Below are 57,671 nucleotides of genomic sequence, written 5' to 3' on the forward strand. Positions count from 1 at the left end.
AGCGCGCGTACATGTCGGTGTATTTTTCTTTAGAGATCAGAGCATTGGCGGCGAAATCGTCGCTTGGCGGGTAGATGGGGTTCGTCATAGTGCCTCCTCCCGAGAGTGCATTTGGCCCGCGCCGGGGCGTCCGGCGCAGGCAGCCCCTTTCCGAGACGCGGGAGGTCAAGGCGGGGCAGGTTCAGATGGCCAGATATTCGGTTCTTAGCGCTTCGTTCTCAAGTACTTCTTTAGCACTACCATCATAAACCACTCGACCGGTATCAAGAATGACGGCGCGGTCGGCCAAATTGAGCGCGCGCACGGCGTTTTGTTCGACCAGAACGGTGGTGATGCCCTGCGCCTTGATGATTTTGAGCGTCTTTTCAATCTCATCCACGATGACAGGGGCGAGGCCTTCGTAAGGCTCATCGAGCAACAACACCTTGATGTCGCGGGCCAAAGCGCGGGCGATGGCGAGCATTTGTTGTTCGCCGCCCGACAGGGTGATGCCCTCTTGTTTGCGCCGTTCGCGCAGACGCGGGAACAACTCATACAGTCGATCCAGAGACCAGCCCACGGGTTCTACAATCTGCGCCAGTTGCAGGTTTTCCTCGACGGTCAGGCCGGGGATGATCCGGCGATCTTCGGGGACCAAAGAGATGCCGCGCACCGCCGCCTCATAGGAGGTTTTGTCGTGCAGGCGTTCGTGGTCGAGCCAGATTTCGCCATGGGTGACTTGCGGGCTGTCGAGACGTGCCAGCGCGCGCAGGGTCGATGTTTTGCCCGCGCCATTGCGGCCCAAGAGGGCCAGAATCTCGCCCTCGTGGATGTTAAAAGACACGCCTTGGACGATGTAGCTTTCACCGTAATAGGCGTGAATATCCCATGCGGAAAAGAACGCAGGTGCGGTTTCGGCATGATTGGCGTTTGGATTGAACTCTTGTGTCATGATGCCGCCCTTTAAACCTGTTGCGTCTCACCCAAATAGGCCTCTTTGACCTTTGGGTGACCTTTGATGTTGTCCGGCGTGTCTTCGACCAAGGGGGTGCCTTGGGCCAAAACCGTGATCCGGTCGGCGAGCGAAAACACCACATGCATATCGTGCTCAATGATGGCGATGGTGATGTCGCGTTCGGCTTTGATTTGTTTCAAAAGCTCGATGGTGTTGTTGGTGTCGGCGCGCGCCATGCCCGCTGTCGGTTCGTCCAACAGCAACAATTTCGGCTCCTGCACCAGACACATCGCAATCTCAAGTCGGCGTTTGTCGCCGCGCGACATGGAGGATGCCACCATCTCGCGTTTTTCCAACATACCGACATCTGAGAGCATCTTTTCGGCCTTGGCGATCAAATCCCTCTCTTGGGCGATGCTTTCAAACGCATGCATCCGAAAGGCCCCATCGCGTTTGGCAAAACACGGGATCATCATGTTTTCCATCACCGTGAGATCGCCAAAAATCTCAGGGGTTTGGAACACGCGGGAGATGCCCATTTGGTTGATTTCATGGGGTTTGCGCCCCAAGACCGATTGGCCATCGAACATCACAGATCCGGTGTCGGGCATGAGTTTCCCGACCAGGCAGTTCAGGAGCGTGGATTTGCCCGCGCCATTGGGGCCGATGATGGCGTGGACGGTGTTCTCGTGGATCGACAGATTGACATTACCCAGAGCTTGCAGACCGCCGAACCGTTTGCCCACGCCTTTGACTTCAAGAATTCCCATGTTCATTCTCCTGCAACGCGTTTTGTGGGGGCGGGGTGATGGTCCGGGTCGGGATCATCGTATTTGTCGCGTTTCTTTTTACCGTTCTTGACCCGATCCCGAATGCGTTTCAGGCCTTCGATCAAACCACCCGGCAGGAAGGTCACAACCAACATGAAGGTCACACCAAGGGTGAGGTGCCAGCCCTCGCCGGTGAAGCGGGCAAAGACCCAGACGACAAGATCTTCGATCCCATCTGGCAACCAATGGAACCAGCTGTGCAGTACGCTCTCGTTGATTTTGGAAAAGATGTTTTCAAGATACTTGATCACACCCGCGCCCAAAACCGGACCCATCAAGGTGCCAGCCCCGCCCAAGATGGTCATGATCACAACCTCGCCCGAGGCGGTCCAAAGCATCCGATCCGCGCCGGCCAAAGGGTCCATCGCCGCCAAAAGCCCGCCCGCAAGACCCGCATACATGCCGGAGATCACGAAGGCCGCCAGAGTGTAGGGTTTTGGGTCAAGCCCGGTGTAATTCATCCGGTGTTGGTTCGATTTCACCGCGCGCAGCATCATGCCAAAGGGCGAACGGAACAGGCGGATGGCGACGTAAAAGGCCAGGATCGCGATGACGGCACAAAAGTAAAAGCCAACGCTGAAGGTGAACACATGGTTCATGACGTCAAGCTTATAGCTGCTGTTCATCGGCAGGCCGAAGATATTGGTGACGGGCAGGGACGAGCCTTCGATTGCCTTGTCCAAAATCCGCGGATCATCCAGCGCCAATTGCAGGCCGGTTTCGCCATTGGTCAGAGGGGTCAGCACGGAATAGGCCATTTTGTAGCACATCTGCGCGAAGGCCAATGTCAGGATCGAGAAGTAAATCCCCGAGCGCCGCAGGGACACGTAGCCGATGGCGGCGGCAAAGAGGCCGGAGACCACCATGGCCAAAAGGATGCCGGGGATGACGTTCATCGTCAGCAGTTTGAACATCCAGACGGCGGAGTAGGAGCCGATGCCAAGAAAGGCGGCATGGCCAAAGGACAGGTATCCGGTGAGACCAAAGAGGATGTTGAACCCGACCGCAAAGATGCCGAAAATGGCGACCTTTTGCATCAGGTCGGGATAGCCGCCGTTGAATTGCGCCAGCCCCGAGCCCTCGGCAAACGGTTGCATGAGGATCGGTGTGAACAGGGTCAACCCGATGACGATCAACAGAAAGGTGGTGTCTTTTTTATTCAGTCCGAACATGGCATTAGTCCTCCATCACGCCTTTTTTGCCCATCAAGCCGCGTGGACGGGTCAACAGGATGATGATGGCGACGACATAGATAATGATCTGGTCGATGCCGGGGATGATTGATTTGATTTCGTTCATCGAAGAGAAGCTCTCCAAGATGCCCAAGAGAAAGCCTGCGGCGACCGCGCCGGGCAGCGAGCCCATGCCGCCGACCACCACGACCACGAAGGACAGCACCAAAAAGTCCATGCCCATGTGATAGTTCGGTGACAGGATTGGCGCGTACATCACGCCCGCCATGCCCGCGACGGCGGCGGCGAGGCCGAACATGATGGTGAATTTGCGGTCGATGTTGATGCCCAAAAGACCCACGGTTTCCCGGTCCGCCATGCCCGCGCGCACGACCATCCCGAAGGTGGTAAAGCGCAGGAAGGAAAACACAGCCCCGATGACCACAGCGGCAAAGCCAAAATAGATCAAACGCCAGTAGGGGTAGATGATCACATTCGGATCAAAGCCCAGAGCGGCGCCAAAATCGAACGAGCCTCTGAATGCGTCGGGGGCCGGGGTGGAGATCGGGTTGGCACCGTAGAAATATTTGATGATCTCTTGCAGCACGATGGCGAGGCCGAAGGTCACAAGAATCTGATCGGCGTGGGGGCGTTTGTAAAAATGCTTGATCAAGCCGCGTTCCATGGCCCATCCCACCGCGATCATGATCGGGATGGAGAACAGGATCGCCAAAGGCACCGCCCAGTCGATCATCCATGCGCCCGCGTCTGCGCCAAACCACGCCTCGACATAGGGGGTTTTGATTTTGGCCGGGTTGCCGAGGAAATCGAGTTTGCTCGGATCGACGGTTTCAAACGAAAGCGAGAAGATGCGCGACAAGGTCACCGCGCAAAATGCCCCAATCATGAAAATCGCGCCATGGGCAAAATTGACCACGCCCAGCGTGCCGAAAATCAATGTAAGCCCAAGCGCGATCAACGCATAGGCCGAGCCTTTATCGAGCCCGTTGAGCAATTGCAGAAGGATTGTCTCCATGGTCCCCACCTGTTGGGTTGAGCGTGTCGGTTGACCAAAGTCCACCTGTCCCGGCGCCAGGTTCGGGCCGGGGGGAGGGGAGGCCGGAGCCGCATGTGCGGTCCGGCCCATTTGGTTTTGGAAGTGGCGAGGGACCGCCGCTGTTGCGGTTCAGCCCCTCTTTTCAGGGCGCGATCAGCCCGCGTTACAGTCGCCCAATGCGCCGCCTGCGAACATCGGGTGATCGACCGGGTAGGTGACCTGAGCCGCCGGAGTGATTTCGACAACTTCGAGAAGGTCGAATTCGGAGGTTGGGTTCTCTTTCCCGCGCACCACCAAAACGTCTTTGAAACACTGGTGATCTTCGGCGCGATAGAGAGTCGGACCATTGCCCAAACCGTCAAATTCAAAGCCTTCAAGCGCTTCGACAACGGCGCAGGGGTTGAACGATCCGGCGCGGGCCACGGCATCGGCATAAAGCAGGGTCTGCACATAACAGGTGTGTGCGGCCTGCGATGGCGGGAAGCCGTATTTGGTGCCGAAGGATTTCACAAAGGCTTGCGAGCCTTCATCGCTCAGCGACCAGTGCCAGTTGGTGGAGCCAAGGATGCCCTTGATGTTTTCGCCCGCACCGCGCGCCATCAGACGCGAGAACAGTGGCACAACGATTTCGAATTGCTTGCCATTGACCATCTTGTCGCGCAGACCGAATTGCACCGCGTTGGTCAGCGAATTGACCATGTCCCCGCCGTAGTGGTTCAGGATCAGCACATCCGCGTCCGTTTGCAGAACCGGCGTGATGTAGGAGGAGAAATCGCCCGCACCCAAAGGTGTGCGCACCTTGTTCACGGTTTCCCAGCCAAGCGCCTCAGTGGCGGCGGCAATGGATTCCTCTTGGGTCCAGCCCCAAGTGTAATCGGCGGTCAGGTGATAGGCCTTGCGATCCGCACCATAGCGGGCGGCCAACACCGGAGCGAGTGCCGCACCGGACATATAGGCGTTAAAGAAGTGACGGAACCCGTTGGCTTTTTTGTCTTTGCCCGTGGTGTCGTTGGAATGGGTCAGACCGGCCATGAAGATCACGCCCGCTTCCTGGCACAGGCCCTGAACAGCCACGGCCACGCCCGAAGACGAGCCGCCGGTGATCATCACCGCACCGTCTTTTTCGATCATGGATTTGGCGGAGGCGCGGGCCGCATCCGATTTGGTTTGGGTGTCGCCGGTGACAAAACCAACCTTCTTGCCAAGGATGCCGTTGCCTTCAAGAACCTTGGAGCTGAAGGTGTTCAGCATGCCGCCGTCGCCTTCGCCGTTCAGATGCTCGACCGCCAGTTGATAGGCGCGCAACTCATCCGCGCCCTCATCGGCATAGGCACCTGATTGAGGCACGTTAAAGCCGAGGGTGACCGTGCCGCCCATCGGTTCGTTGGTAAAGGCGCGAGCGCCTGAGGTGAAGATCGTCGGCAGCGCGAGACCAGCGCCAGCAATGGCCCCGGTTTTGATCACGCCGCGACGCGAAACGCGCCGTGTCAGATCGGTTTTGGACATGTATATTCCTCCCTAGAATTTGTCAGGCTCGCCCGGACTTCCTCCCCGAAGTCCAGGCGGCGCGCAGATCCCGTCTCCGAAATGTCGGATTTGTAAACGAGATGGGGTAATACTGGGTGTGTGAAGAAAATTCATCAACAAGTGCTTTATAGTTAAGGATTTTTTTGTTAATAAATACACAATGCGATGGTATGCAGTGTAAATCTATTTTCGCGCAGGTGCAGCGCAAGTCGCTTCGCGTCTGCAGAAAGAGCCTGAAATCATTCGCGTTTCGATGTTGCAACTGAGGAAAGACGATGCCCAGATCCGCCCTGACAGGCACACGAATCCGTGAACGGCGCTCTTTGGAAGGGCTCAAACAGGCCGATTTGGCCCGAGATGTGGGCATTTCGCCGTCTTATTTGAATTTGATCGAACACAATCGCCGCAGAATCGGTGGGAAATTGCTGGTCGATCTGGCGCGTGCCTTGGGGGTTGAACCCTCCGCTCTGACCGAAGGCGCGCAGGTGCCTTTGATGGAAGGGCTGCAAGACGCGGCCAGCAACGCTGCGCCGGGGCCGCGTCGTGGCGGGGCCAAAGGCACAACAGACCCGGAAACCGCGCGGGCCGAAGAATTTGCCGGACGTTTTCCGGGCTGGGCCGCTTTGGTGGTGGCGCAGCGTGATCGGATCACCGCGCTTGAACGTAGAGTAGAAGCGCTCAACGATCGTTTGGCCCATGACCCGTTCCTTTCTGACAGTCTGCACGAAGTCCTTTCGACCGTGACCGCGATCCGTTCGACGGCGGGAATTTTGAACAACGCAGGCGACATTGACCGCGACTGGCAGGCCCGGTTTCACCGCAACCTTTATGAGGACAGTCAACGTCTGGCCGACGGCTCGCAGGCGTTGGTGAGTTATCTTGATACGGTGGGCAAATCCGAGGACACGCTGTCCGCGCCCTTGGATGAGGTCGAAGCGTGGTTGGCGCAGCGCGACTTTACCATCCCCGAGCTTGAGTGCGGGATGATGCCGGATTTGGTCGGAGATGAGGGGCTGCGTTCGCCCGCCGCACAAAGTTTGGCGCGCAAATGGGTGTTGCGGGCGCGGGCCGAGGCGGAAAAAATGCCGGTGTCCTTGGTCGAGGACGTGATCGCCGCCCATGGGCCCGACCCGGCGGCTTTGGCGCAGGAAGCTGGTGTGGATCTGGCGGCTGCGATGCGCCGTCTGGCCGCCTTGCCTCCGAAAGAAGGCCGTCCGCCGATGGGCCTTGTGATCTGTGATGGCTCCGGCGCGCTGACCTTTCGCAAGCCGCTCGACGGTTTTGCTCCGCCGCGCTTTGGTGCCGCCTGCGCGCTCTGGCCGCTGTATCAGGCCTTGCTCAGACCGATGGTGCCGATCCGGCGTGTGGTCGAACAACAGGGCCAACCGGCGCGGCGCTATCTGGCCTATGCGATCTGTCAGCCGCGCCCGCCCAAAAGTTTCGACGCCCCTGAGGTGGTGGAGGTGACGATGCTGTTTTTGCCGCTCGACCGGCTCGACGGTCTGGGCCATGTGCCGCGCGATGCCGAAGTGCTGGGCGTCGGCACAAGCTGCCGCGTCTGCGCCCGAAAGAATTGCGTCGCCCGCCGCGAACCGTCGATGGTCTTGGAGGATGTGGAAGAGGGGTAGGAGCGCGCCATAAGACGCATGGCGGGTGGGCGGTTACCGGCCATTTTTGCCGGAGGCATGACGTTGGAGAAATCCCCGTCAGGCGTGAGAAGTTTTGACATGAGTACTTTGAAACGCCATAAGATGAGACAGTTAACGCGTTCTGAATTCTATCTTTGGGAGGAGGCTGGATTCAAAATGCACCGGCCATGGAACGGGTGCGCGCGGATGTATGCGATTTTTCGGTATCTTCGGATGAGGGATTGGAAAAAACGCCTTTGGGAGAGAGGGTCTGTCAGATGGGCAAGCGTGTGTTGCTGATCGAAGACGAACCAAACATAATTGAAGCGATCCGGTTTATTCTGTCGCGGGACGGCTGGACCGTGGAAACGCATTCGGACGGGGCGACGGCGGTGGCAGCGGTGGCGGCCAAACGGCCGGATATTGTGATTTTGGACGTGATGTTGCCGAACAAATCCGGTTTTGACATCCTGCGCGATCTGCGCGGCATGGCAGAGCATGCGGCACGGCCGATTTTGATGCTGACCGCGCGAGGTCAGAAAAAAGACCGCGATATGGCCGAAGCGGCGGGCGTGTCGCATTTCATGACCAAACCCTTCTCCAATTCCGAAATGTTAGAGGCCGTGCGCAGCTTGGCCGGGCCGGATCGGGCGCAGGCGCACAGCGATGGCTGAGGGGCGTTCCCCGGTCTATCTGGCGCGCGCGTCTTATCGGCGCAGGCGCTTGATTGATGCGCAACGGCTCTTGCCCTTTTTGCTGCTTTGCCTCTGGCTTTTGCCACTTTTGTGGGGTGGGGAGGGTACGGATCAACCCCTGGGCGCGGGATCACGGTCTTTCGTGCATGTGTTTGTGGTCTGGGCGCTTGGGATTTTGGCGGCCGGGTGGTTGGCGTTTTTACTGGCCCATGGCGCGGCGCGCACCGAAGAGCTTTTGACCTCGCAAAGCCGATCTGAGGGCGCGTTGGGCGATCTGCCAGCCTCCGAAGATTGGAGCGAGAAACACGCTGCCGAAAATCGGGCCGAAAACCAGACCGAAGACCGGACCGGGGACCGCCGCTGAATGTTCCATTTCAACATCCTTGTTCTGGCCTGTCTGAGCTATGCCACATTCCTGTTCGTGGTGGCGTTTTGGGCGGAAAAGCGGGCGGAGGCCGGACGGCTGGGCTGGCTGCGCTCGCCTTGGGTCTACACGCTCTCACTCTCTATATACTGTACCGCATGGACGTTTTACGGCGCGGTCGGCTATGCCGCGCGCTCGGGCCTTGAGTATCTGACGATCTATCTTGGACCGTCCTTGGTGATGATCGGCTGGTGGTGGATTTTACGCAAACTGGTGCGCATTGGCCGGACCCAGCGGATCACCTCGGTTGCCGATTTGATCTCTTCGCGCTACGGCAAATCGACCACTTTGGGGGTTTTGGTGACGCTTTTGGCGGTGATTGGCACCACGCCCTATATTGCGCTGCAATTGCAATCCGTGGCGCTGTCTTTCGCGGTCTTTGGCCTCAATGATCCCTCCGGCATGGTGGTGCCCGATCTGGACAAAACCGCGCTTTGGGTCGCCGCTGGATTGGCGTTGTTCACCATCCTCTTTGGCACGCGCAATCTCGATGCCAATGAGCGCCACCACGGGGTTGTGACCGCGATTGCCTTGGAGGCGGTGGTCAAATTCGTCGCGCTTGTGGGGGTCGGCATGTTCGTCGTCTGGGGCCTGTCCGATGGGATGGGCGATATGATGACACGCCTTGATGCCTCACCTGTCGCCCAGCATTCCATTCACGGCACGCGCTGGATCACACTGACGCTGTTGTCGGGCGCGGCGCTGATCACCCTGCCGCGGATGTTTCAGGTCATCGTGGTTGAGAACGTCGACGAAAATCATTTGTTTACGGCAGGTTGGGCCTTTCCGCTCTACCTGTTTGGCATGTCATTGTTTGTCATCCCCATCGCCGTTGTCGGGCTGGATGTGTTGCCCAGTGGATCAAACCCGGACATGTTCGTCCTGACTTTGCCGCTACATTATGATCAACGCGTCCTCGCGACCCTGTCGTTTTTGGGCGGGTTTTCTTCGGCCACGTCGATGGTCATCGTCGCCTCGATTGCGCTCTCCACCATGGTGTCCAACCACATCGTCATGCCGATCTGGCTGAGTTCGCGCACGGGCGGCGCCACCATGTCGGGCGATGTGCGCAGTGTCGTGCTGTCTGCCCGCCGCTTGTCGATTTTTGGCGTCTTGGCTCTGGGCTATCTCTATTTCCATTTTTCCGGCGGCTCAGAGGCCTTGGCCTCCATCGGCATGATTTCGTTTTCCGGCGTCGCACAGGTGCTACCGGCGCTGTTGGGCGGGATATTCTGGCGCGGAGCCACGCGGGTCGGGGCCATCGCCGGGGTTGTGCTGGGCTTTTGCATCTGGGCCTATTCGATGTTCTTGCCCTCCTTTGGCGCGGCGGCGGGATATACGCAGACATTTCTCGACAATGGTCCCTTTGGCATCGCCCTGTTGCGGCCCCAGGCGTTGTTTGGCGTCGAAGGCGTCGATCCGGTGGTGCATGCCGTGGTCTGGTCCATCGCGCTCAACACATTGGTGTTTATCTTGGGTTCTTTGATGTCCTTTCCGCGCCCCGTTGAACGGCTTCAGGGGGCGCAATTTGTCAGCGTGTTCGAACACACCGGATCGACGCGCGGCTGGTCGCATGGTTTTGCCGAGGCCGAAGACCTTTTGGTCATGGCGCAGAGGATTTTGGGGCCAGCGGAGGCGCAAAACCTGTTTCAAGCTGAAGCGGAGGCGCAGGGCAAACAGGGCTATCTACCGGATGCAACATCGGAATTTATCGAGCGTCTGGAACGTGAATTGGCGGGGTCGGTGGGGGCGGCGACGGCCCATGCGATGTTGGGGCAAATCGCCGGTGGCGTGTTGGTTTCGGTCGAGGATTTGATGGCCGTGGCCGATGAAACCGCACAGATGTTGGAATATTCGACCCAGCTTGAGCATAAATCCGAAGAGCTTGCCCGCACCGCGCGGCAATTGCGCGAGGCCAACGCCAAACTGACCGCCTTGTCGATCCAAAAGGATGCGTTTCTGTCGCAAATCTCGCATGAATTGCGCACGCCGATGACCTCGATCCGGGCCTTTTCCGAAATCCTGCGCGAGGCCGGGCAGACGGGTGAGATGGATGGCGAAAGCCTGACACGGTTCTCCGGCATCATCCATGACGAGGCCCAGCGGCTGACCCGGCTTTTGGACGATCTTTTGGACCTCTCGGTGTTGGAAAACGGCTCGGTGACGCTCAACTGGACCCGCACCAATTTGCATGACGTGATCGAACGCGCGGTTCAGGCCAGTTCCGGCGGGGCGGCGGGCGCGATCACCATTCGGCGGCATGTCCTGTCCGAACATATCGCGATTGAAACCGACCCGGACCGGTTGGCGCAGGTGTTTATCAACCTGATCACCAATGCCCGCAAGTATTGCGATGCGCCGCAGCCGGAGTTGAAAATCTACGCCCGCAGGATCGGGGAGGACGCGATCCAAATAGATTTCATCGACAATGGTTCGGGCATTGCCAAGGACAAACAGGCGGTGATTTTTGAGAAATTTTCGCGCCTGACCGATCACGCAAAAGCGGGTGGAGCGGGGCTTGGATTGGCGATTTGCCGTGAAATCATGGTCAATCTGGGCGGCACGATTTCCTATCTGCCGGGGCAGGGCGGGGCGGCATTTCGGCTTGACCTGGCGCGCGTGCGGGCACGGTCAGGGCGACCCTCGGGGTGAAATCTGCCCTCCGCGGGGTGAAAACGCGATTTGGGGCGAAAAGATTAACGGAATAAACCCTTTGTTTACCGTGCCCATGCACAACTGATGCGGATTGAAACCGGGACATTTGATGCACCACCATGTCTGACGCAGACATCATTTCCGCGATGCGCCGCAAAGCGGGCGTTGGCCGCCCGCCGCCGGACGTTCAACCGATGTCGCCCGCAAAGGCGCTGCGCCTTGCTGCGGCGAAGGCTGCGGAGGATTCGATCGGTCTGGTGATGCAGGTGACACATGTGGCCGAGGAGCGCAGTTCGATTTTGCGCCTGCCGGAGCAATTGCCCGACGATGCGCTTTTGTCGCTCCTGGAGGGGCCGGACAACGCCTATGGTTTGGCGGTGTTTGATCGCAACGTGGTTTCCGCCGTGGTCGAACAACAAACCACAGGCAAGGTGTTGAAACTGCCGCCCGAAGAGCGCGCCCCCACCGCAACGGATGCGGTGATGTGTACGGAAATCACCGATCATATTCTGTCTCTGTTCGAAACCAACGTGGCCGAGGTCGCTGACCCGCCCCATGTCGAGGGGTTTCGTGTCGCCGCGCAATTGCGCGAGGCGCGGTCCATTTCGATTGCTTTCGAGGATGTGCCGTACCGGGTGTACCGCATCTCCGTGTCGCTTGGGCGCGGTGTGCGCGAGGGCGAAATCCTGTTGGTTTTTCCCTATGCCCGCGCCACGCCCAAACCCGTCCCCGGCGCGCCCAACAATTTTGGCCGTGATTTTCAGGCGGTTGTCATGACATCGGAGGCCCGGCTTGACACGGTTTTGCACCGCATTCGCCTGCCCTTGGCCGATGTGATGTCGCTTGAGGTGGGGATGGTCTTGTCGATCCCGCGCTCTGCCGTGTCCAAGGTGGAATTGCGTGCCGATGATCGCCTCGTCAGCCGGGCGCAATTGGGCCAGATCAATGGCAAACGCGCCGTGCGCCTGATCTTTATGACCGGGGATGACGATCCTTTGGATGCCTCTTATGGACCGGACGAGGGCGGGTTTGGCGATATGGGGGCGCCCTCGGGGAGCTCTGCTGTTCCGGCACTCTCAAATGGGATGGGTGATGTGCCCCCGATGGGGGATTATCCCGCCATGGGAGATATGGGCGATCTGCCTCCCCTTGGGGCGTTTCCGGCCTTGGGGGATATGGGAGGAGATATGGGTGATCTGCCCGATTTGGGGCATTTCCCGGCGATGGGAGATCTCCCATCGCTTGAATAGGGCATAGCCAAAGCGTCACGCTTTAATATTCTGTTGATGTACATCAATGCATGTGATGCGGTTTGAGCGGATGCTGTTTTTCCAAGGAGGAATGTTCATGCTAGACCTTGTTCAAAGACAAACACAATTGCAGCAACGCAAAGCGGAATTGACGCTGAGACTGCGCAACATCGAAACCGAACTGGACGCGCATCAGTCAAAAGACTGGGCCGAACTGGCCACCGAACGCGAGAGCGATGAGGTGCTTGAGGGCATGGGGGTGGCGGGAAAACTCGAACTGGCGATGATAGAAGCGGCACTTCAGCGCATTTCTGCCGGGGAATACGGATTTTGCGCCGCCTGCGGCGAAGAAATCAGCGCAAAACGTTTGGATGTGCTACCCTATACACCAGTGTGTAAAGACTGCGCCGCACGCAACGCCGAACACAAATAATCCGCCGCATCGCGCGTGCCTGAGGAGGGCGCGAGGTGTGAATTTTAGCAAACACGCCTACAAGCACGCCTATATGAGGAGGACAGCCTATGCCCAATTCACCAAAATATGACACCGAAATTGATCGTATCGTGGACGATCTGGTCAAAGACGAAGACACCGCAGCCGTGTTGAAAGACAAGTTGCATAAATCCTTTTCCGAGCCTGCCGCGACAGTCTACGCGCGCACGGAGGTGAGTGCTGAGGACGATGACGATATATGGGACAATTTGCCGGTCTAAGAGATCGGGGTTCGCCCTGTCGAGAAAGGACACGCCGATGGCATTCGAAGCCCTCAAAGCCCAAGCCTATATGATTTTGAACGAAATTTCGGCCCAGCCTGAGGATCGTCATGTGCTGCAGGAGCGGTTGCGTGAAACGCTTTCGGAACTGTCGGCGCTTGGCCTGCCTTTGCCCGACGATTTGGTGCGGTTGGAGGCCGAGCTTGAGGACAGCTCTGCCGACGATTTTTATCCCACGCGTGACGAAACCGCAGACATCTAAAGCCTGTGCGCAGGCCGGCGCGCGCAGGAACAGCCTCCACCGTGACCCGCGTCATGCCCCGCAAGAGCCCGAAACAAAAGGGTTCTTGCTTTCTCACCCCGCTCTCCGCCATTATGATCCCAAACTGTGGATAAGCTGTGGATAAATGATCCGCAGGGGTTAAACAGGGGCTTTTGTCGCCGTTTCTTTCGCAGGACTTGGCGGCTTTGGGCGTTCGATGTGAGGCGTAAGGGGGCGTGTGATGCGAGTGGGGCAAAATGTGACAGCGGCACAGGGCGAAACCCCTGAGCAAGATTTGGTACAGTCCAGTCGCGAAGGCGCGCTGGCCGTGCTGCGCCTGTCGCGCCCGCCCGTCAACACCCTCACCGATGCATTGCGCCTGGCGCTGTTCAAAGCCATCGAGGACGCGGACAATGACTCCGGTGTGCGCGCCATTGTTGTCGCGGGCGAAGGCGCGTCTTTTTGTACCGGCTATGCCCCTGACGCTCTGTCGCTCACCGAGGCTGCGCCGACGTTAAACACCCTGTGTGACCGGATCGAGGCCTGTGGCAAACCGGTGGTGGCCGCCCTTCATGGCGCGACGCTTGAGGCCGGATTGGCCTTGGCTTTGGCGGCGCATTACCGGGTAATGGGACGGGCGGCGCGATTGGGCGCGCCCGAGGTGTCCTTTGGCCTTGTCCCTGGCGGCGGGGTGACCCAGCGTTTGCCCCGATTGATCGGCGCGGATGCAGCGCTTGCGCTGCTGCTGCCGGGCCGCCCGATAGATGGTGCCCAAGCGCAAAAACTCGGCCTCATCGATCAATTGGTGCAAAAAAAGGTTGGTGATGAAGCTTTGGCCTTTGCCCGCCACTTGATTGAGAGCAAAAAGGGGCCACGTCCCAGCCGCGATACCACCCGTGGTCTGGCCGATGGCGCGCGCTACATGTCGGAGGTCGCGGCGCGACGGATGGAAATTCGCGGGGCACGCATTGAGGCGCCAAAACATATCATCGACTGCGTCGAGGCGGCATTGATGATGCCCTTTGACGCGGGTGTCTGGCGCGAACAGACGGCGCGCGAGGACTGTTTTGCCTCGGCGCAATCCAAGGCCCTCCGACACGCTTATGCGGCCGAAAGACAGGCGGCGCGACTGACCGGGGTGGACGGCGTTGAGCCTGCCGAGGTCATCACCCTTGGGATTGTCGGCACCGGCACATTGGCGCTTGGGATTGCCGTTGCGGCGCTGGATCATGGGTTTCATGTTCGTCTTTTGGGCAATGGTGCCGATCAATTGGTTGTTGTTCAAAACCGGATTGAAGCCGCCTACACCCGCGCCGCGCAACAGGGCCAGATCAGCCCCGATCTGCGCGATGCCAGAGTGGCCGCCTTCACCACCAGCGCCCGCGTCGATAGCCTTGCCGCCGCCGATCTGGTGATCGAAGCGACCCAAGGCAATGCGGCGGCGCGCGGGAGTCTTTTGGCACGGGTCGAAGAATTTTTACCCGAAGAGGTGGTTTTGGCCACGGTCGCGGATCGCGGGTTTGACGAGATGGCCCGTGATTTGGCCCATCCCGAACGGTTTTTGGGTCTGCATTTCTTTGCCCCGGCCCAGATGATCCGCGTGGTCGAATTGGCCCATTCCGATGATGTGTCTCCCAAGGCTTTGGTGACGGCCCATGCGTTTTTGTGCCGCCTCGGCAAAATCCCGGTGACGGTGTCGGCCACGGATGGTTTGATTGCCAATGTGGTGCAAGAGGCCGGATGGGCCGCCGTCGATGTGCTGTTGCTGATGGGCGCGCGTCCGGCACAGATTGATCAGGCAATGCGGGAGTACGGTTTTCCCGCCGGGCCCTGCGAGGCCATGGACGCGCTTGGACTGGGCTACATGACCGGGGCTGTAGCACAATATTTGGCCGGAAAAGGGCGCGCAGGCAAAGCCAAGGGAGCCGGGTTTTACGATTATGTTGACGGGGCAGGGCCGGATGACAGCGCGGCAGAGGCGCTTTTGGCCGAACTGAGAGCGGACGGCGGCATCGCGGCCTTGGCCTTGAGCGACACGGATATTGTCGAGCGGCTCATTTTGGCCGAAGCCAATGCCGGTGCGCGGCTGTTGGAGCGCGGCGTGGTGTCCCGCCCGCTGGACATTGACGTGGTGATGATGATCGCGAAAGGCTATCCGCGCTGGCGCGGCGGGCCGATGGAATCGGCAGATGCGATGGGCATCGTGGCGGCGGAAAAACGGCTTTTGGCCTTTGCCAAGGCGGCGCCTGACATTTGGGAGCCTGCGACACTCTGGCGCGCATTGTTTAAAAATGGCGCTTGTTTCGAAAAATTAAACCGAATCTGAGACTTGAACGTCTATTTTCTAGGGAATTTTATGGTTTTTTGGGCCGCTGTGATCGTGTTTGCGCCGATCTGCGCGAGGTCAATATCGGGCCGAAAATCGCACTTGATGCAGATCAAAGTTTTCGCGATCCCGCTGTCCTATCACATTTTTGAGCGCAGAGGTTCACGTCCGCAGTCAGACAGTTGGGCCTCTGCATTCCTCCCGCGGACTCTCCTTCCGATCGTCCGCGCTGTATCCTGCCTTTTGTGCGTGGGCAGAATACTTTACTGGCGTCGCAGGGATGCGTTTCTCCTGCGACGCCTCTTTTTCTTTCAAATCGCCCGGATCAGCGCGCCGTTAGGCATTTGGCAACACCCGTCTGGACACTGGCCCTGACGGCGTTAGAGTCGTCTCTGTGATCCCCGTTTTTACCGCCGCGTTTTTTACCACCGCGCTGAGGAGCCAGGTTTGAGCATGCCCTTTGATCCCGCCGTCGCCGCAGATCCCGCCTTTGACGCGGTCGGTGAGTGGGCGCTTTCGTGGCACCGGGGCGGGGTTGGCGCAGTTTTGGTCACGGTGATTGACACCTGGGGCAGTGCGCCGCGTCCGGTTGGCAGTCAACTTGTCGTCTCGGGCAAAGGTGAGATCATCGGCTCGGTGTCGGGCGGTTGTGTCGAAGGGGCGGTGGTGACCGAGGCCTTGGAGTTGCTCGAAGCGCCCGCTTTTAAAATCCTTGAGTTTGGTGTCAGTGACGATACGGCCTTTGCCGTTGGATTGGCCTGCGGTGGGACGATCCGGGTGTTGCTTGAACCCGTAGGCGCGGTGTTCCCCGTGGAGATTTTGGCTGAGGTGATCACAGCACGCGCGGCACGCAGGCCCACTGGCGTTGTCACCGATCTGGTGCACGGCACACATGATCTTGTTGGCCCTTCGGCCTTCCCCGACCGCTTCGCGGCCGACCGATCGGGCATCGAGGCGGACGGGCAGCGGTTTGTGTCGGTCCACATGCCGCCGGCGCGTTTGCTCGTGATTGGCGCAGTGCATATCGCACAGGCGTTTTTGCCGATGGCACGGCTGGCGGGGTTTAACGTGACATTGATTGACCCGCGCGGCGCCTTTGCCAGCGACACCCGCTTTCCGGGCGAAATCATCGGGGACGATTGGCCGGACGCCGCGCTTTTGGCGCATGGGCTGGATGGGCGCACCGGGGTGATCACGCTCACCCATGATGCCAAACTCGATGATCCGGCGCTGATCACCGCTCTGCGCTCGGACGCGTTTTATATCGGCGCTTTGGGATCGACCCGGACCCATGCCAAACGCGTGGCGCGGTTGCAGGAAGCGGGGCTGAGTTCCGATCAGATCGCCCGTCTGCATGCCCCTGTCGGCCTTGATATCCGCGCCCAAAGCCCGGCCGAAATCGCCGTCTCGATCCTCGCGCAGGTGATCCAGGTGATGAGGCGGCCATGATGTATGGACGCCGCCCGGTGCGCGAGGCCAAGGGCACGATTTTGACCCACTCTGTGGCGTTTAAGGCAGGGGGACGATTGGAGGCGGGGTGCACGCTTGGCCCGTCAGAGATTGCGGCACTGGTCATGGCCGGAGTGGGCGAGGTCCGCGTGGCGGAGCTAGACCCGCATGACGTGGCGCAAGACGAGGCAGCGCGCCGGATCAGCGCGGCGATGGTGCCCGTGCCCAGCGATGCCAATCTGGACGTCGGGCGGGTCATGGCGGGGGCAGCGCATATTACGGCGACCTGCGCCGGGGTTGTCGGACTTGATACCGCCGGACTCACCCGGATGAACCGGGTCGATGAGGGGATGGCCATCGCCACCCGCCCGCAGTTTCACCGGGTTGCCAAAGGCGATGTCGTGGCCACGGTTCGGGTCATTCCCTACGGCGTCAAACGCTCTGCGCTCTCAAGGGTGATTGAGGACGCGCATGACACGATCCGGGTGCGCGCGGTCTTGGCCGAAACCGCGAGCCTCATTCAAACCGTGATTGGTGGCGATGGGGGGACAGCCAAAGGCGAGGCTTTTTTGCGGGCGCGATTGGATCGATTGGGCGTGCGCTTGGTCGAAACCTTGGTGGTGCCGCACCGAGAAGAGGCGCTGGCTGAGGCGTTGTTGAGCGCGCGTGGCGAGGTTGTGTTTGTCTTGACGGCCGTGGAGACGATGGATCGCGGCGATGTGGCCCCTGAGGCGGTGCGCCGGGCGGGCGGGGTGATCACCCGTTTTGGTCTGCCCCTGGACCCCGGCACGCGGTTTTTCGCGGGCGGGCTTGGGGCGGTGCCGATCTTGGGCTTGCCGGAATGCGCGCGCGGGTCTGCTCCGACCGGGGTGGATTGGCTGGTGGATCGGTTGCTGTGTGGCGTGAGCATCACCGATGATGACATCGCGCAGATGGGGGTTGGCGGACTGTTGTCGCCAGAGGTTTAAAGGGCAAAACTGGAGAGATAAAAGCGCAGAAAACGGCAGGTCGCGGTTGAATGCGCCTTAAAAACACCCACTGAGAGCGCAGGCGTGGCGCGGCGCACAAGGCCGTTATGCGTTTGCAGAAAATTGATACATATCACTTACAAGTGACCCTGCGCGGCGCAGTGTCACGGCCAAGCCGCGTCCACACCGTTTGATCCAGAAAGTAGGCACATGACCTTCCCGCTCTCAGATGTCGCCCTCACCACCCTTGCTCTGGCCGTGGCCGGGGCGTTGGGTTTGCTCTTTGGCAAACTTCAGGTCCGCAAGATCGGGTTGGGCATCGGTGGGGTGTTGTTTTCTGGCATTCTGGTCGGTCATTTCGCCGCGAAAGCCGGGATCACCTTTGACAGTGATGTCATGCATTTCGTGCGCGAATTGGGGCTGATCCTGTTTGTTTACACCATCGGCATTCAGGTCGGTCCAAGCTTTTTTGCTTCTTTCGCCAAATCCGGCCTGCGCTTTAACCTTGCCGCCATTGGCATCGTTTTAGGCGGGGTGGTGGTGACCTTGGCGATTTATGCGCTCACCGATCTGCCGCTTCCGGTCCTGATGGGGGTGATGTCGGGGGCTGTGACCAACACGCCGGGCCTGGGTGCGGCGCAACAGGCGCTTGGCGAATTGGGCCTGCCCGCCTCTGAGGTTGGCTTCGCCGGTATGGGCTATGCGATGGCATATCCTTTTGGAATTATTGGAATTTTGATTTCGATGTTTGCGGTGCGTTTCCTGTTTGGCATCACGATCGAACGCGAAGAAGAGGCCTATAAGCTGGAAACTAAAAGTGGTGAGGCGGCCTTGCCCGCGCTCAATCTTGAGGTGACCAATCAGAACCTTGACGGTGTCCGGCTGGGGGATGTGCCTGACCTGTTTGACCATGGGGTTGTCGCGTCGCGGATGAAATCAGGCGGTGAATTGATCGTGCCGACGCGCGACACCGTGCTGCATCTGGGCGACAGCCTGCATATGGTCGGCCCTGCCGAGAAATTGGCGGCGATGAAGCTGATCATGGGACGTGAGATCGACACGCCGTTGACCACCAAGGGCACCAAGCTGACTTGGGCGCGCATCGTCGTGACCAAGGACAAAATCCTCGGCAAATCCTTGCGCGAACTGGCCCTTGTCGAAGCGCGTGGCGTGACCGTGTCGCGGATCAACCGCGCAGGCGTCGAACTTCCGGCGCAGGCCTCGTCCTCGCTGGCCTTTGGCGATATTGTCACCGTTGTCGGGTCCAAACCCGACATTGATGCGGTGGCTTTGGAGCTGGGCAATGAACATGCGCGGCTGCAAGAGGTGCAATTCCCGGCGCTGTTTTTCGGCATCGCTTTGGGGGTGATTTTGGGGTCCATCCCGCTTGCTGTACCGGGCCTGTCGGCACCGCTGAAACTCGGGCTTGCGGGCGGGCCGTTGATGGCGGCGATTGTGTTGGGGCGGTTGGGCCATTGGGGGCCGTTCACATGGTACATGCCGCCCGCCGCCAACCATGCGCTGCGCGAATTTGGCATCGTGTTGTTTCTGGCCGTGGTCGGCATCGTCGCGGGGGATCGGTTTTTTGACACGCTGTTGCATGGCGACGGCATCGTGTGGATGGGCTATGGCATCCTCATCACGCTCCTGCCGCTGCTGATCGTTGGCGTCATCGCGCGGGTCTTTGGCAGGTTCAATTACCTCAGCCTCTGCGGCGTCTTGGCCGGGTCGATGACCGATCCGCCCGCCTTGGCCTTTGCCGTGTCGATGAGCAAAACCGGGGCGGCGTCAGTGGCCTATGTGTCGGTCTACCCGTTGGTGATGTTCCTGCGCATTTTGGCACCGCAGATCCTGATCTTGATCTTGGCGGGGGCAGGCGCGGGGGCGTTTTAACCCGCAACCTTTGGTTTTTGCGCAATAAAATCAATGAGGGCGGAGTGGCCGACATGGCCATGGCCCTCATTCACATGCATCTCAAAGGCACGATTTTCAATGATGTCATAGCCGTCAAAAGCTGTCGCCAACAGCGCCTCGGTGTACATATTCTCCACCTTGCCGGGGCCACCCGTGCCGTAGTCGACCTGTTTGGGCGTATAGCCGTGGATCATCACCCGGCCACCGGGGGCTAGGGTGTGATCGAATTGTTGAAACAACGCGGCGCGCGCTTCTGGTCCGATGAATTGAATGTAGATCGCCACAATCAGATCAAAAGGGCGGTCCCAATCCCAATCCTCGATCCCGGCTTGATGATAGTCCACCGCAACCCCGCGCGCTTGGGCCAGAGCGCGCGCTTTGGCCAAAGCGGGCGCGGAGGGATCAAATGCCGTGACATCCAAACCCTGTTCGGCCAACCAGACCGAATTGCGGCCCTCGCCATCCGCGACGCAGAGCACGCGGGCCTTTTGGGGCAACTCCGCCAGATGACGCGGCAAAAACGCGGCGGGTTCGGTGCCAAATACATAATCCGGTCGGTCGTAACGCTGATCCCAAAAGCTCATGATACTTCTCAATCTCCATAAAAAATCCCCCGATGTTTTCACAGCGGGGGCTTCATCATTCACGTCAGACGCAACGCCTCACTTCGGCAGCGGGCCGATCATCATGACCATTTGGCGACCTTCAAGCTTTGGCATGCTTTCGATTTTGCCGATGGCTTTGGTGTCTTCTGCCACGCGTTCCAAAAGCACACGCCCCAAATCCTGGTGCGCCATTTCGCGGCCCCGGAAGCGCAACGTCACTTTGACCTTGTCGCCATTTTCAAGGAACTTGACGACATTGCGCATTTTGACTTCGTAGTCATGCACATCGGTGCCGGGACGGAATTTGACTTCCTTGATCTCGATGATCTTTTGCTTTTTGCGCGCTTCAGATTCACGTTTCTGCTGTTCATATTTGAACTTGCCGAAATCCATGATCTTACAAACCGGCGGTTCCGCGTTCGGCGAAATTTCCACGAGGTCAAGACCAGCCTCGATCGCCATTTCAAGTGCACGGGACGGTGTGACGACACCAACGTTTTCACCCTCAGCGCCGATCAGGCGGATTTCCGGCGACCGGATACGTTCGTTGATACGAGGTCCGGTGTCACGGGTCGGCGGGGCGTTATGCGGTCTGCGGGCTATGGTAAGCTCCTATAAGTCGTTACAATTCATGTCGCGCGAAAATAAGGCGAAACCTTGCCATATTCAACCCAATATCGGCGTCTTCTTGCACAGAAGGCGACATGGGGCACCCATGGGGAAAAACCGGGGATCTGGCCCCTTTTCTTTGCACCAGTGTCATGTCATACGCCAATTATCCGGGAAACCATAATTCCCCGTTAATGGTGAGGACTACTCTATGACCAATCGTTTTGTAACCGGCGCGCTGATCACTGGCCTGGCCCTGTCTCTTGCAGCTTGTAAAGAAGAAGAGAAAGCGGCAGAAACCACGACCGAGAGCACCAGCTCCGTTGTTGAACAGGTCTCCGACGCCGCCTCTGACGCAGCCGAAGCAACCACCGAAGCCGCCTCTGACGCGGCTGATGCGGTGTCCGATGCGGCTGATGCCACTGTCGACGCGGCCACCGACGCCGTTGATGCAGCCACTGACGCGGCCGAAGCCGCGGGCGAAGGCGCGGCAGACGCAGCCTCCGAAGCCGCAACCGCTGCGATGGATGCGGCTCAAAATGCAAAAGACATGGCGACCGAAGCCGCAGAAGGTGCCAAAGATATGGCAACGGATGCTGTTGAAGGCGCGAAAGATATGGTTGCCGGTGGCACGGACGAAGCCGCCGAGGCCGCCGCAGATGCCGCAGACACAGCCGCAGATGCCGTTGACACGGCAAATGAGGCGGCCGCCGATGCGGTTGAATCCGCCGCAGACACAGCAGAGGCCGCAGGCGATGCTGTTGATACCGCGACCGACGACATGGCGTCCCCTGAGGCGCTGACCGTTGAGGGCTTCGATCTTGAAAAAGCCAAAGCTCTGGTCAACGAATCGTCGCTTGACGCAACAGCCAAAGCCACCATCACCACGGCGATGGCCCAGGCGCAAAACAACCCGGAATTGCTTGGCGCAATTTTGGAAAAAGCGCGCACGCTGCTTGGCATGTAAGCCAGAGGTGATCTGATCACAGGGCCGCGCAGGGGAGACCTTGCGCGGCTTTTTAATGTCCGCTTTCTGGGTTCATGCCCATGAAAAAGCCCGCGCTCATCTCTGAGGCGGGCTTTTGCATTTGGAACGTTATGGCGTGGATCAGTCGACAAAAGCCTTTTCGACCACATATTCCTTCGGCTCGGAATTGGCACCTTCGCGCAGGCCAAAGCCATCAAGGATTTTCATGATGTCTTTGTTGAACGCCAGGTTGCCACAGACCATGCCACGGTCATTTTCCGGGCAGAGCGGTGGGATGCCGAGGTCTTCGAACACTTTGCCAGAGGCCAGATTGTCGGTGACGCGGCCCTTGTGATGAAACGCTTCGCGGGTCGTCGTCGGGTAGTAGCGCAGCTTGCCGTCTTCAATCTCGGAGAGGATTTCGTCAGATTTGATATGTTCGACAAGCTGGCGACCATATTCCAACTCAGACACTTCACGGCAAGTGTGCATCAAGATGACTTCTTCAAACTTTTCATAGACTTCCGGTTCGCGCATCAAGGACGCAAAGGGCGCAATCCCGGTGCCTGTGGCGAACATCCACAACCGTTTTCCGGGCAAAAGCGCGTCCACAACGAGGGTGCCAACGGGTTTCGGTCGCAGGATGATCTCATCGCCGGGCTGGATATGTTGTAAGCGCGAGGTCAGCGGGCCGTCTTGCACCTTGATCGAATAGAATTCCAATTCCTCATCCCAAGACGGTGAGGCGATGGAATAGGCGCGCAGCAGCGGCTTTTGTTTGCCAGTCTTTGGGTCGGGATCGTTCATCAGCCCGATCATCACGAATTCGCCGGAGCGGAACCGCAGCGTTTGAGGCCGCTCGACCTTAAAGGAGAACAGGCGGTCGTTCCAATGTTTGACCTCGGTCACCTTGGCGGCGTCGGGCAGGGTGGGAACGGCTTTGGTTTTTACGTCGGCCGCGGCTTGGGGCGCTGCGGTATGGGTCGCGGATGTGTCTGTCACTGTTGTGTCTGCCACTTGCATTTGCTCGGTCATGTCTGTCTCTCGCACCGTCTTAACGGATATCGCGGATGTCTCTTTGATCCACATCAGATGAACGGGGCGAAACTCAGCCCCCTTTTGGCCCTTTACGCCCGCCCACGCAAGCGCGACTGGTAATCGCCCGCCTGCCAATCGGCGCGGGCCAGCCATTGCGCCTCGTCTTGGCGGGCGGCCAGATCGTCGGAAATCGCCACCTCGTCAAAGCCCGCGCGCCGTGCCATGGCGTATTGATCGGCAATCACATGGCCCGCTGCACGCAACCGTCCGGTAAAGCCTTTGAGCCGCAACAGCCGGGCAAGCGTAAAGCCGCGCCCATCTGAGAAGCTCGGAAAATCAATGCGGATCGCCTCCGCCCCGGCATATTGCGCGAGGGTCTCAGGGGCTGTGTCGGAAGCCAGATCAAGCCAGTCCCCGGTGAAATCCTCGGCGACAAAGCCGCTGTCTTGGATGAGTTGCGTCATGCTGCATCTCCTTTAAGCGGCACGCGCACGAATTTTCCGTCCACGAAATGGATCCCGCATTCTGTTTTCTCTTCATCGCGCCAACGTCCAGCGCGCGGATCTTCGCCCTCTTTGACCGGCGATGTGCAGGGCGCACAGCCAATCGACGGATAGCCTTTTGCCACCAACGGGTGACGCGGCAGGCGGTTGTTGATCATGTAATCCTGTAAATCGCTTGGCGCCCAATAGGCCAGAGGATTGATTTTGATCCGCGTGTCTAACTCGTTTTCAAAGAAATCGAGACTGGCCCGCGTGGCACCCTGAAACCGTTTGCGCCCGGTGATCCACGCGTCAAATCCCCCCAGCGCCTCTTGCAGCGGTTGGGTCTTGCGCAGATCACAGCAGGCGTCCTTGTCGCTTTGATGCAGGAGGCCTTCGGGATCATGGGCGTCCAATTTGGCGCGAGAGGGGCGAATGCGCCGCACATCGCGCAGATCGAGCCGGTCGATCAGGTCGAGTTGATAGTCGATGGTTTCCTGAAACAACATTTCCGTGTCGATGAACACCACCGGCGTGTCCGGTTTCATCACCGAAATCATGTGCAACAACACCACTGACTCGGCACCAAAAGACGACACAAGCGCAATCCGCCCCAGTTCACGATCCCGCAGCGCCAGTTCCAACACTGACGTTGCCGAATGGTGCTTGTAGCGCGCGTTCAGGCGCTCGACACGGGTGTCCACCGTGCCGAATTCCTGTTTCAAAAGCGTGGCCTCATGCGGCATTGGCTTTTTCCTCTTTGGCCGGATAGAGCGCTGCTTTGAACGGGGCCAGCCCGAGACGACGGTAGGCGGCAAGGAAGGTTTCCTCAGGCCCATCGCGCAGATCGAGATAGCACAGCAAAATGCGCTCAATCGCCGGTACGATTTCATCATAGGCAAAGCCCGGCCCCGTGCGATCCCCGATCACCATGTCTTCGGTGCCATCTCCGCCCAGCGTGATCTGATAATTCTCAACACCGGCGCGGTCCAACCCAAGAATGCCGATATGGCCGACGTGGTGGTGGCCACAGGCGTTGATGCAGCCGGAGATTTTGATTTTGAGCGCACCGATGTCATGTTCGAGTTTCAGCTCTTCAAACCGGGTCGCGATGCCTTGGGCGACGGGGATTGAACGGGCGGTTGCCAGCGCGCAATAATCCATGCCGGGGCAGGCGATGATGTCGCTGACCAGCCCGACATTGGCCGAGGCCAGATCAAAGGCTTTGAGGGCTGCGTGCAGCGCGGGCAGATTGGATTTATGCACATGCGGCAGGATGACGTTTTGCTCATGCGAAATGCGCAGCTCGTCATGGGCGTAATCGCGGGCAATCTGCGCCAAGGCGCGCATTTGCTCTGCTGTGGCATCCCCCGGCGTTTGGCCCGGTTTTTTCAATGAGACAGTGACGATGGCGTAACCTTCGGCCTTATGCGCCGCCAAATTGGTGTCGGCCCAGGCGCGGAACACCGGGTCGGCCTCATAGGCGCGGGTATAGGCATCGACGGGTTTGTCGGCAAAGATCGGCGGCAAAAAATGCCCCTCAATCTCGCGCAGCATCTCCATGTCGATCCCGCCAAAGCTCGGCTTGATCGCGGCAAAACGGTCTTCAACGCGGGCGCGGATGTCGTCGATCCCGTGTTCATGCACGGTGATTTTGATCCGGGCTTTGTATTTGTTGTCGCGCCGCCCCAAAAGGTTCCAAACCGAGACGGTGGCTTCCAAATAGGGCAGCAGATCGTCAAAGGGGACAAACTCTTTCAAGGTCTTGCCGACCATCGGCGTCCGCCCAAGCCCGCCGCCGACGATGATTTCCGCGCCCAAAACGCCGTCCTGACGTTTGAGCACCAGCCCGATGTCATGGGCGCGCACCACGGCGCGATCCGCCGTGGCCCCGGTGACCGCGACCTTGAATTTGCGCGGCAGGAATTGGAATTCCGGGTGATCGGTCGACCATTGGCGAATGAGTTCCGCGACGGGGCGCGGATCGGCGACCTCATCGGCGGCTGCACCGGCGAAATGATCGGCGGTGACATTGCGGATGGTGTTGCCGGAGGTCTGGATCGCGTGCATTTCAACATCCGCGAGATCGGAAAGGATCGCGGGCACATCCGGCAATTTCGGCCAGTTGTATTGGATGTTTTGACGCGTGGTGAAATGGCCGTAGCCGCGATCATATTTTTCCGCGATATGGGCGAGCTGGTCCATTTGATCCGGATTCAACGTCCCGTAGGGGATCGCCACGCGCAGCATATAGGCATGCAGTTGCAGGTAGAGCCCGTTCATCAAGCGCAGCGGGCGGAATTCCTCCTCAGAGAGGCTGCCGTCGATGCGGCGGGCGACCTGGGCGGAAAATTGCGCCACACGGTTGCGCACGAAGCTTTCGTCAAAATCGTTGTACTTATACATTTGCCCGCGCTCCTGTTTCTTGCTTGCCGTGGGGGTAGTTCGAGGGGCCTGTGCGGCGGAACTCTTCGCGAAAATGGGTTGGTTCCGGGCCATGCTTGCCCTCTGCCGCATCCGTCAGATAGGCACCGACGACCATCCCGTCTTTTTGCGCCTCGGCCAAAAGCGCCTCTGCCCGCACAGCGTCAAAGATCAATGCCGCCTCATGGAGGTCGCGCACCCAGGTGCCGCTCTCAGAGAGATAAATCACATCCCCTTGCAAAAGCGCGTTGGCGGTGATGACTTTGGGCGTGAACGGGCGCGACATGGGACATTCCTTGCGAGACGGTTGGCGAGGGCATTGGTTTCGGCTTGCGATTTCTGTCTCTATATTTAGAACATTGTCCTAAGTTTATGCTATGGTGCGACGTCAATAAGGATGTTTGTTCCAATATGAGACCCGCGCCGGGTCGTCATTCCAAGATTGAGAGGAAAACCGAAATGCCAGTCCAACTCGACGCGATGGATCGGAAAATCCTGAGCGAACTGCAACAGGATGCCAGCCAATCTTTGGACGAAATTGCCCGAAAAGTCGGGTCTTCGAAGACGCCCGTGTGGAATCGCATCCGCAAAATGCGCGAAGGTGGCGTCATTGGCCAACAGACCGTGATCCTTGACCCGGAGAGTCTTGGGCTTGAGGCCTGTTTCTTTGTGCTGGTCAAAACCAACGCCCATGAAGCCGGGTGGCAGGAGACGTTTTTACAGGTGCTCAAACGCCGCCCGGAGGTCCTGGAGGCGCATCGTTTGGCGGGGGAGATTGATTACATCCTCAAGGTCCGGGTGAAAAACGCCAAGGCCTATGATGAGTTCTATCAGGCGCTGATCCAAGAGGTCTCAATCTACAACGTCACGGCGCTCTTATCGATGGAAGAGATCAAATCGACGACCGAACTGCCGCTCTAGTGTCATTGCAGTTTTCATTGCAGTGACAAATACTCACACGTTCCCGGTATGAGTATTTAAGCCACGGTAAAGACGTTCAGCGATTGCCAGAGCTTGTGAACATCCCGGCATCCTCGGCCGCTTTGCGCAGGGCATTGGATTTGTTGACGGTTTCCTGATACTCGCCCTCGGGATCAGAGTCGTAGACCACGCCACCGCCCGCTTGGATATAAAGCTTTTCGTCCTTCAAGACGGCCGTGCGCAGCGCGATGCACATGTCCATGTCGCCACCTGCGGAAAAGTATCCCACGCCGCCGCCATAGACGCCGCGTTTTTCCGGTTCCAACTCGTCGATGATCTCCATGGCGCGCACTTTGGGCGCGCCGGAGACGGTGCCTGCGGGCAGGCCTGCCAAGAGGGCGGAGAGCGCATCTTCGTCCTCGCGCAACTCGCCCACGACGTTGGAGACAATGTGCATGACGTGGGAATAGCGTTCGATGATGAACTCTTCGGTCGGACGCACCGTGCCGATTTTCGACACTTTGCCGGTGTCATTACGCCCCAAATCCAGCAGCATCAAATGCTCGGCCAGTTCTTTTTGATCCGAGAGCAAATCAAGCTCCAGCGCCTTGTCTTCTTCGGGTGTCGCGCCGCGTTTGCGGGTGCCCGCGATCGGTCGGATTGTGACCTCGCCGTCAAAGACGCGGACCAGAATCTCGGGCGAGGCGCCGATGATTTGAAAGCCGCCGAAGTTGAAAAAGAACATGAAAGGCGAGGGGTTGGTGCGGCGCAACGAACGGTAAAGCGAGAAGGGCGGCAGCGGGAAATCCTGGGTCCAGCGCTGCGCGGGCACGACTTGAAAAATGTCACCGGCAGTGATGTAGTCTTTCGCCTTTTCAACGGCTTGTTTGTAGCCCTCATGGGTGAAATTCGACACCGGAGCGGGGGCTGCAAAGCTTTCGCCCAGATCGTGGCTGGTCTCAGACGGCGCGCGTTCGAGATCGCGCAGCGCATCCATCACCCGTTCGGCGGCCTGCGCATAGGCGGCTTTGGCGGATTGGCCTGTGCCGACCCAAGCGGGCGACACCACGGTGACCTCGCCTTTGACCCCGTCCAGCACGGCCACCACAGAGGGGCGCATCAACACCGCATCGGGCAGGCCGATCGGGTCGGGGTTCACATTGGGCAGATGTTCGACCAGACGGATCATGTCATAGCCGAGATAGCCGAAAAGACCGGCTGCGGAAGCTGGCAATTCGGCGGGCATGTCGATTTTGCTCTCCGCGATCAGCGCCCGTAGCGAGGCCAGAGGATCGAGGTCCGACGTGGTGTAGCTGTCGGGGTCGAAGCGCGCATTGCGGTTGAGCGCGGCAGTCGTGCCATCGCATTTCCAGATCAGATCGGGTTTCAAGCCGATGATGGAATAGCGCCCGCGCACCTCGCCGCCGGTGACTGATTCAAGGATGAAACTGTCGGTGCGCGCGCCCGCGAGTTTGAGCATGATCGACACGGGCGTGTCGAGATCGGCGGCCACTTTGGCGTACACCACCTGATTGAGCCCGGCGTCATAGGCGGCCTCGAAGGTGGAGAAGGCGGGGATAAGCGTGGCCATGTCTGTCGTCTTTCTCGTCTGTCTGCCCGCCGTCTTAGGATCAAACGGCGCTTATTGAATTTGGCTGTGCACTGCGGTCAGGGCGGGTTCATTGACGGTCACGCCGTCGCGCAGGCGCAGCGCATTGGAGAAGGCGGCAATCACGTCTTGCGCCGCGCCTTGGGCGGCGGAGGTGATGTAGCCATCGGCAATGGCACTGTTTTCGTCCGTTTTGGCGGGGGCATCGACCTTGTCGATTTTGGCAATGACAACACGGCCTTGGCCGGGAATCAAGGTGGTGCCGCCAAGCGTCAGACCGGGGGCAAACACCGCGTCGATAAAGCCTGCGGGCATGGAGGCGATGTTGCCCTGACGGGTGATCGCTTCAAAGCTCTCGGACTCCAGACCCAGTTCGGTGATCGGGGTGCCCGCCGCCACATCGGTTTCAAGCGCTTCGGCGCGGGCGGTCAAAAGCGTCGAGATGGCATCGCGCTCCCAATCGGCAGAGACCTGATCACGGACCTCGTCGAGCGGACGCACAGCGGAGGGGACAATCGCGTCCAGACGCATGGCAAACACGCCACCATCGCCCAGTTCCATGATCGCCGGGTAGTCGTCGGGGCTCAGCGTTGCAACCGCGTCTTTGAAGGCGGTATAGGCGGCAATCCCGCCTTCGCTTTCGGGGGTCCAATCCATCGTGCCCAGCTCCATCTGCGTGGCCTCGGCCAGATCTTCAAGCGTCATGCCCCCGGCCAGATCATTGTCAAAGGTTTCGATCTGATCGGCAATCAGGCGCGCCGCCGCGTCTGCGGCCATTTCCACCGCCAAACCATCGCGCGCCTCTTCAAAGGAAATCTCGGTCCCGGCCAATGTGCCGTTGACCCGGTACAATGCCGGACCCAGATCGGACATCACGGGGCCGACAACGCCGGTGCCCTCAAGGGCAAACACGAGGGTGGCGGCAGCCGAGGACAGATCATCGGCGGAAACATCGCCCATATCGACGTCGATCAAATCAAGGCCGCGGGTGGTGACTTCATCCTCAAAGGAGGTTTCACCCGCAGTGATGCGTTCAGCCGCGGCTTTGGCATCCTCTTCCGTGCCATAGACCAGACGCTCGACAAGGCGGCGTTCGGGTTGGACATAGGAGGCGATATTGTCGTTATAGAGCTTGCGCAGGGCGGTTTCATCCAGCTCAACCTCATCGGTCAGCATCGCAGGCGTCAACCACGCATAGGTGACTTTGCGGGCCTCGGGCGCGGTATAGGCGTCCGGGTGGGCGTCATACCAGGCCTGGATGTCGGCATCAGAGGCAATCGGTGTGCCGGTCTCAAGGTCAGCAACTGTGAGGGTCGCGACCGAAATGGTGCGCCGTTCGCCAAGCCAATCGACCACGACCTGACCATAGGAGGGCGGCATGGTGATGCCAGTGGCCAAAGCGCCGGTGAGAATGGCGCGCGCCGCATCTTTGCGCAGGCCTGCCTCGAAGGTTTTGCCATCGAGATTGTTGCGCGCCAGCATGTCTTTGTAGGTTTCGGTGCTGAATGTGCCGTCAAACCCTTTGAACGCATCCATCGCCAAAAGCTCCCGGCGCACCGCATCATCTCCGACCGAAATGCCGATTTTCGCGGTTTCATTGTCAAGCGCGGCCTGATCCAACAATTGGCCCAACACTTGTTGCGACAAACCAAAAGACAGGGCTTGCTGCACAGTGATGTCTTGGCCGGTCTGGCTTTCGATTGCGCGAATTTGGCTTTGCAGCGCATTGGCATAGGCGGTGGGCGTGATGTCTTCATCGCCAACACGGGCCACACGGGTGACGCCGCCGCCGAAATTTGCGGTGCCAAATCCACCCAGGCCGATGATCAGGAGGCCCAAAATCCCCCAAACCACCATTTTCGTGCCAGATTGCTTACCGGTGCCCTTGCCGTGCGCCATATGCCTTTTTCTCCCTTAAAGGTTGGCAAAGTGTCTAGGCGCTCGCGACAGGCTTCGCAAGCCGGATCACAATGAAATTTACCGTCATTTAGGGCGCAATTTGGGCCAGTCTTGTGAAAAGGTCGTGAATGCCGTCACGGTCGATATTGGCAAAGGCGATGCGCAATTGGCGTTCGGCGCGCGCGTCGCCTTCGGGCATGAAGCTGGCACCGGGCAGCAACAGGATCGACGCGTGTTTGACCAGCCAAGGCGCAAGCTCAGAGGAGGGCATCGCAAACGGGTGTTCGACATAGGCGAAGAAGGCGCCACATCCCAAGAGGTTCCAGCCCTTCGCCGCAAGCGTCGGGAAGCCTTCGTAAATCGCGGCGCGGCGGTCGAGAATCTCGGCGCGTTCACCCGCGACCCATTGGCTGAGGTTCTGCATGCCCCAAAGCGCTGCACGCTGGCCGATTTGATTGGGGCAAATCGCGATGGTGTCGAGGTATTTTTCGACCTGAGTCAGGCGGTCTGGTGAGGCAATCAGCGCGCCAACGCGGTGGCCGGTCAGGCGAAAGGCTTTGGAGAAAGAATAGAGATGCACCAAAGTGTCGTGCCAATCGGGTTGGCGGAACAGGTGATGCGGCACCTCTGAGCGGCTGTCAAAATCGCGATAGGTCTCATCGAGCACCAAAGATATGCGATGTTCGCGGGCGAGGGCGTAGAATTTGGTCAGCAACTCGGCCGGGTATTCGACGCCGCCGGGATTGTTGGGGGTGATCAACACGATGGCGCGGGTGCGCGGGGTGATCAGCCGGGCAGCAGCCTCCAAATCCGGCAAAAGGTCGTCGCCTGTGGCCAGGGGCACGGCATGGACCCCCGACATATCGCACCACATTTTATGATTGAAATACCATGGCGTTGGCAGAATGACCTCATCGCCCGGCGCCGCGATGGTCGACATGACGGCGGTGAAGGCCTGATTGCAGCCGGAGGTGATGGCGACCTCTGAAGCCTCGATTTTGGCGTGATAGGCGGCGGACCATTGGTTGGCGATTTCGGAGCGCAGCGCCGGCAGGCCCAACACGGGCCCGTAAATATGCGCCTCAATATCCTCAACCGCCATCCTCGCGATCTCCTTGCGCAGCGCCAACGGGGGGGCGGCGATGGGGGCGGCTTGCGAGACGTTGATCAGCGGGCGATCTGCGGGAAAGCTGACGCCCTCGACCCACTCTTTGGCTGCAATGATCGGCGAACGAAAGGTGCGGGACATTGGGGCGGCGAGGGGCAGGGGTAGAGGCATCGCGGGGTCTCCTGAGCGAGGGCTGTGAGCAGGTCAAAGCTAGGCAGGTTCCAAACGCACTGCAATTGCAGAAACGCTCACAGCTGAGTGAGCGTGATCGGGGCGCGGGCATGGCGTGTTATCTTTATGACCCCAAATGCGACAAGGCGCTGAAAAAAAAGGCTTTCACCAAGGCGTGATGCAAAGAATAGGGGGGATTCATCCGCCATTAATCAAATCGCCCTTTTGATTGTTTCAATGGAGGCAGAGAGCCCCATGTGAAAAAGCATGTGAATAAGGCGGCAACGCCAAGGGCCGAATGAGGTCAATGTCGAAAAGGTGAGGTTTGCCCTATGGAGCAGATGAAAAATCAGGCGCTGATTGCGGATTTAAAGGCGGCGCTTTTGACCGCCCAAGAAGGCGAAGCGGTGCAGGCGGAGGCGATGACGGATCACATCCGCGAGCGGTCCTACGAGGTCGAACTGCGGTTGGCGGGGTATATGATCCGGTCCGCCTGCGGCGCGATTGATGGGGTCTTGCGCAGCATGGACTTTGACAACAGCGTGGCATTCGCTGTGCATGAGATCGAAAAGCTGGAGCGCGTGGTGCGCCAGCTTTCCCCTCAACCCTACGCGGCGTGAGTTTGGCCCGCGTGAGTTTGGGCTAAGCCTTAGTCTCGGCCGCGGTAAGGCTGAACATATTGCAGGGCCATATCCCATGGGAAGAAAATCCAGGTGTCTTGCGACACTTCGGTGATGAACGTGTCAACCTGTGGCCGCCCTGCGGGTTTGGCGTAAACGGTGGCGAACTGTGCGTTCGGATAGAGTTCGCGCACCAGCTTTAGGGTTTTGCCACTGTCCACCAGATCGTCGATGATCAAAATCCCGGTGCCATCGCCCATGATATCCTTGTCGGGGGCTTTCAACACCACCGCTTCGGATTGGTCTTGGTGATCGTAGGATTTGACCGAGATCGTGTCGACCGTGCGAATGTCCAATTCGCGTGCGATGATCATCGCCGGAGCCATGCCGCCACGGGTGATTGCCACAACGGCACGCCATGCACCATCGTCCGGCCCCTTGCCATCCAACCGCCACGCCAGCGCCCGGCTGTCGCGATGGATCTGGTCCCAGCTGATGTGAAACCCTTTTTCATGCGGCAAGCGATCGGACATTTCAAAATCCTTTGATGAGGACGGTGTTGATGGGGTCGTGTTCAAGTTGGCGCCTTTTTTGCCGCGAAAATCGCGCCACCACAATCTCTTACAGCGGGGTTTCTTAAAAAACTGCGAAAAAGATCGGGGAATCCTGTCGTCATATACCCGGGTGCAATGCGAAACGGAGGCCGAAGCCCTCGTTTTACCATTTGTCTTTATGTCGGCGGTTTAGCCTTTGGTGATGTCCGGCGCGTCCACCGCCTTCATCCCAACCACATGATAGCCGGCATCAACGTGGTGGGTTTCGCCGGTGACGCCCGAAGACAGGTCCGACAAGAGGTAAAGCGCGGAGCCGCCGACATCATCAATGGTCACATTGCGGCGCAGCGGCGAATTGTATTCGTTCCACTTCATAATGTAGCGGAAATCGCCAATGCCCGAGGCGGCCAGCGTTTTGATCGGCCCGGCGGAGATCGAATTGACCCGGATGCCGTCTTTGCCCAAATCTTCGGCCAGATAGCGCACGGAGGCCTCAAGCGCGGCCTTGGCCACACCCATGACATTGTAATGCGGCATCACGCGCTCGGCGCCGTAATAGGTCATGGTCAACATCGACCCGCCATCCACCATCAGTTTCGCGGCGCGTTGGGCCACGGCGGTGAAGGAATAGACGGAAATGTCCATGGTCAGGTTGAAATTGGCGCGGGTGGTGTCGACGTAGCGGCCGCGCAATTCGGCTTTGTCGGAAAAGCCAATGGCGTGGACGATGAAATCCATCTTGCCCCATTTCGCCTCGATGGCGGCAAACAACGCATCAACCGAGGCTTCGTCCGAAACATCGCATTCGACGACGAAATCCGAGCCCAACCGTTCAGCCAGCGGGTCGACTCGCTTTTTCAACTGTTCGCCTTGATAGGAAAAGCACAGCTCGGCGCCATGGTCCGCCAAGGCTTGTGCGATGCCCCAGGCGATCGACTTGTCATTGGCAAGCCCCATGATCAGGCCCCGCTTTCCATCCATCAGTTTGGTCATATTTGGCCCTCACCTGTATAGAATTCATGTTGGAAAGTGCTTTAGGGCTTTTGCGCAAACCTAGCAAGTCTGGGGGGAGTAAATTCGTGACGCGGCGTCAAAATCTGCCCAAGATGATTCAGGGTATGTTTTGGTGCGCCTTGTTGTGCCGCTCACAAAGGGCTATCCACGAGGCAAACAGGAGGTGAGCCATGGTGTCGCGTAAAGGTATTTTTGCAGGGGACGATCCGTTCGAGATTGCCCGCCAATGGCTCAAATCGGCTGAGGCAACAGAGGTCAATGACCCCAATGCCATCGCCTTGGCCACGGTCGATTCCGATGGGTTGCCGAATGCGCGCATGGTGTTGCTCAAAGATATCGCGGATGATGCGTTCGTGTTTTTCACCAATTATGAAAGCGCCAAGGGCCAGGAAATCGAGAGTTCTGGCAAGGCCGCTTTTGTCATGCATTGGAAAAGTTTGCGTCGACAAGTTCGTGTGCGCGGCCTGGTGACACGCGAAAGTGACGCCGCCTCTGACGCCTATTATTCATCGCGGGCCTTGGGGTCGCGGATCGGGGCTTGGGCGTCAAAACAGTCGCGGCCTCTGGCGTCCAAAACGGCGCTGATGGAAGCGGTGGCCAAAGCGGGGCTGAAACACGGGCCAAATCCGAAACGTCCCCCATTTTGGGGCGGTTACCGGATCACCCCGCTTGAAATCGAGTTTTGGGCCGATGGCGAGTTTCGCCTTCACGACCGATTTAAATGGACCCGTGCGACTGTGACGGAGGCTTGGACGATTGAGCGTCTAAATCCCTGATAAGACGGCGGGTTGACCTAACGGCAATCATGCAATTGATCAAAAAGACAGGTCAAGCAGGTCTTGAACCTTTGTCTTCTTTGACGCAGGGTCTGCCGCAGGGATGAGGGGCGAAAGCCCCGCTAATTGCGGGTTGGTGCGTAGGCGCCGCCCCTTTTGAGTGTGGAAATATGAACGATACAGGCTTGGAAAAGGTTGTATCGGGCCATGTCAAATGGTTCGATCCAACGCGTGGTTTTGGTTTTGTGGTCTCCGACGAAGGTGGCCCTGATATTTTGTTGCACGCAAATGTATTGCGCAATTTCGGCCAAAGTTCAGTTGCAGATGCCGCCTTGATCCGCTTGTCGGTGCAAGAAACCGATCGTGGGGTTCAGGCGATTGAGGTTTTGGGGATTGAACCCCCGGTTCAGTCCGATGGCCCGATGCTTGAAGATCTCGAACAGGTGGACGGGGGCGGACTTGATCTGCCGTTGGAACCGGCGCGGGTGAAGTGGTTCGATAAGGGCAAGGGCTTTGGCTTTGCCAATGTGTTTGGTCGCCCCGAAGATGTGTTCGTGCATATCGAGGTGCTGCGCCGCTCCGGTCTTGCCGATCTGATGCCCGGTGAGGCCATTGGCCTTCGGGTGATCGAGGGGCGGCGGGGCCGCATGGCGGCGCATGTGACGGCCTGGGATCATGCAGTGGAAGAGGCGCATGCAGAGACATTGGACAGTGATTCCTAATCAATGTGCGACCTTATCTAAGGTTGCGGTGTGCCTTTGTGTGATGGCGCTTTCGGGTGCGGCACAGGCGCAGGCGACACCTGCTTCTTCCTCTCAGGCCTGTCGTATGGATGAGGTGGTTTTATCCGGTCCCTCGGTTTCGGCGCGCTTTAGCGTCGAGCTGGCCGATGATGCTGGCGAGCGTGCGCTGGGCTTGATGAACCGGCCTGAGATGGCGCAGTCTCACGGCATGCTCTTTGTGTATGACACATCGGGTCCCGTGGCGTTTTGGATGGCCAATACGCTGATCCCTCTGGATATGATCTTTGTTGATCGTCGGGGCGTGATCACAAAGGTGCATGAGCGCGCCGTGCCGTTGGATCGCACACCGATCTCAGGTGGAAACGCGGTCTTTGCTGTGCTTGAGATCAATGGCGGGCTGGCTGGCGCGATGGGGATCTCGGTGGGGGATGTTTTGCGTCATCCGGCCTTTGGGCCAGAGGCCGCAGATCCCTGTGACTGAGTGCGGAATGAATAAAGGTTTCACTTTGCGCAGAAAACGTCTTTTCATCGGGCGCAGAGCAGGGTAGGAACCGCAGCACGGTCGGGGCGTGGCGCAGCCTGGTAGCGCACCTGTTTTGGGTACAGGGGGTCGGAAGTTCGAATCTTCTCGCCCCGACCATTTTTCTCAGAGAGACATCGCTCATTGCGGCGCTATTGCGGCATGAACGGTTTTGGTGAGAGTTTGGGGCGCATCTGCGCTCCTTTTTCGTTAAAGCGTCACGCCTTTAATCTGAGACTGGAAAGGCATGATGCTTTAGGCGCCCTTTGTTCATGCGCCGCGCCTCTGCAACGGTTGTGGTCGATCTCTCCACCTTTGCATGATGTGCCGAGAAATTTGATTCGAATGCTGTCTGGCGGCGAAGTTTCAACCTAACGATGATTTGAGATGGGAAGTGACCCGTTAAAGCTGTATATTTCCCTTGAAATTCTCATGAATGACCTCTTTCTGCGCCTGCGAAGAGGTCGGGTGAGCACAATATGTTGTGTGCCGACCGTTTGGGGAAATTGCTCAGGCTGAGTGCGCCTGACTATTTTTTTTGCACCGGTCACTTATCCACAATTGCTCGCGCAATTGGTTAACGTATTTGGCGAAACCTATGGGAAACAAAGGAAAATTTATTAACGCCGGAATATTCGAATCGCGCCCGCCTGTGGGCAATTTTCGTCAACCGATTTTTTGGTTTACGAAGCCTTAAAATGACATTGACCTGAGGGGCAAACACGCTGCACATTGTGTGAGCTGGTTGACGGAACACTACATTTAGTTGTTGTCAGGCGGTGAGGGACAAGAGTCGCGGGGAAGAGATCCAACGAGTGACCGCCGGGGAACCGATCTGAAACCGGCGTTTTAGGTAGGGAATTGCGGATTATTTCGTTTGATCGACCACCAAGACCAGACCGAAGACATGAGAGACTCACCTGACAGACCGAACGCGATGCGCGGCTTCGGAGTGAGGAGAATTTTGCTCTGCGGTCGCGATGTCGCTCACTGGCTTAAACACAAGATGTAGATGGGCATGCGGCGGGCGATGAGTTGAGACATGCGGCGGATTTGAATCTGTGTTCGAAGCCACCGCGGATCTGAAAAGCAACGGGCTTTGACGGGCTGAATCAGGTTGAGGCCTGATAAAATGAGGCGGGCATAAGATGAAAATCGAACGTAAATTCACCAAAGTAGGCCAAGACGCATATGCGGAGTTGGAATTCACCACCACCACCTCCGAGATTCGCAATCCGGACGGCACCGTGGTGTTTAAACTTGATGATTGTGAAATCCCGGCGCGGTGGTCGCAGGTGGCATCCGATGTCATCGCTCAAAAATATTTCCGCAAGGCCGGTGTCCCGGCCGCGTTGAAAAAAGTCCGTGAAAAGGGCGTTCCGTCGTTTTTGTGGCGCTCCGTTCCCGACGAAGAGGCGTTGGCGAAACTGCCTGAGGACGCGCGCTTTGGCGGCGAGACCTCGGCAAAACAAGTGTTCGACCGTCTGGCGGGGGCTTGGGCCTATTGGGGCTGGAAGGGTGGTTATTTCACCTCTGAGGACGACGCCCGCGCCTATTACGATGACATGCGCTTTACCTTGGCGGCGCAAATGGGCGCGCCGAACAGCCCGCAGTGGTTCAACACCGGTCTGCATTGGGCTTACGGCATCGACGGTCCGGGGCAGGGGCACTATTATGTCGATTACAAATCCGGGGAGCTGACCCGTTCGAGTTCCGCCTATGAGCACCCGCAGCCCCATGCCTGTTTCATCCAATCGGTGAAAGACGATTTGGTGTCTGATGGCGGCATCATGGACCTTTGGGTCCGCGAGGCGCGGCTGTTCAAATACGGCTCCGGCACGGGCACCAATTTCTCGTCCCTGCGCGCCGCCAACGAAGCGCTGTCGGGCGGTGGCAAATCCTCCGGCTTGATGGGGTTCCTCAAAATCGGTGACCGGGCCGCCGGTGCGATCAAATCGGGCGGCACCACGCGCCGTGCCGCGAAAATGGTGATCTGTGACATGGATCACCCGGATATCGAAGAATTCATCAACTGGAAGGTGATCGAAGAGCAAAAAGTGGCGTCCATCGTCGCAGGCTCCAAGATGCACGAACGTCAGTTGAACCAGATTTTTGACGCCATTGGCACATGGGATGGCAAAGAGGACGACGCGTTCGATCCGTCCATAAACGCAGCCCTGAAAGCGGCGATCAAATCCGCCAAACAGGTCTGCATCCCGGAAACCTACGTCAAGCGGGTGTTGGATTACGCGAAACAGGGTTATGCCTCGATCGAATTCCCGACCTATGACACCGATTGGGACTCCGAGGCCTACGCCTCTGTGTCGGGCCAAAACTCCAACAACTCCGTGCGCGTCACCGATGCGTTCCTCAAGGCCGTCAAAGACGACGCCGAATGGGAGCTGTTGCGCCGCACCGATGGCAAGGTCGCCAAGACCGTCAACGCTCGCGATCTGTGGCAAGACGTCGGTCACGCCGCATGGGCCTGTGCCGATCCGGGCATTCAGTTCCACGACACGATCAACGCCTGGCACACCTGCCCGGAAGACGGTCAAATCCGCGGCTCGAACCCCTGTTCCGAATATATGTTCCTCGATGACACGGCGTGTAACTTGGCCTCGATGAACCTTCTGACCTTCCTCAAAGACGGTCGTTTTGACGCCGAAGCCTATATGCATGCGACTCGGATCTGGACGCTGACGCTTGAGATTTCGGTGATGATGGCGCAGTTCCCGTCAAAAGAAATCGCGCAGCGCTCCTATGACTTCCGCACGCTGGGTCTTGGCTATGCCAACATCGGCGGGTTGTTGATGAACATGGGCTTTGGTTATGACTCGGACGAGGGCCGGGCATTGGCGGGCGCTTTGACCGCGATCATGACTGGCGTGTCCTATGCCACATCCGCCGAAATCGCCGGCGAATTGGGCGCGTTCTCGCGCTATGAGGCCAACCGCGACCACATGCTGCGCGTCATTCGCAACCACCGCACCGCCGCCTATGGCAAATCCACCGGCTACGAAGCCCTTGAGGTCAAACCGGTGGCATTGGATCATGCCCATTGCCCGGATGCGCATTTGGTCGAACTGGCCAAAACCGCATGGGATGAGGCGCTGAGCCTTGGCGAGAAAAACGGCTTTCGCAATGCACAGGTTTCCGTGATCGCGCCGACCGGCACCATCGGTTTGGTGATGGATTGCGACACCACCGGGATCGAGCCGGATTTCGCGCTGGTGAAATTCAAGAAACTCGCGGGCGGCGGCTATTTCAAAATCATCAATCGCTCGGTGCCTGCAGCATTGGAAAAACTCGGCTACCCCTCAAACGAGATCGAAGAGATTATCTCCTATGCGGTCGGCCATGGGTCCATCGGCAATGCGCCGGGGATCAACCACACCGCGCTGATCGGCCACGGCTTTGGCGCGGCTCAGATCGAGAAAATCGAAGCCGCGCTGCCCTCCGCTTTCGACATTCGCTTTGTGTTCAACCAATGGACGCTGGGCGAAGATTTCTGCACCGGCACTTTGGGCATTCCGAAGGCCAAGCTCAACGATCCGTCCTTTGATTTGCTGCGTTCCCTGGGCTTTACCAAGGCCGACATCGACGCCGCCAATGATCACGTTTGCGGCACGATGACGCTCGAAGGCGCGCCTTTCCTCAAAGAAGAGCACTATTCGGTGTTCGATTGCGCCAATGCCTGTGGCAAAAAGGGCAAGCGTTATCTGTCGGTCAACAGCCATATCACCATGATGGCCGCGGCACAGTCGTTTATCTCCGGCGCGATTTCCAAAACCATCAACATGCCGAACGACGCCACCATCGAGGATTGCCTGGCCTCCTATGAGCTGTCCTGGTCTTTGGGGGTGAAAGCCAATGCGCTTTACCGCGATGGCTCGAAACTGTCGCAGCCTCTGGCGAGCGCTTTGATCGACGATGATGACGAGGCCGAGGAAATCCTCGCCACTGGCACGCCGCAGGAAAAAGCCGCCGTTCTGGCCGAGAAGATCGTTGAAAAGGTGATCATCAAAGAAGTGGCGCGGGGCCGTGAAAAACTTCCCAGCCGTCGCAAAGGCTACACCCAGAAATCGGTCGTCGGCGGGCACAAGGTCTATTTGCGCACTGGCGAATATGAGGATGGCACCCTGGGTGAGATTTTCATCGACATGCACAAAGAGGGTGCTGGCTTCCGGGCGATGATGAACAATTTCGCCATCGCAATCTCGGTCGGTCTGCAATACGGTGTGCCGCTCGAAGAGTTTGTCGATGCCTTCACCTTCACCAAATTCGAGCCCTCGGGCATGGTGCAGGGCAATGACTCGATCAAAAACGCCACGTCGATCCTGGATTACATCTTCCGCGAATTGGCCGTGTCCTATCTGGACCGTACCGATTTGGCCCATGTGAAACCGGCGGGTCATGCCTTTGACGATCTGGGGCGCGGCGAAGAAGAGGGCGTGGCCAATGTGCAAAAGCCGTCTGAGGCCGCCTCTGCCAAATCCATCGAAGTGCTGAAACAAATCTCTTCGACCGGCTATCTGCGCAAACGGATGCCGCAGGAATTGATCGTGCTTCAGGGCGGGATGCAAAGCGGGGTTGTGGCGCTTGACAGCTCGATTGACGCCGATGTCGCTCTGCAAACGCTGGTGTCTGAGGTCAAACAAACCTCTGTCAAGGTGGAGACGGCGCTGTCTTCTGGCTCGGTGTCGATGGACGCGCGCACCAAGGCGAAAATGCAGGGCTACGAGGGCGATCCCTGTGGCGAATGCGGCAACTACACCCTGGTGCGCAACGGCACCTGCATGAAATGCAACACCTGCGGCGGCACGTCGGGCTGTAGCTGAGGGGCATGAGACAGATGGATATTGTCAGATTTCAAAATTTCTTACGAAATTTCGAAATACGTCGAAAACTGAATGCGGGCTGAGTTTATGAAAGTGTCAAAAGTATCAATGCCTTGCTTTGACTTGGAGATGAAATGAGCTTTGTTTTCGATATCGCGGGACATCTCTGCGCGGCAGATCACGTGCGTATGCGCGGAAATACGATCGAAGCGGAGTTTGAGCAAAACGTATTGGGCGCTTTGGCGGATGCTTTTGACCGTTCGCATAAAGTGTCCGTGCTCAGCATGCCATCTCTCAGGGTCACCTATTCGGTGCAGGACTATCGGTCCGATGGGCACGGTGGGTGTCGCGCAACGTTTTCTGTCAACAGCTCCGAAGGGCGGGTGCTGCATTAAGGGACGTGGATAACAGTTTTCTGGAGCGGATGCGTTCGCTCCCGACGCGGGTCAGGCCGCAGGCAAATAATCTACCGGGCGGTATCAATAGTGAGCCTGATCAGCGAACCTCAGGGGGGCCAATTGGTCCCCCATTTTTCTTTTGGACAGTGTGGTTGATAGAAATCACGCCGGACACGTGTATAGATAGACGGACAAGGCGCGTTTCCGTCAAGGATCCGGGACGGATCATCGTCTTGCATCAACCATTTCCAGCCACAGCGGAGGTGATCGCGGGCCTTGCGTGGCGGAGGAGGGGAGAGCGATTTGATCTGAAACGCCGGGGCGAGTTTTCCGATGTCGTGCAGAAAGGCGAGCGCGCCGAGGCAGGAGATCTGCTCCTGCGTCAAGGCCTGCGCAGTTGCGCGATTCGCTTTGGTTCTGAATGTGGGAAGATCGAGCAGCGCCATGACAGTGGCCGCGACATCCGCACTATGGTGTGCAAGATGATGAAACGCTTCAAGTGGAAGGTCGGTTTTTCCCCACGGATGCATTTTATAAATTTTATCTCAAATTGTTCAACTGTTAGCTAAACAGTTGGCATTAACAATCGCAAGGATTTTGAAATTGTATCAGGAAATCGGAGAGTGAGTTGGGGTGCCACCTGAACCTTCAAGGGGATACGAGAATGGTGAAGTGCAGGAATTTTTCAGATCAGTTTAAGGCCAATCTGAGAAGTCCGGAAATCTGATTGCATCTAAGTGGAAAAAGATTTTCAATCTCCATATGAATGAAACGGGCAAATCATCTTTTCTTGGAGCGGTGCGGGAAAATCTTTCTCGAATGCCGCCGACGGAACGCCGCCTCGCAGAATTCCTCCTGAATTTTCCCGGGGAACTGGCGAGCTATAATGCGTCAGAGTTGGCAAAGCTGGCGAATGTGTCGAACGCAACTGTGTCCCGTTTTGTTCAAAGGCTCGGTTACACGAGTTATGAAGATGCGCGCCATCATGTGCGGAACGAGCAGAGCACCGGGGCTGCGATTTATCTTTCTGGAACGAAAGAGGATACAGCTTCTGACTTGGTCGATCTACATTTCGCTCAAGGAGCGCGAAATTTGACGGACACGGGCAAGACCATGTCCAGTACAGAGATAGATGAGATCGCAGATGCTATTCTGGCCGCGCGTCGCGTCGCTCTTTTCGGGTTTCGGAGCAGTCAGGCTTTCGCCAGCTATTTACATTGGCAAATGTTGCAGGTTGTCGACAGCAGCCGCTTGTTGCCACAACCGGGCCAAACGCTTGCCGAGGAAATCGCGAGTTTCACCGAAGAGGACTGCGTTCTGTTTTTCGCGCTGCCCCGGCGCATTCGCGACAATGACCTGATCCTCGAACACATTCGCAAGTCCGGAGCGAAACTGCTTTATATTACAGATGACAAAATGCCCCCGCATTCCGGGGTCACATGGCACCTGCGCTGCCGGATCGCGGCGCCGGGGCAGTTGTTCAATCATGTGAGCGTCATTGGGCTGTGCCATCTCTTGGCGACTCGTGTGATCGAGCGCGCAGGCACACCGGCCCGCAAGCGCCTGTCCTACATCGAAGCCCTCCACGATTCGCTCAATGAGCTTTAAAGCGCCCATCCTCTAAGCGTTTCGCCCAAATTTCATGCGCCAAGCGGGGTGTTTCCTGCTGTGCTGGATTGAAAAATAATTTTCACAATCTTTGTGAAAGAAAATTATTGACCAAATTTTTTCAGAAAATACGTTGATGAAAAGCTTCAATCAGACAGAACTCACACCCCGAACACGAGGAAGACCATGAAAAATCCTATCCCCCGCGCGTCAGGACCTCTGCCTTCTCTGAAATCCATGCTGAGGCTCTCACTGGCTGCGGCCGCACTTTCTATCGGGCTATCCGGCGCAGCACTGGCCGAAGGCTCGCTGCGCATCGCGATGACCTCCTCCGATGTGCCGCTTCCGAACGGCCAGACAGATCAGGGCGCGGAAGGCATGCGCTTTATGGGCTATCAGGTGTTCGAGGCGCTCGTTGCCTATGACCTGTCCTCGGCCGACAAACCTGTGACGTTGATCCCCGGCCTCGCGTCCGAGTGGTCGGTCGATCCCGAAGATCAAACCAAATGGACTTTCACACTCCGCAAAGGTGTCACCTTCCATGACGGATCTGCCTTCGACTCCCATGCCGTCGTCTGGAACTTTGACAAGATCCTGAACCCCGATGCGGCGCAATATGACGAAAAGCAATCGGCACAGGGCAGGGGTCGCATCCCGACCGTCGCGAGCTACCGTGCGGTGGATGATATGACCTTCGAGATCACCACAACCGCGCCGGATGCGCTGATCCCCTATCAGATTGCGTGGATCGTGATGTCCTCTCCTGCCGCCTATGAGGCTGCCGGAAGCTGGGATGCTTTCCTGCAATCGCCCTCCGGCACTGGGCCGTTCAAGGTGTCCGAATATGTGCCCCGCGAACGCGCCGTGTTGGTGCCATATGATGGCTACTGGAACGAAGATCGCAAATCCGATCTCGACGAATTGGTTTTGATGCCGGTGCCCGATCCCTCCGCGCGCGTCGCCGCGCTGCGCTCGGGTCAGGTCGACTGGATCGAAGCTCCGCCGCCGGATGCGCTCGATAGCCTCAAAGCCGCAGGTTTTACTATCTCCTCGAACGTCTACCCGCATGTCTGGCCGTGGCATTTCTCCATGCTCGATGGCTCGCCCTGGGCCGATGAACGTATCCGCAAGGCCGCGAACCTCGCCATCGACCGCGAAGGGATGAAGGTGCTTTTGGGCGGCATGATGGTGCCTGCGAAAGGCATGGTGCCGGAAACCAGCGACTGGTTCGGCACGCCTGAGTTCGAGGTCAAATACGATCCCGAGGCGGCCATCGCCCTGATGAAGGAGGCAGGCTACGGCCCGGACAACCGGCTCAAGGTCAAAGCGATCATCTCGCCTGCGGGCTCCGGCCAGATGCAGCCCATGTTGATGAACGAGCTGATCCAACAGAACCTCGCCGCCATCGGTATCGACGTGGAATTCGATGTGCGCGACTGGAACGCGCTTCTGGCGAACTGGCGGGCCGGGGCGAAAGATGCCTCTACCGACGGCGCGCAGTCCACGAACAGCTCCTACTTTAGCCAAGATCCGTTCACCTCTCTGATGCGGCACATCGACAGCCGTTTGGTTGCGCCGAAGGGCACGAACTGGGGCTATTACAGCAACCCGGAAGCCGATGCGCTGATCGACCAGATCCGCACCACCTTCGACCCGGCAGAACAGCTTGAGGCCATTCAGGCGCTGCATGAGCTTTATGTGAACGACGCGCTGTTCCTGTTCGTGGCCCATGACGTCGCGCCGCGCGCCATGGCGCCCGAGGTCCAAGGCTTTGTTCAGGCTCAGAACTGGTTCCAGGACCTCACCCCTGTGACCATCGAAGAGTAACGCGACAGCCCTGGAGGACTGGCCCATGTTGGGATACATACTGAAACGACTGCTCTATGCCGTGCCCGTCACGCTGGCGGTCAGCATCATCTGTTTCTCTCTGGTTCAGCTTGCTCCGGGGGATCCGCTCACGGTCGTGCTCCCCGCCGACGCCTCGCAAGAGATTGTCGACCAGACCCGGGCACGCTACGGCCTTGATAAACCCCTGCCGACGCAATATCTTTTGTGGCTCAGCAATGTTCTACAGGGTGATCTGGGCACCTCGATCGCCTCTGGCCGGTCGGTTTCAAGCGAGATCGGCCATGCCATCGGCTACACCCTGTCCGTGGCAGTTCTGGCCTGTCTTCTGGCGCTGGTGGCCGGTCTCGCCCTAGGGCTTGTGGCGGGCTACACTATGGGCTCACCGATGGACAAAATCGCCTCGGCCACTGCAATCTCGGGCGTCTCCGTGCCGCATTACTGGCTTGGCATCGTGTTGGTGGTGTTTTTCTCCGTCAAACTCGGCTGGTTTCCGGCCATGGGTGCGGGGCGGTCGGGACAAAGCCTTGGTGACGCCTTGAGCTTCATGATCCTGCCGGTTCTGACCATGGCCGCCATGCCCGCGGGCATCATCACCCGGTCTGTACGGGCGCTGGTGGCGGAAAAGCTCGGGCAAGAATTCGTCACGGCACTGCGCGCCAAGGGCATGACCAGCCCGCACATCTTCGCCCATGTCGTCAAGAACGCCGCCCCCACAGCACTAGCCGTGATCGGGGTGCAGATGGGCTATCTCATGGCTGGGTCTATCCTTGTCGAGACCGTCTTTGCCTGGCCCGGCACGGGGCTTTTGCTCAACAACGCCATCCTAACGCGGGACATCCCGCTGTTGCAGGGCACCATTCTGGTCCTTGCCCTGATCTTCGTCGCGCTCAATCTGATTGTCGACATCCTTCAACCTCTGTTCGATCCGAGGATTCAACGCGCATGACTGTTTCCGAGAATGCACTTTCGGCCCAGCCCACGCGCTCGCAAGGCTATTGGTCCAATGTCTGGCGCAAACTGTTGCGAGACCGGGTGTCGGTTGCCTGCATGATCGTGCTGGCCGTCATCATCCTGTCGGCCATATTTGCCCCGCTTCTGACCTCCTACGACCCGGCCATCGGCAGCGTGGTGCAACGCCTGAAACCGCCCTTGACCGACGGCTACATCCTCGGCACCGACGAGTTGGGTCGCGATATGCTGACGCGGTTGCTTTACGGTGGGCGCATGTCCCTGATCATGGGCATTCTGCCAGTGCTTCTGGCGCTTTTGATCGGTGGCACGCTTGGCACGGTTGCGGGCTTTGTCGGCGGCTGGACAAACACCATCATCATGCGCGCCACGGATGTGGTCTTTGCCTTCCCCTCAATCCTTCTGGCCGTCGCCATCGCGGGCGCCTTGGGATCGGGTCTTTTGAATGCGCTGATCGCGCTGACCGTCGTGCTGATCCCACCCATGGTGCGGGTCACGGAAAGTGCGACGACACAGGTCCGCAGCCTCGATTTCGTCGAAGCGGCACGCGCCAGCGGCGCAGGCGGGCTGACCATCATCCGGGTGCATATTCTCGGCAACATCCTCGCGCCTATCGTCGTCTATGCCACGAGCCTCCTGTCGGTCGCGATCATCATGTCGGCGGGTCTGTCGTTCATCGGCCTTGGGACGAAACCGCCGACACCCGAATGGGGGCTGATGCTCAACACGCTGCGCTCCGCCATCTACAGCCAGCCTCTGATCGCAGCACTTCCCGGTGTTTTCATCTTCGCCGTTTCCCTGTCTTTCAACCTGCTTTCGGACGGGCTTCGCTCCGCCATGGATATGTCATGACCGATCAAGGCCTTACACCTCCCCAAACGGTCCCCGCGCTCAGCGCGACAAGCCTGAACAAGACCTTCACCGTGCGTGAAAACGGACTTGGAAAGCCTGCACGATATGTCCATGCGGTATCGGATTTCAGCTTCGATCTGCCCGTAGGCTCCACCCTTGGCATCGTTGGCGAGTCCGGCTGTGGCAAGTCGACCACCGCGCGGTTGTTGATGCATCTTGTCAAACCCGACAGCGGGCAAATCCGCCTTTCCGGCGAGCCGGTGAGCAGGGCCAAGCGCGATCTGAAACAGTTCCGCCGCAAGGTGCAGATGGTCTTTCAAGATAGCTCCGCCTCGCTCAATCCCCGCCTGACCATCGAGCAATCCATCACCTTCGCGCCCATGGTGCATGGTGTGTCTTTGAGAGCGGCGCGCGAGACCGCGTGGCGCTTGCTGGACCGTGTGGGACTCGATCCCGCGCGCTTTACCGGGCGCTATCCTCATGAGCTGTCTGGCGGTCAGCGCCAGCGTGTCAACATCGCCCGCGCTCTTGCGCTCAACCCGAGAGTGGTGATTTTCGACGAGGCGGTATCAGCGCTCGACAAATCGGTCGAAGCCCAGGTTCTGAACCTCTTGAACGAGCTGAAAGCCGAGTTTGGCCTGAGCTATATCTTTATCAGTCACGATCTCAACGTGGTGCGCTACATTTCCGACCATGTTCTGGTGATGTATCTCGGGCAGGTCGTGGAACAGGGGCCGGTCGACCAGGTTTACGCCACCCCGCGTCATCCCTACACGCGCGCCCTTCTGGCCTCGATGCCAAGCCCGGACCCGGAACAACGCACCATGGCCGCGCCGATCACCGGCGATCCGCCGAGCCCGATTGATCTGCCGCCCGGCTGCCGCTTTGCCCCGCGTTGTGCCTTTGCGGAAAGCATCTGCGACACCATGCCCTACGAGCTGCGCCACGGCGAGACGCGCGTGCGGTGCCATATGGCCGATCCGAAATTGGGTCATTCCAAGGCCGAGGTGATACAATGAACACGCCCCTTTTGTCCGCCAAGGATCTGACCGTGCAGTTTCGCACTCCGAAAGGGCCGATCACGGCCGTCAATGGCATCGACCTGACGCTTGAGCGCGGTGAAGTGCTCGGCATCATCGGGGAAAGCGGCAGCGGCAAAAGCGTCACCATGCGGGCGCTCTTGCGCATTCTCCCGGAGGCCAAGACGGAAATTGCCGGCGATCTGAAACTCGATGGCAAAGATGTGCTGAGCCTCAAGGGCCACGATCTTGCGGCTTATCGCGGTGGCGATGTCTCCATGGTGTTTCAGGAACCGGCGACGGCGCTCGACCCGGTCTTCACCATCGGCACCCAGATTTCCGAGACCGTTCGTCGGCACCGCAAGGTGAGCCGCAAAGACGCCCAAGCGCGGGCGCTCGAAATGCTCGAGCTCGTGCGCATCCCCTCGCCAGCTTCGCGTTTGGGCAATTATCCGCACGAGATGTCCGGCGGTATGCGCCAACGCGCAATGATCGCGTTGGCGCTGGCCGCAGGGCCAAAGCTTTTGCTCGCCGATGAGCCGACAACCGCGCTCGATGCAACGGTGCAGATCCAGGTGATCCTGCTGCTCAGGGAGCTGCAAAGGGAGATGGGCATGGCAACGATTTTCGTCACGCATGACGTGGGCGTGGCCGCCGAAATCTCTGACCGGATCGCGGTGATGTATGCCGGGCGGATCGTGGAAACGGGCACCGCCGCCGAAGTTCTGAAAAACCCGAAACATCCCTACACGCAGGGGCTTTTGTCCTCGACCGTTCAAGGCGCTGTACCCGGCACCCCGATCAAGGCCATTCCCGGCATGCCACCCGATCTGGCGCAGATGCCGCCAGGCTGCGCCTTTGCCCCCCGCTGCCCCCTGGCCACGTCGGCCTGTCAGGCTGCGGTGCCGGACTTGCGGGCGCAAGGCGGGGAACGCCGCGTCGCCTGCGTCAGACTGGAGGAGATCGCATGACCCGCCCCCCTTATCGTATCGCTTTGCTCAACCCGAACACCAATACGGCCACGACGGCTTTGATGACCGGCATCGCGCAGGCGCTTTGCCCGCCGAATGTCGAGGTGCAGGGCCACACGATGATGCTTGGCCCGAGCATCATCACCAACGAAGCCGCACTTGAAGCCGCGGCGAAACAGGTGGTGACGGTCGGTGTCGGGCTTGCCTCCGCCGGTGTGGACGCGCTGATCGTATCGGCCTTTGGCGATCCGGGGCTTTTGGATCTGCGCGACCGTGTCGACATTCCCGTCGCGGGGATTGCCGAAGCGGGAATGGCAGAAGCCGCCAAGGATGGGCGGAAGTTTTCGATCATCACCACAACGCCAGACCTTGAGGCCTCAATTCTCGAAAAAGTCACGCTCTATGGCTATCAGGAGCAACTTGCCTCTCTGCGCATTTCCGAGGGTGATGCCTTTGCCGTGATGGCAGACGAGGCCCGCATGAAGGCCGCGCTCATCGCCATCGCGCGGCAATGCGAAACAGATGGGGCCGAGGCCCTGTTGCTGGGCGGCGGTCCCTTGGCCCGCGCCGCCACAGCGGTCGCGGATGCGATCCCCTTGCCGATCATCGAGCCAGTGTCCGCTGGCCTGCGTTACGCCCTGAACACTTTGGGCCTGACGTTTTCATTCCCTGAAAGACGATCATCCATGTCGCTTTCTTAATTTTCCCGACCCCAACCAAAGAGTAAAACGATGTTCACATCCTTCCACCGCATTTCTGCGGCATCTCTTCTGCTGCTTGCAACGGCGCTTCCGTCGCAGGCCGAAACCCTGCGCTGGCTGACCCAGACCCAGTCGCACAACGCCCAATACCCGGTTGAAATGGCCGCGATTGAGGCCATTGGCGCTACGGGCGTCACTGTCGAGCGCAACGAATTTCAGGTTCTGGGCCTGAACCTCGCGGACTCCCTGCGTCTCGTCGGCTCCGGCGCGTTTCAGCTTGGCACCACACAGGTCGGCTCCGCCGCGAAAGACGATCCTTTCCTCGAAGGCATCGACCTGATCGGCGTGTCCACCAACATGGATGAGCTGAAACAGGCCGTGGACGCCTATCGCGAGGCGTTCAACGCCCGTCTGGGTGAGAAATTCGGCGTCAAAGCCGTGGCGATTTGGCCCTTCGGGCCGCAGGTGTTCCTCTGCAACCAGCCGGTTGAGACGCTCGACGACCTTCAGGGTCTGAAAGTACGCTCTTTCACCGCCTCCATGTCGACCTTGCTCAAAGATCTGGGCGCAACGCCTGTCACGCTGAGCTTCCCCGAGGTCTACCCGGCGCTTCAGCGCGGTGTGGCCTCCTGCGGCGTCACCTCGCCGACCTCGTCCAACACCGGCAAATGGCCAGAAGTGACCAGCCATCTCTATCCGCTCTCCGTCTCCGGCTCTGTTCAGGCGCATCTGGTCAATCTTGAGTGGTTGAACGGCCTTTCCGAGGAACAGAACGCCGCTTTCGAAGCCAGCATGGCGGAGATGGAAACCGGGTTTTGGGCGCTTGCCGTCGAGACCAACGATGTGGCGCAAAGCTGTTCCACGGGCGGGGACTGCCCGGACGATGGGCTCTACACTTCTTACGACATGACGCTGGTGCCGGTAAGCGACACCGACAAAGCGACCGTCGCTGAGGTTGCCGCCACTAAAATTCTGCCGGAATGGGCGGCGCGCTGTGAGGCGGGTTATCCGGGCTGCACCGAGATATGGAACGACACAGTCGGCAAGGCACGGGGGCTCGTGATCGAATGAGCCGGTTGCCAGCAGAAACACCGTTTGTGTTGAAACGTATCGAGACCCTGTCTCGACTGTTTGCCCTTGCGGCCGGAGCATCGGTGGCTCTGCTGGCAGTCCTCATCTGTCTCGACATTGGGGCGCGCAGCCTGCTCAATGTTTCGTTGCAGGGCACGGATGAGCTTGGCGGCTACGTCCTGGCCTTCGCCGGCTCTTGCGGTTTGGCCTATACGCTCTTGCACAAAGGTCATCCGCGCATCGACATCGCCCTGAGCCGTTTGCCCCGCGTGTTGCAAAACCCGGCGCATGTTCTGGCGCAGGGCACGCTGGCCGCTATGGCGAGTTTCATGGCCTATCATGCCGTGGGCGAGTTAGCGCAGACCATTCGCTTTGGTGCGGTGACGAACACACCGCTGCAAACCCCGCTTTGGGTGCCACAAGGGCTTTGGGCTCTGGGCTGCGGTGTGTTTGCGCTCACCACCATTGCGACCACGCTGCACGCGATCTGGCTCATGGTGCGCGCGCCAGAGAGGGTCGCGCTCTTCTATGGGCCGATGACCGTCTCGGAAGAAGTTGAAGACTTCATGGAAACACCTCAAGGGGAGGCTCGGTCATGATCGGGATCGAAGGTGCCGTTATCGGTTTTGCTCTTTTGCTCGTTCTTCTGCTGATCGGCCTGCATATCGCCGTCGCATTGTTCAGCGTCGCCGTCTTGGGCGCATGGGTGTTCTTCGGAGACGCCATGTTCCGCCCCTTTGGCACGATGATGTGGGGCACGCTCAACAACTTTCTTTTGGTCGCGATCCCGCTCTTTGTCTTCATGGGGGAGGTGCTAGTCCGCGGCGGGGTGACCGAGCGCATGTATCGGGCCTTGTCGGATTGGCTGCGCCCTTTGCCGGGTGGGCTTCTCCACACCAATATCATCGCCTCCACGGTTTTCGCCGCGATCTCAGGCTCGTCGGTCGCAACAGCGGCAACCATCGGCACGGTCGCATTCCCGACCTTTCGCAAGCAGAACTATTCCGAGCGCTGGGTTGCGGGCACGGTGGCCTCCGGCGCCACCTTGGGCATCCTGATCCCACCGTCGATCAACCTGATCATCTATGGCGCGATCACCAACACCTCGATCGGCGCGTTGTTTATCGCCGGGATTGTGCCGGGGCTTATTCTGGCAGCACTGTTTATGGGGGTGATAGCTGTATGGAGCATCCTTGATCCGCGTATTGCCGGCCCGCACGGGAAACTGGCCCCATGGCCTGAACGTCGCAAACGGTTAAGCGACCTTCTCCCGCCGCTGGTCATTTTCATCGTCGTGATGGGCTCGATCTATGGTGGTTGGGCCACCCCGACCGAAGCGGCCGGTGTCGGCGTCGTCACCGCAATGTTGCTTGTTGCCCTCTATGGTCGGCTGAACTGGGCGATGCTGAAAGAGGCCATGCTGTCGACCGTGACCACCACAGCCATGACGCTTCTGATCCTCGTCGCCGCCTTTTACATGAACTTCATTCTCGGCGTGCTGGGCGTGCCCCGCGTCGTGTCGGAGTTCGTCGCCGCCTTGGATGTGCAGCCGTTGGTCATGCTATTAATCCTCGTCTGTCTCTACCTGATACTCGGCTGTTTCCTTGATGCTCTGGCGATGATGATCGCGACCATTCCGATTGTCTGGCCGATCATGGAGCAACTCGGCTATTCGCCTGTTTGGTTCGGGATTTTCCTCGTCATGATGTGCGAATTGGCCCTGATCACGCCGCCCGTCGGGATGAACCTCTACATCGTGCAAAGCGTGCGTGGACGCGGCCATGTTGGAACGGTGATTGCGGGCGTGCTCCCATTTCTCATATGCATCCTCGCTTTGGTCGCGCTTCTGGGCATTTTTCCGGGGCTCATCCTTGGATAACGAGAACCGATGGCGCACCGATGGCGCAAAGAGGAATGTATGGGGAAGAATATCCGCTCAGGTGTCGCGGCAGAGTTTTTCAACACAATCCGCCCCTTTCAGAGGTTCTCGCGACTGCGGCGTAGAGCGAGCACTTACGGCGAAGGGTAGGGAGATCCGTGACGCGGCCCTTGGCCTACCGAGTAATGCTGGATGATGTCAGATTTGGGCCGCTTCCCCTATCCCACAATCTCAATGGAAATCCCGGCTCGGAAACAACCGCTTGGCCTGCTCCCTTGGATGACGCGCACGGGGAGGGTAACGTGGCGGTCGTGGCGCGTCGTCGGCTTGGGGTTGGGTGATGCCGATGGCGTCGTCGAGCGGGTGGCCCAGGTCTGAGAGCTTGTGCGACAGGTCTTCGATGTGATCCGCGATGAGATGCACGACGATGCCTTCGCGCTCCAATCGCCCGGTGACACGCAACAGCCGTCCGCCCATGACGATGCGGCGGAAACGCTCGTAGACCTTGGGCCAGACCACGATATTGCTGACGCCGGTCTCGTCTTCAAGCGTCAGAAAGATCACGCCCGAGGCTGTGCCGGGACGTTGCCGGGTGATGACGAGGCCGCAGACCGTGGTGCGGATGAGGGGCGCTGTGGGCAGGCGGTCGTGCGGCGTCAGGCCGGGGAGTGACGGGCGCAAAAGCTCCATCGGATGAGCGCGGAGTGTCAGGCGCAGGGCAACGTAATCCTCCACCACTTCCTCTCCCAAATGCATGTTGGGGAGGATCACATCGGGTTCGCGAATGCCCTCACCATCGAGCGGATCTGAGAACAACGGCAGCGGTTTCGGGGCCCGGATCGCCCGGACCTGCCAAAGCGCATCGCGACGGGTCAGCCCCATGCCGATGAAGGCATCCGCCTCGGCCAGCCGCTCAAGCACGGAGGGCGCGACACCGGCGCGAAGCCAGACGCTTTCCGGGTCTTGGTAGCCATTGCCGCGCGCCGCTGTGATCCAACCCGCATCCTCTTCGCGAAAGCCTTTGATCTGGCGAAACCCGAGGCGCAGCGCCAATGCCCCGTCGGCGCGACGTTCCAGCAGGTTGTCCCACTCCGAATGGTTGACGCAAACGGGCCGCACCTCGACGCCGTGGTCGCGCACGTCGCGCACAATCTGGGCGGGGGCGTAAAATCCCATCGGCTGGGAGTTGAGCAAAGCACAGGCGAACACTGCCGGGTGATGGCATTTGAGCCAGGACGACACATAGGTCAGCATGGCAAAGGCCGCCGCGTGACTTTCTGGGAAACCGTAATCGGCGAAGCCCTCGATCTGGCCGAAACAGGCCATGGCGACCTCTTCGGAATACCCGTTGTCCCTCATGCCGCGCACAAACCGGTCGCGATGCTCGCCAATGGTGCCCATGCGCCGGAAAGAGGCCAGCGAGCGGCGGAGTTTATCGGCCTCCTCCGCCGAATAGCCTGCGCCGACGACGGCGATCTGCATCGCCTGTTCTTGAAACAGCGGCACGCCAAGTGTCTTACGCGTGACCTCTTCGAGCGCAGGGCCAAAGGGTTCGGGGGCCTCAAGTCCCTGACGCCGCCGGATATAGGGTTTGACCATGCCGCCTTGAATGGGGCCGGGGCGGACAATCGCGACCTCGATCACCAGATCGTAAAACGTGGCGGGCTTCATGCGCGGCAGGAAGTTCATTTGCGCCCGGCTTTCGACCTGAAACACCCCCACCGCATCGGCGCGTTGCAGCATCTCATAGGTCGTGCGGTCCTCTTGCGGCACGGTGTCGAGGGTGAGCCGCGTCTTCTCATGCGCGTCCAAAAGATCGAAGCTCTTGCGCAGACAGGTGAGCATCCCGAGGCTCAGAACATCGACCTTGAGGATACCCAAGGCGTCGATGTCGTCCTTATCCCATTCGATCACCGTCCGGTTTTCCATCGCCGCGTTCTCGATGGGGCAAAGCTCGTCCAGACGTCCGCGCGTGATGATGAAACCGCCAACATGTTGTGAAAGGTGGCGCGGGAAACCGATGATCTCGCCGATGAGTTCAAGCGTCTGCGCCAGCCGTCGGTCCGTCGGATCGAGCCCCAGCGCCCGAACCCGGTCCATATCCGGCCCGGCGTTCGACATGCCCCAGATGTCACCCGACAGCCGCGCGGTGAGGTCCTGAGACAGGCCCATGACCTTGCCGACCTCCCGGATCGCGGCGCGGGTGCGGAAATGGATCACGGTGGCACAAAGCCCGGCGCGGTGGCGACCGTATTTCTCATAAATCCACTGGATCACCTCCTCGCGGCGCTCGTGTTCGAAATCCACGTCTATGTCGGGCGGTTCGCCCCGGTGGCGGGAGATGAAGCGCTCGAACACCATACCGATCATGTCAGGCGACACGTCTGTGATGCCCAGAAGGTAACAGAGGATGGAATTGGCCGCCGAACCGCGCCCTTGACAGAGAATGCCGCGGGACCGCGCCTCCTGCACGATGTCATGCACGGTGAGGAAATAGGGCGCGTACTTGAGCTCGCCGATCAGGGACAGCTCCTTGTCCATCAACTGATGCACACGCTCGGACGCGCCATCGGAATAGCGACGGCGCAGCCCCTCGCGCGCCAGTCGGTCCAGCCGGTCCTGCGGCGCTTCGCCCTCCGACATCTCATCGGGGTATTCGTAACTCAGCTCCGAGAGGTCAAACCCACAGCGCGCGGCGATCTCCAACGTGCGTTTGAGCGCCGCCGGATGGTTGCGATAGAGCCGCGCCATGTCGGCGGCGCCTTTAAGACGGCGTTCGGCATTGGGCAGGGCGCGCGTGCCGATCCGGTCGATGGTCAATCCCTCGCGCAGACAGGTCAGCACATCCGCGAGTCTGCGCCGCCGCCCGTGATGCATCAGCACATCGCCCACCGCCACCATCGGGGTCGAACACCGCAGCGCCAGTGCGGCACAGGCTTTGAGCCACGCCTGATCGGAGCCGTCATATCGCGGCGCGGCGCCGAGAAAGACCTGACCGGGGTAACGGCGTTGGAGGGTTTGGAGGGCTGCTTGAGCGCGGGCCAGATTCTTGGGCGGCAGAGCGATGAGGATCATCCCCTGACATCCGGCCTCCAGATCGCGCAGATCAAGATGGCACTCGGCCTTTTCCGCCCGTCGTTTGCCCAAGGTTAACAGCCGGGACAGCCGCTGATAGGCGGCGCGGTCTGTGGGCAGCGCAAGCCATTCCACGGGGCAATCGCGCAGAACGAGGCGGCTTCCGACGATGAGCTTCGGCAGCTTTGGAGTAAGCGGAGTGGGGAGGTCTTGCGGCGACCCAATCTCTTGTCGCGAACAGGGATCGACCCGATGGGACGACCGCACGCGAAGCTGTTCGGCGACCTCTTCGCGCAGTGTCTTGAGCGCGGAATAGGCCCGCACCACGCCCGCGAGCGTGTTGCGGTCGGTGATTGCGATGGCCTCAAGGCCCAGCTCTGCGGCGCGCAGCATCAGCTCCTCGGGATGCGAGGCGCCTGTGAGGAAGGTAAAGTTCGAGGTGATGCAAAGCTCGGCATAAGAGGCGGGCTGGGGATGAGTATTTGGACTGCAATGAAGGCTCATGCGAATTCCCCCTGCACGAACCAGCCGGGGTTTTGCGGCGTGTGATAAAGCCAAAGTCGACGGCCTTCGCGGGTCTCGATCCGCCAGTAATCGCGCACGCCCGAACGCCACGCCTCATCCGGCAGCCACCATTCCGGTGCGATGCGTTCGGGGCCGATGGCGCGCCCGGTGGTGAGCGACATGCGGCGCCAGCGAAACCGCACAGGCGGCTCCGCGCTGTATCCTGCAATCGGTTCCGGTGGAAACAGGTGCAGGGGACGCGGGCGCAGGTAGGACCATGCGCTGTCGGGTGTGCTGAAGGCGGCGGGGGCGATGGCAAAGCTGCGCTCCGGGATGTGGCTGTCGGCGGGGAGGAAGCGTTGTACGTTGTCCAATCCGATGCGGGTACCGATGCGGGTGATCAGGTCGTTGAGCTGATCAGGGGAGGTTTGCGCGCTGCCGATCTGTTGCACGGGGAGCGGTTCGACCTGTGTGGCCTCAAGCCGGATCTGGTCAATGCCAAAGCCCGCGTCCACGTCCTCCACGCCACGTTCGAACAGGGGCAAAATCCGGTGCGGGTCCCGCATGGGGGCGGCAAGGCGCAGCTCGACTTGTTGGCTGCCCTGATCGACCCGGCGCAGGGTGAGGGTCAGGCGACGCGCGCCCATTTCATGACGGTTGAGCTTATCGCAGAGCGGGGTCAGAAGTCGGGCGGTGAGGCCCATCACGTCCTCTGTCAGACCGACGGGCTCGGGCAGGCTTATGCGTGTCGCAAAGCTTGGCGGTTCGCTTTCGGGCATGACGGGTTCGGGGATCGACCCCATGGCTTGATCAAGATGGAGCAGCAGATCAGGGCCGAACCGACGGGCCAAGGGGGCGCGGGCGGCCTCCGCCAGATCGCCAATGCTGCGCAGGCCAAGACGTTGCAGGGCAGTGACGGTGGTGTCTTCAAGACGGAGCGCGGCCACCGGCAGATCGGTGAGGGCTTCCTCTCCCGCGCCATAATGCGCATAGGCCCAAGCCGCACCTCGGGTCTCGGCGCAGCCCAAACGGAGCGTCAGTCCGGCGCGCATCGCGCGGCTCTGAATATCCGCCAGCATCTCCGCTTCGCCGCCCCAAAGATGGGTCGATCCGGTGACATCCAGCACCAGCCCATCCACACCATCGCGTCCGACCCACGGACAATAGTGCGTCGCCCAGCGGCGCAGCGTGGCCAGGAAGCGGGCGTCGAGATCGGGGCGCGCGGGCTGACTGATCAGATCGGGGCAAAAGGCGCGGGCATCGGCGAAGCTCATGCCGCGCGTCAGGCCGAGCCGTTCGGCGGTCTCGTTGAGACAATAAATCCGTTCGGTGTTGTTCGACTTAAGCGTGATCGCGAAAGGACCATCGACAGGACGTGCGCGCAGAACCCGGTCACTCGCGAACCGGGGAAACCACATGCACACGACGCGCTTTTTGATCCCATCGAACATTCCAGGCACCCAATGTTCCTGATTTGTTCCTTTTAATTTCCCATCGCATCAGAGTCGAGTCTTCCTCTGCGGCATCGAAGACCGGCGTGGCTCGCCAACGGGTGTCGGTCGCATTGGACCCCATGCCTTCGGGAATGATACAGAGCCCCGTGGTGCCGCCCGCCTTGGCCGCGAGTTGCAACCGCCGTCCCTCGCGCAGGTTCAGCGGACGGGTGATCTCGAGGACGACAAAGGGCAGCGCGCCGTCTTTGAGCGCTTCTTCGGCCACGGCCAGCGCATCGGTCTGATCCTTGGGGCGGGCCAGCAACAGAAGGGCCGGGTCGAACATCGGCAATAGCCCCTGCGGGGTGAGCGTGTCCGACAGCCAGCTTTCCCTGATCCACAGGCATGCCCCCGCAGCGGCCATGGCGGCAAAGCTCATGGAACCGGGGCCATAGACCTCATGAACCCGCGCACGGCGCAAGGGGAAGACAGTGTGAAAATCGACTCGCATAATGGGAACGTAGCAAGAACATCGGCGTGCGGCAATCAGGCTGCGATGGGAAGCGATGTCCAACATATAGATCGGCGTCAAACAGAGCTGACACATCCCGGCACACATGGTACGCAGACCCATGACTTA

Annotated in this window: 51 protein-coding genes and 1 tRNA gene; 31 read left to right on the forward strand and 21 right to left on the reverse strand. The window is 59.2% G+C overall.

Annotation, left to right across the window (positions count from 1 at the left end):
- Positions 1-181: 181 nt before the first annotated feature.
- The 5 genes from B30_RS17190 to B30_RS17210 form a co-directional block, all read right to left on the reverse strand.
- On the reverse strand, positions 182-931 hold the full coding sequence (locus B30_RS17190) for an ABC transporter ATP-binding protein (RefSeq protein WP_009573424.1): 750 nt from the start codon (positions 929-931) through the stop codon (positions 182-184).
- Positions 932-942: 11 nt separating this feature from the next.
- Positions 943-1,704: an ABC transporter ATP-binding protein gene (locus B30_RS17195; RefSeq protein WP_009573425.1), complete on the reverse strand. Its 762-nt coding sequence runs from the start codon at positions 1,702-1,704 to the stop codon at positions 943-945.
- 2 nt (positions 1,705-1,706) lie between these two features.
- Positions 1,707-2,936 (reverse strand): branched-chain amino acid ABC transporter permease, encoded by a 1,230-nt coding sequence (locus B30_RS17200; RefSeq protein WP_009573426.1) that lies wholly within the window; start codon positions 2,934-2,936, stop codon positions 1,707-1,709.
- 4 nt (positions 2,937-2,940) lie between these two features.
- The gene (locus B30_RS17205; protein ID WP_009573427.1) at positions 2,941-3,972 is read right to left on the reverse strand and encodes a branched-chain amino acid ABC transporter permease; all 1,032 of its coding nucleotides are present in this window, start codon (positions 3,970-3,972) and stop codon (positions 2,941-2,943) included.
- 174 nt (positions 3,973-4,146) lie between these two features.
- Entirely contained in the window at positions 4,147-5,499 is a 1,353-nt protein-coding gene (locus B30_RS17210; protein ID WP_009573429.1) for a substrate-binding protein, read from the reverse strand.
- Between the two features lie 296 nt (positions 5,500-5,795).
- Here B30_RS17210 and B30_RS17215 point away from each other — a divergent pair, with 296 nt between their 5' ends.
- From B30_RS17215 to B30_RS17270, 12 genes are all read left to right on the forward strand, one after another.
- Positions 5,796-7,148: a helix-turn-helix domain-containing protein gene (locus B30_RS17215; protein WP_009573431.1), complete on the forward strand. Its 1,353-nt coding sequence runs from the start codon at positions 5,796-5,798 to the stop codon at positions 7,146-7,148.
- Between the two features lie 278 nt (positions 7,149-7,426).
- Positions 7,427-7,822: a response regulator transcription factor gene (locus tag B30_RS17220; protein ID WP_009573433.1), complete on the forward strand. Its 396-nt coding sequence runs from the start codon at positions 7,427-7,429 to the stop codon at positions 7,820-7,822.
- Positions 7,815-8,207: a hypothetical protein gene (locus B30_RS22400; RefSeq protein ID WP_009573435.1), complete on the forward strand. Its 393-nt coding sequence runs from the start codon at positions 7,815-7,817 to the stop codon at positions 8,205-8,207. The genes B30_RS17220 and B30_RS22400 overlap by 8 nt, the downstream gene beginning before the upstream one ends.
- Positions 8,208-10,919 carry an ATP-binding protein gene (locus tag B30_RS17230; RefSeq protein WP_009573437.1) on the forward strand — a complete coding sequence of 904 codons (2,712 nt, stop codon included), beginning with the start codon at positions 8,208-8,210 and terminating at the stop codon, positions 10,917-10,919.
- Between the two features lie 122 nt (positions 10,920-11,041).
- The gene (locus tag B30_RS17235) at positions 11,042-12,172 is read left to right on the forward strand and encodes a FliM/FliN family flagellar motor switch protein (RefSeq protein WP_009573439.1); all 1,131 of its coding nucleotides are present in this window, start codon (positions 11,042-11,044) and stop codon (positions 12,170-12,172) included.
- Positions 12,173-12,269: 97 nt separating this feature from the next.
- Entirely contained in the window at positions 12,270-12,605 is a 336-nt protein-coding gene (locus B30_RS17240; RefSeq protein ID WP_040402871.1) for a TraR/DksA family transcriptional regulator, read from the forward strand.
- 89 nt (positions 12,606-12,694) lie between these two features.
- Complete coding sequence (locus tag B30_RS17245; protein ID WP_009573442.1) at positions 12,695-12,886, forward strand: hypothetical protein; 192 nt, start codon at positions 12,695-12,697, stop codon at positions 12,884-12,886.
- A 37-nt stretch (positions 12,887-12,923) separates the two neighbouring features.
- On the forward strand, positions 12,924-13,148 hold the full coding sequence (locus B30_RS17250; RefSeq protein WP_009573444.1) for a hypothetical protein: 225 nt from the start codon (positions 12,924-12,926) through the stop codon (positions 13,146-13,148).
- A 241-nt stretch (positions 13,149-13,389) separates the two neighbouring features.
- Complete coding sequence (locus B30_RS17255; protein ID WP_009573446.1) at positions 13,390-15,474, forward strand: enoyl-CoA hydratase-related protein; 2,085 nt, start codon at positions 13,390-13,392, stop codon at positions 15,472-15,474.
- 453 nt (positions 15,475-15,927) lie between these two features.
- Positions 15,928-16,923, forward strand: coding sequence for an XdhC family protein (locus tag B30_RS17260; RefSeq protein ID WP_009573448.1), 996 nt, complete (start codon positions 15,928-15,930; stop codon positions 16,921-16,923).
- Positions 16,920-17,891, forward strand: coding sequence for a hypothetical protein (locus B30_RS17265; protein ID WP_040402855.1), 972 nt, complete (start codon positions 16,920-16,922; stop codon positions 17,889-17,891). The genes B30_RS17260 and B30_RS17265 overlap by 4 nt, the downstream gene beginning before the upstream one ends.
- Positions 17,892-18,101: 210 nt before the next feature.
- On the forward strand, positions 18,102-19,784 hold the full coding sequence (locus B30_RS17270) for a putative transporter (protein ID WP_009573450.1): 1,683 nt from the start codon (positions 18,102-18,104) through the stop codon (positions 19,782-19,784).
- On the opposite strand, the gene B30_RS17275 is transcribed toward B30_RS17270, so the two are convergent.
- Together B30_RS17275 and infC are read right to left on the reverse strand one after the other, a co-directional pair.
- Positions 19,781-20,389, reverse strand: coding sequence for an SAM-dependent methyltransferase (locus tag B30_RS17275; RefSeq protein ID WP_009573451.1), 609 nt, complete (start codon positions 20,387-20,389; stop codon positions 19,781-19,783). The two genes, B30_RS17270 and B30_RS17275, sit on opposite strands and share 4 nt — an antisense overlap.
- 78 nt (positions 20,390-20,467) lie before the next feature.
- Entirely contained in the window at positions 20,468-21,013 is a 546-nt protein-coding gene (gene infC / locus B30_RS17280; protein WP_074646015.1) for a translation initiation factor IF-3, read from the reverse strand.
- Positions 21,014-21,230: 217 nt separating this feature from the next.
- Between infC and B30_RS17285 the strand changes: the two genes are divergently transcribed.
- Positions 21,231-21,986 carry a hypothetical protein gene (locus B30_RS17285; protein WP_009573453.1) on the forward strand — a complete coding sequence of 252 codons (756 nt, stop codon included), beginning with the start codon at positions 21,231-21,233 and terminating at the stop codon, positions 21,984-21,986.
- Between the two features lie 141 nt (positions 21,987-22,127).
- On the opposite strand, the gene B30_RS17290 is transcribed toward B30_RS17285, so the two are convergent.
- The 5 genes from B30_RS17290 to B30_RS17310 all read right to left on the reverse strand — a co-directional run bounded on the left by B30_RS17290 (position 22,128) and on the right by B30_RS17310 (position 26,216).
- Complete coding sequence (locus B30_RS17290; RefSeq protein ID WP_009573454.1) at positions 22,128-23,021, reverse strand: ferredoxin--NADP reductase; 894 nt, start codon at positions 23,019-23,021, stop codon at positions 22,128-22,130.
- A gap of 92 nt (positions 23,022-23,113) precedes the next feature.
- On the reverse strand, positions 23,114-23,488 hold the full coding sequence (locus B30_RS17295) for a DUF934 domain-containing protein (RefSeq protein ID WP_009573455.1): 375 nt from the start codon (positions 23,486-23,488) through the stop codon (positions 23,114-23,116).
- Positions 23,485-24,252 carry a phosphoadenylyl-sulfate reductase gene (locus B30_RS17300; RefSeq protein WP_009573456.1) on the reverse strand — a complete coding sequence of 256 codons (768 nt, stop codon included), beginning with the start codon at positions 24,250-24,252 and terminating at the stop codon, positions 23,485-23,487. Before B30_RS17300 ends, B30_RS17295 begins: the two co-directional genes overlap by 4 nt.
- Entirely contained in the window at positions 24,242-25,912 is a 1,671-nt protein-coding gene (locus B30_RS17305) for a nitrite/sulfite reductase (RefSeq protein ID WP_009573457.1), read from the reverse strand. Before B30_RS17305 ends, B30_RS17300 begins: the two co-directional genes overlap by 11 nt.
- Positions 25,905-26,216, reverse strand: coding sequence for a DUF2849 domain-containing protein (locus tag B30_RS17310; RefSeq protein WP_009573458.1), 312 nt, complete (start codon positions 26,214-26,216; stop codon positions 25,905-25,907). Before B30_RS17310 ends, B30_RS17305 begins: the two co-directional genes overlap by 8 nt.
- Before the next feature lie 173 nt (positions 26,217-26,389).
- Here B30_RS17310 and B30_RS17315 point away from each other — a divergent pair, with 173 nt between their 5' ends.
- A complete protein-coding gene (locus tag B30_RS17315) occupies positions 26,390-26,851 on the forward strand; it encodes an Lrp/AsnC family transcriptional regulator (RefSeq protein ID WP_009573459.1) in 462 nt (153 codons plus the stop codon).
- A 76-nt stretch (positions 26,852-26,927) separates the two neighbouring features.
- On the opposite strand, the gene trpE is transcribed toward B30_RS17315, so the two are convergent.
- The 3 genes from trpE to B30_RS17330 form a co-directional block, all read right to left on the reverse strand.
- Positions 26,928-28,442 carry an anthranilate synthase component I gene (trpE, locus tag B30_RS17320; RefSeq protein ID WP_009573460.1) on the reverse strand — a complete coding sequence of 505 codons (1,515 nt, stop codon included), beginning with the start codon at positions 28,440-28,442 and terminating at the stop codon, positions 26,928-26,930.
- Positions 28,443-28,493: 51 nt separating this feature from the next.
- Positions 28,494-30,359 (reverse strand): SurA N-terminal domain-containing protein, encoded by a 1,866-nt coding sequence (locus tag B30_RS17325; RefSeq protein WP_009573461.1) that lies wholly within the window; start codon positions 30,357-30,359, stop codon positions 28,494-28,496.
- 88 nt (positions 30,360-30,447) lie between these two features.
- The gene (locus B30_RS17330; RefSeq protein ID WP_009573462.1) at positions 30,448-31,638 is read right to left on the reverse strand and encodes an aminotransferase; all 1,191 of its coding nucleotides are present in this window, start codon (positions 31,636-31,638) and stop codon (positions 30,448-30,450) included.
- A 332-nt stretch (positions 31,639-31,970) separates the two neighbouring features.
- Here B30_RS17330 and B30_RS17335 point away from each other — a divergent pair, with 332 nt between their 5' ends.
- Positions 31,971-32,258 carry a hypothetical protein gene (locus B30_RS17335; RefSeq protein ID WP_009573463.1) on the forward strand — a complete coding sequence of 96 codons (288 nt, stop codon included), beginning with the start codon at positions 31,971-31,973 and terminating at the stop codon, positions 32,256-32,258.
- 29 nt (positions 32,259-32,287) lie between these two features.
- Here B30_RS17335 and gpt read toward each other — a convergent pair whose 3' ends face one another.
- Positions 32,288-32,791, reverse strand: coding sequence for a xanthine phosphoribosyltransferase (gene gpt / locus B30_RS17340; protein ID WP_009573464.1), 504 nt, complete (start codon positions 32,789-32,791; stop codon positions 32,288-32,290).
- 210 nt (positions 32,792-33,001) lie between these two features.
- A complete protein-coding gene (gene fabI / locus B30_RS17345; RefSeq protein ID WP_009573465.1) occupies positions 33,002-33,805 on the reverse strand; it encodes an enoyl-ACP reductase FabI in 804 nt (267 codons plus the stop codon).
- Positions 33,806-33,996: 191 nt separating this feature from the next.
- Here fabI and pdxH point away from each other — a divergent pair, with 191 nt between their 5' ends.
- The 6 genes from pdxH (at position 33,997) to B30_RS22240 (ending at position 41,098) form a co-directional block, all read left to right on the forward strand.
- Positions 33,997-34,602 (forward strand): pyridoxamine 5'-phosphate oxidase, encoded by a 606-nt coding sequence (pdxH, locus tag B30_RS17350; protein WP_009573466.1) that lies wholly within the window; start codon positions 33,997-33,999, stop codon positions 34,600-34,602.
- A gap of 170 nt (positions 34,603-34,772) precedes the next feature.
- Positions 34,773-35,324, forward strand: a complete 552-nt coding sequence (locus B30_RS17355; protein WP_009573467.1) for a cold-shock protein — start codon at positions 34,773-34,775, stop codon at positions 35,322-35,324.
- 43 nt (positions 35,325-35,367) lie between these two features.
- Positions 35,368-35,826 (forward strand): DUF192 domain-containing protein, encoded by a 459-nt coding sequence (locus tag B30_RS17360; RefSeq protein ID WP_009573468.1) that lies wholly within the window; start codon positions 35,368-35,370, stop codon positions 35,824-35,826.
- A gap of 82 nt (positions 35,827-35,908) precedes the next feature.
- Positions 35,909-35,985: transfer RNA gene (locus B30_RS17365), tRNA-Pro, on the forward strand.
- A gap of 1,028 nt (positions 35,986-37,013) precedes the next feature.
- On the forward strand, positions 37,014-40,703 hold the full coding sequence (locus B30_RS17370) for a vitamin B12-dependent ribonucleotide reductase (protein WP_009573469.1): 3,690 nt from the start codon (positions 37,014-37,016) through the stop codon (positions 40,701-40,703).
- A gap of 134 nt (positions 40,704-40,837) precedes the next feature.
- Positions 40,838-41,098 (forward strand): hypothetical protein, encoded by a 261-nt coding sequence (locus tag B30_RS22240; protein WP_009573470.1) that lies wholly within the window; start codon positions 40,838-40,840, stop codon positions 41,096-41,098.
- 110 nt (positions 41,099-41,208) lie between these two features.
- Here the strand turns inward: B30_RS22240 and B30_RS22815 are convergent, their stop codons facing one another.
- A complete protein-coding gene (locus tag B30_RS22815; RefSeq protein WP_009573471.1) occupies positions 41,209-41,631 on the reverse strand; it encodes an HD domain-containing protein in 423 nt (140 codons plus the stop codon).
- Between the two features lie 232 nt (positions 41,632-41,863).
- Here B30_RS22815 and B30_RS17385 point away from each other — a divergent pair, with 232 nt between their 5' ends.
- The 10 genes from B30_RS17385 (at position 41,864) to B30_RS17430 (ending at position 52,019) form a co-directional block, all read left to right on the forward strand.
- The gene (locus B30_RS17385) at positions 41,864-42,709 is read left to right on the forward strand and encodes a MurR/RpiR family transcriptional regulator (RefSeq protein ID WP_009573472.1); all 846 of its coding nucleotides are present in this window, start codon (positions 41,864-41,866) and stop codon (positions 42,707-42,709) included.
- 186 nt (positions 42,710-42,895) lie between these two features.
- Complete coding sequence (locus B30_RS17390; protein WP_081583749.1) at positions 42,896-44,536, forward strand: ABC transporter substrate-binding protein; 1,641 nt, start codon at positions 42,896-42,898, stop codon at positions 44,534-44,536.
- Between the two features lie 25 nt (positions 44,537-44,561).
- On the forward strand, positions 44,562-45,503 hold the full coding sequence (locus B30_RS17395) for an ABC transporter permease (protein WP_009573474.1): 942 nt from the start codon (positions 44,562-44,564) through the stop codon (positions 45,501-45,503).
- Positions 45,500-46,378, forward strand: a complete 879-nt coding sequence (locus B30_RS17400; RefSeq protein WP_009573475.1) for an ABC transporter permease — start codon at positions 45,500-45,502, stop codon at positions 46,376-46,378. The genes B30_RS17395 and B30_RS17400 overlap by 4 nt, the downstream gene beginning before the upstream one ends.
- A complete protein-coding gene (locus B30_RS17405; protein WP_009573476.1) occupies positions 46,375-47,397 on the forward strand; it encodes an ABC transporter ATP-binding protein in 1,023 nt (340 codons plus the stop codon). Before B30_RS17400 ends, B30_RS17405 begins: the two co-directional genes overlap by 4 nt.
- Positions 47,394-48,368, forward strand: a complete 975-nt coding sequence (locus B30_RS17410; RefSeq protein ID WP_009573477.1) for an ABC transporter ATP-binding protein — start codon at positions 47,394-47,396, stop codon at positions 48,366-48,368. Before B30_RS17405 ends, B30_RS17410 begins: the two co-directional genes overlap by 4 nt.
- Positions 48,365-49,069, forward strand: coding sequence for an aspartate/glutamate racemase family protein (locus B30_RS17415; protein ID WP_009573478.1), 705 nt, complete (start codon positions 48,365-48,367; stop codon positions 49,067-49,069). Before B30_RS17410 ends, B30_RS17415 begins: the two co-directional genes overlap by 4 nt.
- A gap of 30 nt (positions 49,070-49,099) precedes the next feature.
- Positions 49,100-50,140 (forward strand): TRAP transporter substrate-binding protein, encoded by a 1,041-nt coding sequence (locus tag B30_RS17420; RefSeq protein WP_009573479.1) that lies wholly within the window; start codon positions 49,100-49,102, stop codon positions 50,138-50,140.
- A complete protein-coding gene (locus B30_RS17425; protein WP_009573480.1) occupies positions 50,137-50,739 on the forward strand; it encodes a TRAP transporter small permease subunit in 603 nt (200 codons plus the stop codon). Before B30_RS17420 ends, B30_RS17425 begins: the two co-directional genes overlap by 4 nt.
- Positions 50,736-52,019 carry a TRAP transporter large permease gene (locus B30_RS17430; protein WP_009573481.1) on the forward strand — a complete coding sequence of 428 codons (1,284 nt, stop codon included), beginning with the start codon at positions 50,736-50,738 and terminating at the stop codon, positions 52,017-52,019. The genes B30_RS17425 and B30_RS17430 overlap by 4 nt, the downstream gene beginning before the upstream one ends.
- A 231-nt stretch (positions 52,020-52,250) precedes the next feature.
- Here B30_RS17430 and B30_RS17435 read toward each other — a convergent pair whose 3' ends face one another.
- Genes B30_RS17435 through B30_RS17445 form a run of 3 tightly spaced genes read right to left on the reverse strand, consistent with a single transcriptional unit; the run spans position 52,251 to position 57,542 of the window.
- Positions 52,251-55,598, reverse strand: coding sequence for an error-prone DNA polymerase (locus B30_RS17435; protein WP_009573482.1), 3,348 nt, complete (start codon positions 55,596-55,598; stop codon positions 52,251-52,253).
- Positions 55,595-57,049 (reverse strand): Y-family DNA polymerase, encoded by a 1,455-nt coding sequence (locus tag B30_RS17440; protein WP_040402861.1) that lies wholly within the window; start codon positions 57,047-57,049, stop codon positions 55,595-55,597. Before B30_RS17440 ends, B30_RS17435 begins: the two co-directional genes overlap by 4 nt.
- Complete coding sequence (locus B30_RS17445) at positions 56,991-57,542, reverse strand: ImuA family protein (protein WP_040402879.1); 552 nt, start codon at positions 57,540-57,542, stop codon at positions 56,991-56,993. Before B30_RS17445 ends, B30_RS17440 begins: the two co-directional genes overlap by 59 nt.
- Positions 57,543-57,671: the final 129 nt, after the last annotated feature.

This window comes from Celeribacter baekdonensis B30 (assembly GCF_000299875.1).
GTDB classification, from domain to species: domain Bacteria; phylum Pseudomonadota; class Alphaproteobacteria; order Rhodobacterales; family Rhodobacteraceae; genus Celeribacter; species Celeribacter baekdonensis_A.

Excerpts from the sequence above, each read along its gene's own strand:
- B30_RS17230 (WP_009573437.1), top strand. The coding sequence starts at position 8,208 with ATGTTCCATTTCAACATCCTTGTTCTGGCCTGTCTGAGCTATGCCACA.
- B30_RS17305 (WP_009573457.1), bottom strand. The coding sequence starts at position 25,912 with ATGTATAAGTACAACGATTTTGACGAAAGCTTCGTGCGCAACCGTGTG.
- B30_RS17285 (WP_009573453.1), top strand. The coding sequence starts at position 21,231 with ATGACCAATCGTTTTGTAACCGGCGCGCTGATCACTGGCCTGGCCCTG.
- B30_RS17390 (WP_081583749.1), top strand. The coding sequence starts at position 42,896 with ATGAAAAATCCTATCCCCCGCGCGTCAGGACCTCTGCCTTCTCTGAAA.
- B30_RS17330 (WP_009573462.1), bottom strand. The coding sequence starts at position 31,638 with ATGCCTCTACCCCTGCCCCTCGCCGCCCCAATGTCCCGCACCTTTCGT.
- B30_RS17240 (WP_040402871.1), top strand. The coding sequence starts at position 12,270 with ATGCTAGACCTTGTTCAAAGACAAACACAATTGCAGCAACGCAAAGCG.
- gpt (WP_009573464.1), bottom strand. The coding sequence starts at position 32,791 with ATGTCCGATCGCTTGCCGCATGAAAAAGGGTTTCACATCAGCTGGGAC.
- B30_RS17310 (WP_009573458.1), bottom strand. The coding sequence starts at position 26,216 with ATGTCGCGCCCGTTCACGCCCAAAGTCATCACCGCCAACGCGCTTTTG.
- B30_RS17425 (WP_009573480.1), top strand. The coding sequence starts at position 50,137 with ATGAGCCGGTTGCCAGCAGAAACACCGTTTGTGTTGAAACGTATCGAG.
- B30_RS17300 (WP_009573456.1), bottom strand. The coding sequence starts at position 24,252 with ATGCCGCATGAGGCCACGCTTTTGAAACAGGAATTCGGCACGGTGGAC.
- B30_RS17205 (WP_009573427.1), bottom strand. The coding sequence starts at position 3,972 with ATGGAGACAATCCTTCTGCAATTGCTCAACGGGCTCGATAAAGGCTCG.
- B30_RS17400 (WP_009573475.1), top strand. The coding sequence starts at position 45,500 with ATGACTGTTTCCGAGAATGCACTTTCGGCCCAGCCCACGCGCTCGCAA.
- pdxH (WP_009573466.1), top strand. The coding sequence starts at position 33,997 with ATGGTGTCGCGTAAAGGTATTTTTGCAGGGGACGATCCGTTCGAGATT.
- B30_RS22400 (WP_009573435.1), top strand. The coding sequence starts at position 7,815 with ATGGCTGAGGGGCGTTCCCCGGTCTATCTGGCGCGCGCGTCTTATCGG.
- B30_RS17395 (WP_009573474.1), top strand. The coding sequence starts at position 44,562 with ATGTTGGGATACATACTGAAACGACTGCTCTATGCCGTGCCCGTCACG.
- B30_RS17270 (WP_009573450.1), top strand. The coding sequence starts at position 18,102 with ATGACCTTCCCGCTCTCAGATGTCGCCCTCACCACCCTTGCTCTGGCC.
- B30_RS17405 (WP_009573476.1), top strand. The coding sequence starts at position 46,375 with ATGACCGATCAAGGCCTTACACCTCCCCAAACGGTCCCCGCGCTCAGC.
- B30_RS17420 (WP_009573479.1), top strand. The coding sequence starts at position 49,100 with ATGTTCACATCCTTCCACCGCATTTCTGCGGCATCTCTTCTGCTGCTT.
- B30_RS17410 (WP_009573477.1), top strand. The coding sequence starts at position 47,394 with ATGAACACGCCCCTTTTGTCCGCCAAGGATCTGACCGTGCAGTTTCGC.
- B30_RS22240 (WP_009573470.1), top strand. The coding sequence starts at position 40,838 with ATGAGCTTTGTTTTCGATATCGCGGGACATCTCTGCGCGGCAGATCAC.
- B30_RS17215 (WP_009573431.1), top strand. The coding sequence starts at position 5,796 with ATGCCCAGATCCGCCCTGACAGGCACACGAATCCGTGAACGGCGCTCT.
- B30_RS17220 (WP_009573433.1), top strand. The coding sequence starts at position 7,427 with ATGGGCAAGCGTGTGTTGCTGATCGAAGACGAACCAAACATAATTGAA.
- B30_RS17415 (WP_009573478.1), top strand. The coding sequence starts at position 48,365 with ATGACCCGCCCCCCTTATCGTATCGCTTTGCTCAACCCGAACACCAAT.
- B30_RS17290 (WP_009573454.1), bottom strand. The coding sequence starts at position 23,021 with ATGACCGAGCAAATGCAAGTGGCAGACACAACAGTGACAGACACATCC.
- B30_RS17430 (WP_009573481.1), top strand. The coding sequence starts at position 50,736 with ATGATCGGGATCGAAGGTGCCGTTATCGGTTTTGCTCTTTTGCTCGTT.
- B30_RS17195 (WP_009573425.1), bottom strand. The coding sequence starts at position 1,704 with ATGGGAATTCTTGAAGTCAAAGGCGTGGGCAAACGGTTCGGCGGTCTG.
- B30_RS22815 (WP_009573471.1), bottom strand. The coding sequence starts at position 41,631 with ATGCATCCGTGGGGAAAAACCGACCTTCCACTTGAAGCGTTTCATCAT.
- B30_RS17245 (WP_009573442.1), top strand. The coding sequence starts at position 12,695 with ATGCCCAATTCACCAAAATATGACACCGAAATTGATCGTATCGTGGAC.
- B30_RS17210 (WP_009573429.1), bottom strand. The coding sequence starts at position 5,499 with ATGTCCAAAACCGATCTGACACGGCGCGTTTCGCGTCGCGGCGTGATC.
- B30_RS17385 (WP_009573472.1), top strand. The coding sequence starts at position 41,864 with ATGAATGAAACGGGCAAATCATCTTTTCTTGGAGCGGTGCGGGAAAAT.
- B30_RS17370 (WP_009573469.1), top strand. The coding sequence starts at position 37,014 with ATGAAAATCGAACGTAAATTCACCAAAGTAGGCCAAGACGCATATGCG.
- B30_RS17255 (WP_009573446.1), top strand. The coding sequence starts at position 13,390 with ATGCGAGTGGGGCAAAATGTGACAGCGGCACAGGGCGAAACCCCTGAG.
- B30_RS17190 (WP_009573424.1), bottom strand. The coding sequence starts at position 931 with ATGACACAAGAGTTCAATCCAAACGCCAATCATGCCGAAACCGCACCT.
- B30_RS17360 (WP_009573468.1), top strand. The coding sequence starts at position 35,368 with ATGGCGCTTTCGGGTGCGGCACAGGCGCAGGCGACACCTGCTTCTTCC.
- B30_RS17260 (WP_009573448.1), top strand. The coding sequence starts at position 15,928 with ATGCCCTTTGATCCCGCCGTCGCCGCAGATCCCGCCTTTGACGCGGTC.
- B30_RS17435 (WP_009573482.1), bottom strand. The coding sequence starts at position 55,598 with ATGAGCCTTCATTGCAGTCCAAATACTCATCCCCAGCCCGCCTCTTAT.
- B30_RS17275 (WP_009573451.1), bottom strand. The coding sequence starts at position 20,389 with ATGAGCTTTTGGGATCAGCGTTACGACCGACCGGATTATGTATTTGGC.
- B30_RS17325 (WP_009573461.1), bottom strand. The coding sequence starts at position 30,359 with ATGGCGCACGGCAAGGGCACCGGTAAGCAATCTGGCACGAAAATGGTG.
- B30_RS17235 (WP_009573439.1), top strand. The coding sequence starts at position 11,042 with ATGTCTGACGCAGACATCATTTCCGCGATGCGCCGCAAAGCGGGCGTT.
- B30_RS17200 (WP_009573426.1), bottom strand. The coding sequence starts at position 2,936 with ATGTTCGGACTGAATAAAAAAGACACCACCTTTCTGTTGATCGTCATC.
- B30_RS17265 (WP_040402855.1), top strand. The coding sequence starts at position 16,920 with ATGATGTATGGACGCCGCCCGGTGCGCGAGGCCAAGGGCACGATTTTG.
- B30_RS17445 (WP_040402879.1), bottom strand. The coding sequence starts at position 57,542 with ATGCGAGTCGATTTTCACACTGTCTTCCCCTTGCGCCGTGCGCGGGTT.
- B30_RS17295 (WP_009573455.1), bottom strand. The coding sequence starts at position 23,488 with ATGACGCAACTCATCCAAGACAGCGGCTTTGTCGCCGAGGATTTCACC.
- trpE (WP_009573460.1), bottom strand. The coding sequence starts at position 28,442 with ATGGCCACGCTTATCCCCGCCTTCTCCACCTTCGAGGCCGCCTATGAC.
- B30_RS17355 (WP_009573467.1), top strand. The coding sequence starts at position 34,773 with ATGAACGATACAGGCTTGGAAAAGGTTGTATCGGGCCATGTCAAATGG.
- B30_RS17335 (WP_009573463.1), top strand. The coding sequence starts at position 31,971 with ATGGAGCAGATGAAAAATCAGGCGCTGATTGCGGATTTAAAGGCGGCG.
- B30_RS17250 (WP_009573444.1), top strand. The coding sequence starts at position 12,924 with ATGGCATTCGAAGCCCTCAAAGCCCAAGCCTATATGATTTTGAACGAA.
- B30_RS17440 (WP_040402861.1), bottom strand. The coding sequence starts at position 57,049 with ATGTTCGATGGGATCAAAAAGCGCGTCGTGTGCATGTGGTTTCCCCGG.
- fabI (WP_009573465.1), bottom strand. The coding sequence starts at position 33,805 with ATGACCAAACTGATGGATGGAAAGCGGGGCCTGATCATGGGGCTTGCC.
- B30_RS17315 (WP_009573459.1), top strand. The coding sequence starts at position 26,390 with ATGCCAGTCCAACTCGACGCGATGGATCGGAAAATCCTGAGCGAACTG.